This is a genomic window from Streptomyces deccanensis (assembly GCF_022385335.1).
Lineage (GTDB): Bacteria > Actinomycetota > Actinomycetes > Streptomycetales > Streptomycetaceae > Streptomyces > Streptomyces deccanensis.
The window spans coordinates 5,367,630-5,425,300 of the sequence record NZ_CP092431.1 but is presented as its reverse complement, the minus strand read 5'-3'; the positions used below and the strand labels follow the sequence as shown (position 1 = coordinate 5,425,300).

General features: G+C 71.0%; 45 protein-coding genes and 2 pseudogenes (2 of these 47 cut by a window edge). 22 read left to right on the top strand and 25 right to left on the bottom strand.

Annotation, left to right across the window (positions count from 1 at the left end; all coding sequences use genetic code 11):
* On the top strand, nt 1-450 hold the 3' portion of the coding sequence (locus L3078_RS24160) for a hypothetical protein (protein WP_239756048.1). Its footprint begins 45 nt before the window's first position; only the last 450 of its 495 coding nucleotides appear in the window; the start codon falls outside the window, past its left edge; it ends in the stop codon at nt 448-450.
* 34 nt (nt 451-484) lie between these two features.
* Here the strand turns inward: L3078_RS24160 and helR are convergent, their stop codons facing one another.
* The 8 genes from helR to L3078_RS24120 all read right to left on the bottom strand — a co-directional run bounded on the left by helR (nt 485) and on the right by L3078_RS24120 (nt 11,890).
* Entirely contained in the window at nt 485-2,881 is a 2,397-nt protein-coding gene (helR, locus tag L3078_RS24155) for an RNA polymerase recycling motor ATPase HelR (RefSeq protein ID WP_239756047.1), read from the bottom strand.
* 191 nt (nt 2,882-3,072) lie between these two features.
* On the bottom strand, nt 3,073-4,365 hold the full coding sequence (locus L3078_RS24150; protein ID WP_239756046.1) for a glycosyltransferase: 1,293 nt from the start codon (nt 4,363-4,365) through the stop codon (nt 3,073-3,075).
* Between the two features lie 238 nt (nt 4,366-4,603).
* Nucleotides 4,604-5,887, bottom strand: coding sequence for a helix-turn-helix domain-containing protein (locus tag L3078_RS24145; RefSeq protein ID WP_239756045.1), 1,284 nt, complete (start codon nt 5,885-5,887; stop codon nt 4,604-4,606).
* A gap of 247 nt (nt 5,888-6,134) precedes the next feature.
* Nucleotides 6,135-6,680, bottom strand: a complete 546-nt coding sequence (locus L3078_RS24140; protein WP_239756044.1) for a hypothetical protein — start codon at nt 6,678-6,680, stop codon at nt 6,135-6,137.
* 256 nt (nt 6,681-6,936) lie between these two features.
* Nucleotides 6,937-7,677, bottom strand: a complete 741-nt coding sequence (locus L3078_RS24135) for a class I SAM-dependent methyltransferase (RefSeq protein ID WP_239756043.1) — start codon at nt 7,675-7,677, stop codon at nt 6,937-6,939.
* 133 nt (nt 7,678-7,810) lie between these two features.
* Nucleotides 7,811-8,713, bottom strand: coding sequence for a GNAT family N-acetyltransferase (locus tag L3078_RS24130; protein ID WP_239756042.1), 903 nt, complete (start codon nt 8,711-8,713; stop codon nt 7,811-7,813).
* 335 nt (nt 8,714-9,048) lie between these two features.
* Entirely contained in the window at nt 9,049-9,927 is an 879-nt protein-coding gene (locus tag L3078_RS24125) for a bile acid:sodium symporter family protein (RefSeq protein WP_239756041.1), read from the bottom strand.
* A gap of 118 nt (nt 9,928-10,045) precedes the next feature.
* Nucleotides 10,046-11,890 carry an NsdA family TPR-like regulatory protein gene (locus L3078_RS24120; RefSeq protein WP_239756040.1) on the bottom strand — a complete coding sequence of 615 codons (1,845 nt, stop codon included), beginning with the start codon at nt 11,888-11,890 and terminating at the stop codon, nt 10,046-10,048.
* Nucleotides 11,891-12,427: 537 nt separating this feature from the next.
* Between L3078_RS24120 and L3078_RS24115 the strand changes: the two genes are divergently transcribed.
* Nucleotides 12,428-12,631 (top strand): hypothetical protein, encoded by a 204-nt coding sequence (locus L3078_RS24115; RefSeq protein WP_239756039.1) that lies wholly within the window; start codon nt 12,428-12,430, stop codon nt 12,629-12,631.
* Nucleotides 12,628-12,888, top strand: a complete 261-nt coding sequence (locus L3078_RS24110) for a hypothetical protein (protein ID WP_239756038.1) — start codon at nt 12,628-12,630, stop codon at nt 12,886-12,888. Before L3078_RS24115 ends, L3078_RS24110 begins: the two co-directional genes overlap by 4 nt.
* Before the next feature lie 306 nt (nt 12,889-13,194).
* Here L3078_RS24110 and L3078_RS24105 read toward each other — a convergent pair whose 3' ends face one another.
* From L3078_RS24105 to L3078_RS24095, 3 genes are all read right to left on the bottom strand, one after another.
* Nucleotides 13,195-13,416, bottom strand: coding sequence for a helix-turn-helix domain-containing protein (locus L3078_RS24105; protein WP_239756037.1), 222 nt, complete (start codon nt 13,414-13,416; stop codon nt 13,195-13,197).
* Complete coding sequence (locus L3078_RS24100) at nt 13,416-13,907, bottom strand: DUF2975 domain-containing protein (RefSeq protein ID WP_239756036.1); 492 nt, start codon at nt 13,905-13,907, stop codon at nt 13,416-13,418. Before L3078_RS24100 ends, L3078_RS24105 begins: the two co-directional genes overlap by 1 nt.
* Before the next feature lie 154 nt (nt 13,908-14,061).
* Complete coding sequence (locus L3078_RS24095) at nt 14,062-14,430, bottom strand: VOC family protein (RefSeq protein ID WP_239756035.1); 369 nt, start codon at nt 14,428-14,430, stop codon at nt 14,062-14,064.
* Nucleotides 14,431-14,499: 69 nt separating this feature from the next.
* Between L3078_RS24095 and L3078_RS24090 the strand changes: the two genes are divergently transcribed.
* From L3078_RS24090 to L3078_RS24080, 3 genes are all read left to right on the top strand, one after another.
* Nucleotides 14,500-14,961 carry a MarR family winged helix-turn-helix transcriptional regulator gene (locus L3078_RS24090; RefSeq protein WP_239756034.1) on the top strand — a complete coding sequence of 154 codons (462 nt, stop codon included), beginning with the start codon at nt 14,500-14,502 and terminating at the stop codon, nt 14,959-14,961.
* 123 nt (nt 14,962-15,084) lie between these two features.
* On the top strand, nt 15,085-15,456 hold the full coding sequence (locus L3078_RS24085; RefSeq protein ID WP_239756033.1) for a hypothetical protein: 372 nt from the start codon (nt 15,085-15,087) through the stop codon (nt 15,454-15,456).
* Nucleotides 15,457-15,903: 447 nt separating this feature from the next.
* On the top strand, nt 15,904-16,236 hold the full coding sequence (locus L3078_RS24080) for a DUF6221 family protein (RefSeq protein ID WP_239756032.1): 333 nt from the start codon (nt 15,904-15,906) through the stop codon (nt 16,234-16,236).
* A 37-nt stretch (nt 16,237-16,273) separates the two neighbouring features.
* Here the strand turns inward: L3078_RS24080 and L3078_RS24075 are convergent, their stop codons facing one another.
* Together L3078_RS24075 and L3078_RS24070 are read right to left on the bottom strand one after the other, a co-directional pair.
* Entirely contained in the window at nt 16,274-16,612 is a 339-nt protein-coding gene (locus L3078_RS24075) for an inner-membrane translocator (RefSeq protein ID WP_239756031.1), read from the bottom strand.
* A gap of 320 nt (nt 16,613-16,932) precedes the next feature.
* A pseudogene (locus L3078_RS24070) lies at nt 16,933-17,370 on the bottom strand (GNAT family N-acetyltransferase).
* A gap of 291 nt (nt 17,371-17,661) precedes the next feature.
* Between L3078_RS24070 and L3078_RS24065 the strand changes: the two are divergent.
* Entirely contained in the window at nt 17,662-18,810 is a 1,149-nt protein-coding gene (locus L3078_RS24065; protein WP_239756030.1) for an amidohydrolase family protein, read from the top strand.
* An 87-nt stretch (nt 18,811-18,897) separates the two neighbouring features.
* Here the strand turns inward: L3078_RS24065 and L3078_RS24060 are convergent, their stop codons facing one another.
* Nucleotides 18,898-19,275 (bottom strand): MerR family transcriptional regulator, encoded by a 378-nt coding sequence (locus L3078_RS24060; protein ID WP_239756029.1) that lies wholly within the window; start codon nt 19,273-19,275, stop codon nt 18,898-18,900.
* Between the two features lie 123 nt (nt 19,276-19,398).
* Between L3078_RS24060 and L3078_RS24055 the strand changes: the two genes are divergently transcribed.
* Both L3078_RS24055 and L3078_RS24050 read left to right on the top strand, forming a co-directional pair.
* Entirely contained in the window at nt 19,399-20,340 is a 942-nt protein-coding gene (locus tag L3078_RS24055; RefSeq protein WP_239756028.1) for an aromatic alcohol reductase, read from the top strand.
* Between the two features lie 351 nt (nt 20,341-20,691).
* Nucleotides 20,692-21,269 (top strand): annotated as a pseudogene (locus L3078_RS24050) (transposase family protein); the annotation flags it as partial.
* Nucleotides 21,270-21,508: 239 nt separating this feature from the next.
* Here L3078_RS24050 and L3078_RS24045 read toward each other — a convergent pair.
* The gene (locus L3078_RS24045; protein ID WP_239756027.1) at nt 21,509-23,578 is read right to left on the bottom strand and encodes a glycoside hydrolase; all 2,070 of its coding nucleotides are present in this window, start codon (nt 23,576-23,578) and stop codon (nt 21,509-21,511) included.
* A gap of 413 nt (nt 23,579-23,991) precedes the next feature.
* On the opposite strand from L3078_RS24045, the gene L3078_RS24040 reads away from it, so the two are divergent.
* Nucleotides 23,992-25,008 (top strand): LacI family DNA-binding transcriptional regulator, encoded by a 1,017-nt coding sequence (locus L3078_RS24040; RefSeq protein WP_239756026.1) that lies wholly within the window; start codon nt 23,992-23,994, stop codon nt 25,006-25,008.
* Between the two features lie 4 nt (nt 25,009-25,012).
* Here L3078_RS24040 and L3078_RS24035 read toward each other — a convergent pair whose 3' ends face one another.
* Nucleotides 25,013-25,258: a hypothetical protein gene (locus L3078_RS24035; protein WP_239756025.1), complete on the bottom strand. Its 246-nt coding sequence runs from the start codon at nt 25,256-25,258 to the stop codon at nt 25,013-25,015.
* Nucleotides 25,259-25,550: 292 nt separating this feature from the next.
* Between L3078_RS24035 and L3078_RS24030 the strand changes: the two genes are divergently transcribed.
* Complete coding sequence (locus L3078_RS24030) at nt 25,551-25,805, top strand: hypothetical protein (protein ID WP_338059520.1); 255 nt, start codon at nt 25,551-25,553, stop codon at nt 25,803-25,805.
* A 60-nt stretch (nt 25,806-25,865) separates the two neighbouring features.
* Here the strand turns inward: L3078_RS24030 and tnpA are convergent, their stop codons facing one another.
* Complete coding sequence (gene tnpA, locus L3078_RS24025) at nt 25,866-26,294, bottom strand: IS200/IS605 family transposase (RefSeq protein WP_239756024.1); 429 nt, start codon at nt 26,292-26,294, stop codon at nt 25,866-25,868.
* Nucleotides 26,295-26,317: 23 nt separating this feature from the next.
* Here tnpA and L3078_RS24020 point away from each other — a divergent pair, with 23 nt between their 5' ends.
* The 3 genes from L3078_RS24020 to L3078_RS24010 all read left to right on the top strand — a co-directional run bounded on the left by L3078_RS24020 (nt 26,318) and on the right by L3078_RS24010 (nt 30,818).
* Nucleotides 26,318-27,598 (top strand): RNA-guided endonuclease InsQ/TnpB family protein, encoded by a 1,281-nt coding sequence (locus L3078_RS24020; RefSeq protein WP_239756023.1) that lies wholly within the window; start codon nt 26,318-26,320, stop codon nt 27,596-27,598.
* A 241-nt stretch (nt 27,599-27,839) separates the two neighbouring features.
* Nucleotides 27,840-28,190, top strand: a complete 351-nt coding sequence (locus L3078_RS24015) for a hypothetical protein (protein ID WP_239756022.1) — start codon at nt 27,840-27,842, stop codon at nt 28,188-28,190.
* A gap of 159 nt (nt 28,191-28,349) precedes the next feature.
* Entirely contained in the window at nt 28,350-30,818 is a 2,469-nt protein-coding gene (locus L3078_RS24010) for an endonuclease/exonuclease/phosphatase family protein (RefSeq protein WP_239756021.1), read from the top strand.
* An 83-nt stretch (nt 30,819-30,901) separates the two neighbouring features.
* Here the strand turns inward: L3078_RS24010 and L3078_RS24005 are convergent, their stop codons facing one another.
* The 4 genes from L3078_RS24005 to L3078_RS23990 all read right to left on the bottom strand — a co-directional run bounded on the left by L3078_RS24005 (nt 30,902) and on the right by L3078_RS23990 (nt 33,546).
* Nucleotides 30,902-31,375 (bottom strand): carboxymuconolactone decarboxylase family protein, encoded by a 474-nt coding sequence (locus L3078_RS24005; RefSeq protein ID WP_239756020.1) that lies wholly within the window; start codon nt 31,373-31,375, stop codon nt 30,902-30,904.
* Between the two features lie 132 nt (nt 31,376-31,507).
* Nucleotides 31,508-32,329, bottom strand: a complete 822-nt coding sequence (locus L3078_RS24000; protein ID WP_239756019.1) for a hypothetical protein — start codon at nt 32,327-32,329, stop codon at nt 31,508-31,510.
* A 26-nt stretch (nt 32,330-32,355) separates the two neighbouring features.
* Nucleotides 32,356-32,889, bottom strand: coding sequence for an RNA polymerase sigma factor (locus tag L3078_RS23995; RefSeq protein ID WP_239756018.1), 534 nt, complete (start codon nt 32,887-32,889; stop codon nt 32,356-32,358).
* Between the two features lie 153 nt (nt 32,890-33,042).
* Nucleotides 33,043-33,546: a hypothetical protein gene (locus tag L3078_RS23990; protein ID WP_239756017.1), complete on the bottom strand. Its 504-nt coding sequence runs from the start codon at nt 33,544-33,546 to the stop codon at nt 33,043-33,045.
* A gap of 253 nt (nt 33,547-33,799) precedes the next feature.
* Here L3078_RS23990 and L3078_RS23985 point away from each other — a divergent pair, with 253 nt between their 5' ends.
* Complete coding sequence (locus tag L3078_RS23985; RefSeq protein ID WP_239756016.1) at nt 33,800-35,458, top strand: alpha/beta hydrolase; 1,659 nt, start codon at nt 33,800-33,802, stop codon at nt 35,456-35,458.
* 202 nt (nt 35,459-35,660) lie between these two features.
* A complete protein-coding gene (locus L3078_RS23980) occupies nt 35,661-36,689 on the top strand; it encodes an ArsR/SmtB family transcription factor (RefSeq protein WP_239756015.1) in 1,029 nt (342 codons plus the stop codon).
* 19 nt (nt 36,690-36,708) lie between these two features.
* Here the strand turns inward: L3078_RS23980 and L3078_RS23975 are convergent, their stop codons facing one another.
* Nucleotides 36,709-39,657 (bottom strand): SpoIIE family protein phosphatase, encoded by a 2,949-nt coding sequence (locus L3078_RS23975; RefSeq protein WP_239756014.1) that lies wholly within the window; start codon nt 39,655-39,657, stop codon nt 36,709-36,711.
* 319 nt (nt 39,658-39,976) lie between these two features.
* On the opposite strand from L3078_RS23975, the gene L3078_RS23970 reads away from it, so the two are divergent.
* The 3 genes from L3078_RS23970 (at nt 39,977) to L3078_RS23960 (ending at nt 54,217) form a co-directional block, all read left to right on the top strand.
* A complete protein-coding gene (locus tag L3078_RS23970; RefSeq protein ID WP_239756013.1) occupies nt 39,977-40,711 on the top strand; it encodes a hypothetical protein in 735 nt (244 codons plus the stop codon).
* Between the two features lie 167 nt (nt 40,712-40,878).
* Nucleotides 40,879-41,451, top strand: a complete 573-nt coding sequence (locus L3078_RS23965; protein WP_239756012.1) for an AMIN-like domain-containing (lipo)protein — start codon at nt 40,879-40,881, stop codon at nt 41,449-41,451.
* 214 nt (nt 41,452-41,665) lie between these two features.
* Entirely contained in the window at nt 41,666-54,217 is a 12,552-nt protein-coding gene (locus tag L3078_RS23960; protein WP_239756011.1) for a non-ribosomal peptide synthetase/type I polyketide synthase, read from the top strand.
* Here the strand turns inward: L3078_RS23960 and L3078_RS23955 are convergent.
* The 3 genes from L3078_RS23955 to L3078_RS23945 form a co-directional block, all read right to left on the bottom strand.
* Complete coding sequence (locus L3078_RS23955; RefSeq protein ID WP_239756010.1) at nt 54,195-54,848, bottom strand: class I SAM-dependent methyltransferase; 654 nt, start codon at nt 54,846-54,848, stop codon at nt 54,195-54,197. The two genes, L3078_RS23960 and L3078_RS23955, sit on opposite strands and share 23 nt — an antisense overlap.
* 86 nt (nt 54,849-54,934) lie before the next feature.
* Nucleotides 54,935-55,435, bottom strand: a complete 501-nt coding sequence (locus tag L3078_RS23950; protein WP_239756009.1) for a glycine-rich domain-containing protein — start codon at nt 55,433-55,435, stop codon at nt 54,935-54,937.
* Between the two features lie 119 nt (nt 55,436-55,554).
* A complete protein-coding gene (locus L3078_RS23945) occupies nt 55,555-55,782 on the bottom strand; it encodes a DUF6415 family natural product biosynthesis protein (protein WP_239756008.1) in 228 nt (75 codons plus the stop codon).
* Nucleotides 55,783-56,157: 375 nt separating this feature from the next.
* On the opposite strand from L3078_RS23945, the gene L3078_RS23940 reads away from it, so the two are divergent.
* The 3 genes in view from L3078_RS23940 to L3078_RS23930 are tightly spaced (at most 6 nt apart) and all read left to right on the top strand, a layout consistent with a single transcriptional unit that may run on beyond the window.
* The gene (locus L3078_RS23940) at nt 56,158-56,409 is read left to right on the top strand and encodes a hypothetical protein (protein WP_239756007.1); all 252 of its coding nucleotides are present in this window, start codon (nt 56,158-56,160) and stop codon (nt 56,407-56,409) included.
* Nucleotides 56,384-56,905 carry a DUF6879 family protein gene (locus L3078_RS23935; RefSeq protein WP_239756006.1) on the top strand — a complete coding sequence of 174 codons (522 nt, stop codon included), beginning with the start codon at nt 56,384-56,386 and terminating at the stop codon, nt 56,903-56,905. Before L3078_RS23940 ends, L3078_RS23935 begins: the two co-directional genes overlap by 26 nt.
* Before the next feature lie 6 nt (nt 56,906-56,911).
* Nucleotides 56,912-57,671: the 5' portion of a DUF5753 domain-containing protein gene (locus L3078_RS23930; RefSeq protein WP_239756005.1), read on the top strand. The gene runs 95 nt beyond the window's last position; only the first 760 of its 855 coding nucleotides appear in the window; the start codon lies at nt 56,912-56,914; its stop codon lies off the right edge, out of view.

Below are 57,671 nucleotides of genomic sequence, written 5' to 3'. Positions count from 1 at the left end.
GCTGTTCCGCTGGTGCGGGGGGCGCTGGACGGGTTGCTCAGGGGGTGCGTCGAGGAGGGCGGGACGCTCGTCGGGGTGTCCTGTATCGCCAAGGGGGCCGACACGATCTTCGCCGAGGCCGTGCTCGGCCTCGGCGGGAGGTTGGTCGTCGTCGTGCCCTCGCGAGACTATCGGCGCGGCACCGTCGAGCCGGAGCACGGGGCCTCGTACGACCGGCTCCTGGCGGCCGCCGAGGAGGTCGTCGCGCTTCCCCACGAGACGGCCGACCGGGAGGCGTACGAGGCCGCCAATGCCGTACTGATCGAACGGGCCGACCGTCTCGTGGCCGTATGGGACGGCGCGCCGCCCACCGGCAAGGGCGGCGGCACCGCCGATGCCGTGCTCGCGGCGCGGGCGGCCGGGATTCCCGTGGACGTCGTGTGGCCGGAGGGGGCCGCCCGCGGCGGATGAAGGTCGGGATCGTGGGTCGTCGGGATCGTCGGGATCAGGTGGTCGTGAGGATCACCAGCCGCTGGGTCGCACGGGTCATCGCGACGTAGTGGTCCACCGCTCCCTCGATGCCCTCGCCGAAGGATTCCGGGTCGACGAGGACGACGAGGTCGAACTCGAGGCCCTTCGAGAGTTCGGGGGTCAGCACACGGACGCGCGGTGTCGCGGGGACACGGGGCGCGACACGGGGCGCGGAGCCCGGCGCGGTGATCACGCACGCGGTCCCGTCGGGGTGAGTGGACAGCCAGGAGTCCAGGGCCGAGCGCAGGGTCGCGATCGGGTCGGATGTGGTGGTGCGTTCGACCGGGACGCCGTTGCTGCGGATGGACGTCGGGACGTTCGCGTCGGGGAGCGCGGCGCGGATCACCGGCTCCGCCTCCGTCATGATCTCTTCCGGCGTGCGGTAGTTGATGGTGAGGGAGGACTGCGTGATGCGGTCCAGGCCCACCCGGTTCAGACGGTCCTGCCAGGACTCCGTGAAGCCGTGCCGGGCCTGCGCGCGGTCGCCGACGATCGTGAAGCTGCGGGACGGGCAGCGCCGCAGCAGCATCTGCCACTCCGCGTCCGTCAGTTCCTGCGCCTCGTCCACGACGATGTGGGCGAAGGGGCCCGCCAGCAAGTCCGGGTCTGCGGTGTGGAGTTCGGAGTCGTCGACCAGGCTCACCTGGGCGTCCTCGCCGCGCAGCATCGTCACCAGGCCCTCGCCGTCATCACCGTCGGCACCGGAGTTGGCGACCGCCTCGATGAGGTTGTCCACGACCTGGGTCATGCGCTCGCGCTGGGCGGCGAGGGTCGCGGCGTGACGGCGCTTGCGGCGGGCCGTCTCCGGGTCGCCGAGGCGGCCGCGGGCCGCGTCGAGGAGGGGGAGGTCGGAGGTCGTCCAGGCCCGGGGGTCCTCGCGCTGGAGGCGTCGTACTTCGTCACGGGTCAGCCAGGGGGCGCACAGCCGCAGGTACGCCGGTACCGTCCACAGGTCCCCCACCAGGTCCGCCGCCTCCAGGAGCGGCCAGGCCCGGTTGAAGGTGGTGACCAGGTCCCGGTTCTGGAGGAGGGCCCTGCGCAGGAGGGCGGGTGGTACGGCCGCATCGGCCTCGGGGTCCCCGGCGGGATCGGCGGCGGCTGCCGCCTCGTGCTTGTCCGTCAGGATCGTGAGCAGTTCCTCCCAGACCTGGTGGCGGGCCTCGTTGTGCGGGGTGCCCGGTTCGGCCGCGTCGAAGGCCGCCGTCCAGTCGGCGGGGCTCAGCCTGATGTCGGACCAGGGGGTCGTGACCGTCATGCCCTCGGTGGGCGGCTCCTCGTAGAAACGGACGGCCTTCTCGATCCCGCCCACCAGCGCCGCCGACGCCTTCAGGCGGGCCACCTCCGGGTCGGGCTCGACGCCGGCCGCCGTCCCCTCCTCGACCAGGTCCCGCAGGATGCACGTCTGCACGCCCTCCTCGCCGAGGCTGGGCAGGACGTCGGCGACGTAGGAGAGGTACGGGCGGTGCGGGCCGACGAAGAGGACGCCGCCCCGGCGGTGGCCCAGCCGGGGGTCGGAGTGGAGGAGGTACGCGGACCGGTGCAGGGCGACGACCGTCTTGCCGGTGCCGGGGCCGCCGTCCACGACCAGCGCGCCCCGTGAACTCGCGCGGATGATGGCGTCCTGGTCGGCCTGGATGGTGCCGAGGACGTCCCGCATGCGCTCCGACCTGTTGGTGCCGAGGCTCGCGATGAACGCGGACTGGTCGTCGAGGGCGGCCGTGTGGTGGTGGGGGCGACGGCTGGGGTCCTGGCTGCTGCTGGGGTCCTGGCTGGGGTCCTGGCTGGGGTCGTGGTCGTGGTCGTGGCTGTCGGTGAGGCTGTCGAGTTCGGACCAGGAGAAGATCTCGTCCCAGTAGTCGGTGATACGGCCGTCGGTCCAGCGGTAGCGGCGGCGGCTGGTGAGGCCCATCGGGTTGGCGTGGGTCGCGCCGAAGAAAGGTTCGGCGGCGGGCGAACGCCAGTCGACCAGCAGTCGGCGGCCCGTGGTGCTGTCGGTGAGCCCCAGGCGGCCGATGTAGACGGGGGTCTCCGGGTCGTCCTCCGTCACCATGCGGCCGAGGCACAGGTCCAGGCCGAAGCGGCGCAGGGTACGCAGCCGGGCGGTCAGGCGGTGGATCTCCGTGTCACGGTCCATGGCGTGCCGGCCGAGGCCGCCGGGGGCCCGCCGTTCGGCGTCGAGCTGGGCGGAGACCTCGGCGATCGACTGGGCGAGGCAGGTGGAGAGGGCGGCGAAGTGCCGCTCGTCGGTGGAGAGGAGGGCGGGGTCGGCTTTCGCGGCGAGTCGCTCGGGGAGGCGGAAGGCGCTGGGGTCGGTGTGGGGGCGGGGGTTGGGGTTGGGGTTGGGGTGGCTGTGGGTGGTCGGGGGGTTCATCTGATGGGCTCCGAACGTCATGTGTCCGCGTGCTCCGAGTGTGGGGGCGTCGCTTCGGGGGTGCGTCGTGGTCTGAGGGCCGGACGTCGTGGTCTGAGGGCCGGACGTCGTGGTCTGAGGGCCGTGCGGGTTCTGGTCGGCGTGCGCTGAGCCGGGCTCGGGCTCTGTGCAGGCCCGGCTCGCGAGCCGGCTCAGGCCCGCACCGGGGGCCGCTCCCCGCCGTACGTGTCGAACAGCAGCCTCGCCGCCCGCGTCGCCCCGTCCGGCTGGACCTTCCCGGCCACCTCGGCCGCCCGCGCCGCCGTCTCCGGCGCCAGGGCCGCCTTCAGTGCGGCCGACAGGGACTCGAACGACGGGGTCGGGCCGTCGTGGGCCACACCGATGCCCAGGTCGGCCACCCGGCCCGCGAAGTACGGCTGGTCCGCGCCCTGGGGCACCACCACCTGGGGCGCTCCCGCCCAGGTCGCCGTCGTCGTCGTACCCGCGCCGCCGTGGTGGACGACGGCGGCGACACGGCGGAACAGCGCGTGGTGGTTGGCCTCGCCGACGACGAAGCAGTCGTCACGGTCTCGCTGGTCGTCCAGGAGGGCCAGTTCGGCCCAGCCCCGGGAGAGGATCGCGCGGCGGCCGTGGGCGCGGATCGCCTCGACGGAGGCTCGGGCGACGTCCTCGGAGGCGCCGATGGCGATGCTGCCGAAGCCGACGTAGACCGGTGGCGCGCCCGCGTCCAGGAAGGCCGTCAGATCGGCCGCGAGCGGTCGCTCGTCCGGCACGATCCAGGTACCCGTCTGCACGACGCCGGGGCCGGGGGGTGAGAGTTCCTGCGGGGTGCCCTGCGCAGTGGCCTCCGACGGCGACGGCCTCCACGGATCCAGCACCGGATCCGTCGCCAGCCATGGCCGGTCGGTGAAGACGTGGTCGCGGACGTGCGCCACCGGTGGCAGGCCGACCGACGCCCGGTGGGTGTTGATCACCTCGCCGAACAGGTCGTCCGCGCTCCGGGCGTCGAACTCCCAGAGGGCGCGGTTGTCGGTCGTGTCCGTCGGCAGCGGCCGCCCCGGCCGGGCCATCGGCGGATGGTGGGACGAGGGCAGGGAGACGGACTGGAAGCTCGCGTACACGTACGGGACGCCCAGCTTGTCGGCCACCGACCGCACACAGGCCGCGGCGGGGAGCAGGCCGGTCGCCACCAGTACGTCGCAGCCCACGGCCGTCTCGGCGACCCTGTCGAACTCCGCGAGCAACTCGGCCGCACGCCGGGGCACGCCGCCCGCCGTCGGCGGCACGGCCGCCGTCATCAGCGCGCGTACGGGGCGGCCGAACGCCACCAGCGGTACGCCGACCCCGGCCAGCCGCCGCGCGAACTCCTCGTCCGGCGGCGCGCACACCCGCACCTCCGCGCCGAGCTCGCGCAGCCGGACCGCGAGCCCCACCAGCGGCTCGACGCCCCCGCGCGAGTCGTAGTTCGCCAACAGCACACGCATCGAAGCGCCCCCGGTTTTCGTCGATTCAGGCTCAGGCCGGAGATTCTGCGGCACCACGGGGGCCTTGCCGCAAGCCCCCCGGTGCGCTATACGTTGAGAGTGGCAAGGAGAGCGGTGACCTCCTTGCCTTTGTCGTGTCCGGCCTCTCCTGCGCGGTTCCGCCTCTCCTGCGCGGGTCCGGCCTCTCGCGCGCGGTCGGGGTCTCGCGCGGTCGGGGTCTCGCGCGGTCGGGGTCTCGCTAGTGGCTGTCGAGAGGGACCCAGGCCCGCCTTCCCGCGTCGTCCGTGCCGTACCAGTAGTGCGGCATTCCCTCGATGCCGGTGGTGTGGAACGGGCTGCCGTGGTCGTCGACGCGGATCGTGCCGGTGCGGCCCTGGGAGGACCAGTCGAGTTCGAGGTACCAGCGGGCGTCGTGGTTCTGTGTCGTCGCGTCGACCTCCAGCACCTCGGGGTCCTCGGCGGAGACCCGGTACGGGAAGCGCACGGCCGGGATCACACGACCGCCGTCGGCAGCGTCCTCGCCGTCCTGCGGCTCGGCGACGGGGTGGTCCGCGTCGAGGTCCACGGCGAAGCGGCGGGGCGTGAGCTCGCTGCCGCAGCCCTGGCCCATGGCGTACGCGGTCCCGCCGCGGCCCGGGGTGCCTCGGCTGACGACGCGGACGTGGAGCGCGTCCAGGACCACCGCCGTGGACGACCGCCCCTGCACCGTGATCCGCACCTTCGTGTGCCGCCCGTGCACCGCGCTCTGCGCCGCCACCCACACCCCGGCGTCCTGTTCGACCGGCGGCGGGGGTACTTCGGCGGGCGGCTTGTCGATGACGTAGTCGTGGTCGCAACCCTTGTCCCAGGCCAGGGAGTCCACGGTCCAGGTGAGGGGGAGGTCGGCGGGTGCTGTCTCCGACGGCCGGGGGGTCCGCGGTTTCGCCGAACCGCCGGGGGCGCCGACGGCTGGCGTACGGGGGCTCGCTGAGCGGGAGGGATCCACCTCGGAGCTGCGGTCGTCCGAGAGGGCGTACAGACTCGCGACGGTGATGACGAGCAGGGCGGAGGCGCAGGCGGCGAGGGGGGACGCGTGGACCCGTCGACGGCGTTTCGTGGGCCCGGGCCCGTCGGCGTCGCGGCCGCTGTCGCCGTCGACATCGCCGGCGCCTTTTCGGTCGCTGCCTCCATCCTCCTCTGCGTCCGCGTCCCTGCCCCCGCCCGCGCCCGCGTCCACGTGTGGTGCGGGTGCCGGAATCGCGGGGTCCGGGGAATCGGCCGTACGCACCCGCTGGCGGGCCGCGACCGCCGACAGCCACAGCCGGTGCAGTTCGAGCCGCTCCTGCGGTGTCGCCCCGCAGAAGGTCGCGAGCCGTTCGACGGGTGAGAAGTCCTGCGGCACGCCCTCGCCCGCGCAGTACCGGTGCAGCGTGGAGACGTTCATGTCGAGCTCGCGGGCGAGGGCGCCGTAACTCAGGTCGGTGCTGTCCTTGAGCCGACGCAGCTTCGCCGCGAACTCCCCCGCGTCGTCCCGAACCGGCATCGTTCCCCTGTCGTCCGCCCGCGATTCCCCATCCCGGGCCCTGCTGACACTGCACTGCACTGCACGTGCAGGTGAACGAGGTTGGTTCCGCCACGGCCGGAAGGACGACAGGGGAAGGGGCGGGGCGTGCCGGCTCCGACGTCAGTGGGCGCTCAGTGGGCGGCGCTCAGTGGGCGGCGTTCAATGGGCGGCGTTCAATGGGCGGCGTTCAATGGGCGGCGTTCAATGGGCGGCGTTCAATGGGCGCTCAACGGGCGCTCCTGGTCGCGATGTCGGCGACGCGGTCGTACCGCTCCACCAGGACGAAGAGCTTGATCTTCTGCGTCGTCCTCCCGCTGCCGTAGGTCAGGGTGACCGCGACCTCGTGGCTGTGCCCCATGCTGCCGTTGTCGGTCACCGTCCACCGCACCGGGACGTTCTGGGCGCGCAGGACGCCGTCCGCCCCGTTCTTCTTCTCCCAGGCCGCCAGCCGCTTGGCGAAGTCGGGCGTCAGGTAGTGCTTGCGGAGCGCCGTGGCGAGTGCGGCGTCCGGGTCGGCGTAGTCGCCCTTCGCGTCGATGTACGCGCCGTAGAAGTCGGCGACGCGGGTCACCACGTTGCCGGGCGTGCCGGTGACCGACTTCGGCGCGGCGGCAGCCGGCTTCGACGCGACCGCGGTGGGCGCCTTCGTCGAGGCGTGGGCGGACGCCTGCGCCGGCAGCTGCGCCGACGCGCCGAGTGCGACAGCCAGGACGAGGCCGGTGGCGGCCGCGCGGAGTCCCGAACCACGGCGTGCGGAGAACTTCCTGTTCATGTGGGTGACTTCCTTCTCGGGTCGGTAGAGGTTGCTCGCGCTGCCGGGTCCGTCATCGCGTCCCGGCCGGGGCGGCACCCAGAGCTTGGATGACACCGGAACCCGCCACAACAGCCACCGCCCCATCCCCGGCACCAGAACGGTCCCACCCCTGCTGACCTGCGGAAAACGGGCCGTTGGGAATGCCCTGGGATGCCCATGGGACCCCATGTATCGAGGCGTGCCCATCGCGCGGGCCGCTGCGGCGAGTCGGGACTTACGGTTTGTGGGTCACCCAGAGCAGTTCCGCCGGCCAGCGGTGTGCCCAGTCGGGTGGGTCGGTTTCGTTGTAGCCGTTGGGTGTTCCGCGTGCGGGCCGCGGCTCGATGAGGTCGTCGATGACGAGCCCCGCGCCGCGCAGGACCCTGACCCAGTCGCCGTAGGTGAGTTGATAGCTGGTCGCGCCGTCGTCCTCGGCGATGCTGTTCAGCCCGAAGTAGTCCTGCTGGAGCGTCGTGGTCACGCGGCCGGCGGCTTCGTCGTAGCAGGCTTCGAACCATGGGCTGGCGACGTTGAACACCAGGCGCCCGCCTGGGCGCAGGACGCGTGCGGCCTGCGGGACGGCCAGGTGCGGGGGCGCCCAACTGAGCCCCCCGAAGTCGCAGAACACGAGGTCGAAGCTGTCGTCGGCGAAGGGGAGTTGTTCGGCGGCGCCTTGCACCAGCGGGTAGCGGGGCGCGCCCATCGCGCGGGCCGCTGCGGCGAGTTGGGCTTCGGAGAGGTCGAGCCCGACCACGGTGGCGCCCTCGGCGGCGAGCGCCCTGGACCACTGGCCCGCGCCGCAGCCGACTTCGAGGACGCGCTTGCCGGTGACGTCGCCGAGGGCGTTCAGGTGCGCGTCGGGGAGGGAGTACATGCCCCACAGCCGGGGTACGGCGCCGATCCGCGGGTCGTGCCTGTCCTGGTAGGCGCTGCTGATCCGGTTCCAGAGCCGCCGGTTGGCGGGGATGCTGTCCACGTGCCGACTCCAGCACTGCCTGTCGGGGCGGTCAACACGATTAGTCAGTACACCGGTGCGGTGCATGCCATCGGCACTGACAAGCGGTCCGGACCTGTTCTTGGCCGGACCGCTCACCGCGTGCCACTTCTCGCTAGGCCGTTCGGCCGCCCGTCGGGTGGAAGTTGACGCGTTCGCTGACGACGGGGAAGCCGGCCTTGGCGAAGTTCGCGGCCATGGGGAAGTTGCCCCGGTCCGTCGCTCCGCTGATGAACTCCGCGCCCTGTTCGACGAGGAAGTGGGTGCATTCCGCGAGGAGGTCGTAGGCGTAGCCGTGACCGCGCTGTTCCGGAACGACTCCGATGAAGCCGATGGTCGGTCCGGAGGGGTTGTGAGCCGGGATGTGGATGCCGGCCAGGTCGCCCTCCGGCGTGTGCGCGAGCTGCCACCACTCCCGTGGGGAGGGGCACCAGTGGAAGAAGTCGAGTTCCTCCTGGGCGGCCTGGTCGAGGCCGCCCTCCTCGATGGCCTTGAGCGCGTGGGCGTCCAGGGTGACGGAGTGGATGCGGCGCAACGCGTCGAAGAACACGGTGTCGTCGGGTTCGGCACGGAAGCGCAGGCGTCCGGGCCGCTCGGGCAGACCTCGCTCCGGGGTCCAGCGGTACAGGAAGCGTTCCACCAGGGGTTCGTACCCGGCGGCTCGCGCGGCGGCGAAGCGGGCCTCGGCGGCGGGGCGCAGGTCGGGCTCGTCCCGCCAGCCGCCAGGCAGGTTGATCTCGAGTTCGACCTGCCAGGGAGCGGAGCGCAGGAGCTCGGCCCCCGCCTCCTCCTCGCCCTCGGCCACGTCGAACCAGTTGATGTTGACGGGCTCCGAGTCGTCGGGTCCGCCCCACCACGCGCCGCGTGCGACGACCTCGCCGTCGCGCAGGGCGACACGCTTCCAGTCGGGGCGGAACCGGGTACGTCGATGCCCTTCACGGGCGCCCAGCGGGTCGGGGAGTGCGTCGAAGAGATGGGCGTCGCTCGCGGAGAGCGCGCGGATGACCGGATCGGTCATGGATTCCTCCGGGATACAGGCTGCTTGGAGCGCTCCCGGTCAGAACTGATGAAGCACGCCGGGACAGCGGAAAAGGGAGCGCTGGAAAGGGGTGAACCGCACGGCACTCGCCTCCTTCCGTCCGTCTCAGGGCGTGAAGCCACACGGTATGTGAACTTCCGCTGGTCCGCCCACGGTTTTGTGATCGATCCAGTGGGTTCGTCGTCGAGAGTGGCTGAGAGTCGCCGATAGTGGCCGAGAGTGGCTGCGTCGGGCTGTTGTCCGGTGGCGGCCCGTGATCCGCCGCACCGAACGAGCCCTGGCGGCGCGTGGCCTTCGCCGACGCCCCCGTCGGCTCAACCCACCGTCGAGGGCTTCTCTGCACGCCGCCCCCGGGTGATGGCGTAGCCGAAAGCCGTGGCCAGGATGTACATGAGCACCGAGTAGACGGCGCTGGGGATCGCCACCTCGGTGCTGTCGAGGATGCTCAGTGCGATGGTGAGGGCCACCGTGGTGTTGTGGATCCCGACTTCCATGGCGCTGGCGACGGCCTGCGGCTCGTTGAGGCGAAGGGCCCTGGCGCCGCCGTAGCCGATGCAGAGGCTCGCGAGGCAGAAGAGGCCGGTGACCAGGCCGACTTGGCGGAGGTAGTCCGTGAGGTTCTCCCGCTCTCCCAGCAGCGCCGCCAGGGACACCGCGACCAGGACGGCGATGGAGAACACACGGACCGGACGGTCCGCGCGGACGGCGAACTCCAGGGAGCGCTTCCTGACGAGCATGCCGAGCCCGACCGGGATGAGCACGATGGCGATCACCTGCAGCACTTTCCCGAACTGCAGTCCCAGATCGCCCTCGGCATCGAAGTGACTGATGGCCAGGTTGGTGATGAGCGGGATGGTGACGGCCGCCAGCACGGAATTGATGGCGGTGAGGGTGATGTTGAACGCCACGTCCCCGCGGAACAGGTGACTGAAGAGATTGGCGGTCGTACCGCCCGGGGACGCGGCCAGCAGCATCACGCCCACGGCGAGCAGCGGGTCCACGTCGAACATCTCCACCAGCCCGAAGGCGAGCAGCGGCAGCACCACGATCTGCACGGTCAGCGCGAAGACGACCGCCTTCGGGGAACGGGCCACACGCCTGAAGTCATCCGTGGTGAGCGAGAGCCCGAGACCGAACATGATGATGGCGAGCGCGACGGGCAAGCCGGCTGTGATCAGCGCTGAATCCTTCATGCCTCACGCTTCCTGGATGACGGCATGACGGCAGCGGAGACTCCGAGACCTGCCGCACGGCCCGTAGGTCGCCACAGTGAAGCAGTACGGAGCCGCTGTTACAAGGTGTTCGCGCTGGTCAGCGTGATCGCAGGGCGAGGACCATGACGTCGTACAACGGGGCGTCGGGGAAGGGCAGTTGCTCCCCCACCGGCTCGTACCCCCAGGTCTCGTACATGGCCCGCAGCCTCGGCCGCTCCCGCCGCACCAGCAGCTCGGCACGCGCCTCCCGCCGCTGCCCGATCAACTCGTCGTGCATGACCCGCGAAATCCCCCGCTTACGCCACTTCTCGCGAAGCATGTTCTCGCACAACTTGAATGTCGCGGTGTCGTTTCGTGCCGTGAATCCGTAGGTGAACCCGGCGACTTCACCACCGCCACCACCCACCTCACCACCCACCTCGCCACCGGCTTCACCGTCGACTTCAGCGACGACACACCCCCACCCACCGGCCCCGACATGAGCCTCCAACCGCTCCTCGAACCGCTCCATGGAGAAGAAGGGATTCGTGGCGATGTCCTCCGCGTACACGTCGGCGTACACGTCCAACAGGGTCCCGCGAATCTCCGCCAGCTGTTCGCCGGTGTAGTAGCTGGTTGTCAGCATGTCTACGGTCATGTGGCCACCGCCTCGTATCGTCGTGAGAATTCCATGGCGTCGGGTGCGGCACGATCGACCAGTTCGTCCCGCAACTGCTTCAACCGGTCGCCGACGCGCAGGCTGTGCACCTCCGGCAACAGCGCGAGTGCGGCGTTTCCCACCGCCACAGCCTCCTCCAACTCGCCCGCCGCCGACAACGCTCGTCCAAGGCGTACGTGGGACGCGAGTTGATTGCGCCGGTACGGGCCCGGTTGCACAGCACGCAGCGATTCGTGCCGCGCCGACGGCGTTGTCGTACTGCCTTAAGTCCATGAAGCACAGCGCCGCCGTGGCCGACAGCTCGCCGGGGGTGTAGAAGGCCAGCCATCTCTGCGGTTCCACCGGCTCTCTGTCGAAGTCTTTCTCCACCCGCAACAGGGATCGTGCACACCGACCGGACTCACCTTGCAGAGCGTGCCCCTGGGCCACTCTCGAATGCAGCAATGACGACAGTTGCCCGTCCCGTCGTCCCCTGGTCTCCTCCAGTGCCGCGCGAGCGATCGAGACAGCCTCGCTTCCGTACCCCAACTGCCAGGCCTGGTGCGACATCGACGACCAGATCCGAGCCTGGAGCGGCTTGTCCCGGCCCAGCAGGGCGTAGCGCAATCCCGTGTCCCACCATCGACGGGCCTCGTCCTGGTGCCCGGCGTCGAACGCGAACCACCCTGCGCTGGTGGCCATCTCACCGAGCGCGCGATGAAGCCGGACCTCCACGTTCCCGCCGTACGTACACCGCCGGGCAGCGCCTTCGACGTACTTGATGTACCTCGCCGCGATGTCCGACAGCCTCCCTCCCCCGTGCAGGTCGTCGATCTGGTGCAACTTGGCGGCGGCGGCCTGGACCCGGTCCACGTCACTCACACCGAGCCGCCCCGATTCCGGCAGTGGCGGCAGGGCGAGCAGACTTCCGGTCAGGCCGATGATGAACTGACGGCGTCGCACGGGCACATCCTGAGGCAGGGTGCTGGTTCTCCTCCGCACGGTAACCCCCTCGCCCCGTGAGGCGGGAGCCCGGAAACCGAGTTCTTCGGCGGTACGGCCGAACACCGCCTCCAGCGGAACACGACTGCGTTCCCTCATCCAGGAGACCCGGCCGCTCAGCCAATAACCGACAAGGCGCGCGCTGCAGTTGCCGGGCTCGCCGGTGACCCGCTCGGCCGCCTCGTTCACGGCTTCGGCCAGGCCTTCTCGGGTGAAGCCGTACTCGGCCATGAGTCGGCGCAACGTGAGATTCGGTTGGTGCTGGGCCCGGCCGCGATCCTGATCCTGTTCCTGCGCCGACATGAGTCCCCCGTTCCACGATGCCGAACCCAACGTAGCGAGACGGCAGCACACCGTGAACAGAAGTTTCCCGGTGCCGTGAAGTGACCTGCCCCGGACTTTCCTTTCCCCCCGTATTGCGAAGCCGGGATGGTGGACTCCGCCCTGACAACGCCAGACCCCGGCGAGGCTGCAACCTCCCGGGGCACGGCCGACTGCAACGGAGTCGACGATGAACTGTGTATCACGCGCACTCGTTCGGGTGAGGAGCGTGCTCCTCGGACCGCCCCAACCCGCATACGGCGTGACAACCCCCGCCTCGGCCGCCCCCAGGGCGCCGCGCACACCCCAGAGCCCCTGCCCACGCAATCCCTCCCCCGAGGTGTGGGCCGCGATCCTCATCAGCGCGCGGCGTCGCCGAAGGGCCCTCCCATGGCCTCCGAGCGATGTTCCCGCCATCTCCTCCGACGACATCACCAGCACCCTCGTAGGCACCTACCTCCTGCCGCCCGTAGTGCGCCAACGCGCCCGGGCCGCCCTGTTGGCAGAGGAGGCGTGCCGATGACCCACGGACGGAACGGTCGCCCCGCCGCGGTCCGCCCCGAACTTCCCATGCTCCGCGCCTACCGCCTCTGGTTCGAGCACACCCGCACCTGCGCCGTCGGCTGCAAGGGCACCCCCAAGGCGCAGGACGGCTGCGAGGACGGACGTCGGCTGTGGGGCACGTACCGCCTCACGCGCATCGGAAAGGCGACGACGTCATGAGCTGGACCATCGAACGGCCGCCCGGCCGCCCCGTGCGCCGCACCGACGACAACCGCCTGGCCGTACCCCTCCGGCTCTCCGTGGCCGACGGGCACACCACGGACACCGAACTGACCCTCACCCTCGCCGAGGCCGAGCACCTGCACGCCGCACTGTGCCGCGCCCTCGACGGCGAGCCGACACCGCCGACGGCCCCGGAGTGCCGCCAGTCGGTGCAGGCCTCGCCCGGGGTGGCGCGGATCATCGGGCGGGCGTAGGTAGCGCCTGCTCGGTCAGGGGCACATCAGGGAGCCCTCCCGGCGGACCTCACAGCGACCTGCCGGGGGGAGGGAGGAGTAGCAGCCTCGACGTAGTCGCGTGTCGCCGCTTTCGCAGTCAGGGGGTCCAAGGAGGGCGAGCGGTCAGTCGGCGTCGCGGGCGTCGTGCCGGATGGCGACGGCGATGCTGCTCCGCTCGGCGAGACGAAGGGGGCCGATGCCGAGGTGGCGCCAGGTCGCCATGGCGGGGGTCCGGGGCACGGAGTCCGGGGCCCAAGGTGCGGGGTCCCGGGCCCGGGGTGCCCGTCATTCGCCTGGGGCGCCCTCGGCCTCCCAGCGCAGTAGGTCGCCCGGCTGGCACTGGAGCACCTCGCAGAGCGCGGCGAGTGTCGTGAAGCGCACCGCCTTGGCGCGGCCGTTCTTGAGTACCGCCAGGTTGGCGGGGGTGATGCCGACGCGGTCCGCGAGCTCGCCCACGGACATCTTCCGTCTGGCCAGCATCACGTCGATGTCGACGGTGATCGGCATCAGATCACCTCGTTCAACTCAGCCCGCATCCGCGACGCTTCGACGTCGCGCGCGACGGCCTGGGCGAGCAGCATCCGCAGCACGAGGACGATGAGCGCGACCCCCAGGATGGCCACGCCGACCCCGGCCATGATGACGGTGACGCCCGGGTCGTCTCGCTGGCCGGGCGCGTTGACGGCCGTGACCACGAACCACAGGAGGGCGGCCCCGACGATCGCGCCGATCACGCCGTCCACGTACCGGAAGGCGGCGTGGGAGAACACGGTTCCGCGTCGCACCATCGTCACCAGCCGCCATACGCAGATCAGGGCGACCTGGGCCGACACCATGCCAAGGGTGGTGATCACCCGTAGCGCGGTCAGCGGGAGCGAGCCGTCCTCCGGGTCGTTCCCGCTGACCAATGTCCACACCATCAATGCCTGCACGAACACGGTGCCGAGGAGCACCACCCCGAGCACGGCGCGCAGCGCACGCACGGTCAGCTTTCCCATGACCCACCCTTCACCCTTCCATCGAAGCGCGATGGGAATCTATCGAGATTCGATAGATGAGGCAAGGGCTGGCGATGCCACAGGCGCCAACGGCACCCCTTCTGGAGTGCGGAGTGCGGAGTGCGGCCACCAGAGACCACCGAAGCCGGCCGGCTCAGCCGTGGCTGTGGAGGGTCACCTGGTAGCCGTCGGGGTCCGCGAACGTGAACGTGCGGCCGAACGGCCCGTCGACGGGCGCCGAGACGATCGTCGCGCCGGCGGCGGCGAGAGAGTCGTGGATGTCCTGCGCGTCGGGAGCGTGCAACCACAGCGCCATCCCCTGGCCCGGCTGCGCGATCGCGTCCAGGTCGACGCCCTCGACCACGTCGCGGACGGCGAAGGCGATCGGCTTGGTGTCGAACACGACAGCGTGCGGCGGTCCCGCGTCGGAGCGCTTCAACCCCAGGTACTGCTCGTAGAAGGCGGCGGAGCGCTCCAGGTCGCGCACCTGCAGTGAAATGAAATCGGGTCCGGTCACAGCCACGATCCACAGCTCCTCATCGCATGGCATGTCAGTTTTCTGACATGCCTCACCGTATGTCAGACTACTGACATGAGTCAAGGCGAGCCCGGAATCGAGCTGGACACATCGCTGGGGTACATGCTGAAAGCGGCCGCGAGCGCCCTGCACTCCGCGCTGGAGGCCGTGCTGAAGCCGATGGGCATGACCATCACCCACTACTCCTGCCTGGAACTGCTCGCCCAGCGCCCGGGCCTGTCCAACTCCGAGCTGGCCCGCGGCACCTTCGTCACCCGGCAGTCGATGAACGTGCTCCTGCAAGCACTCGAACGTCAGGGGCTCGTCGTCCGCCCGGCACAGGCACCCGTCGGCAGGGCCTTGCCCACCGAACTGACCGCCCTCGGGCGCAGCCAGCTCAAGACGGCCAGCGCCGCGGTTCGCCGCGTCGAGCAGGACATGCTGGCCCGTCTCGACGCCGACGAACAGGACGAGATGCGGCGCCTGCTCACCACGTGCATCGCCGCACTGACCGAACCGCCCACATCGGCGACGTAGCCGACCGGGGAAGCGTGCCGCGTTCCGTTGTGCCGAGGTGGTGATCTGCGAGAACAGCAGGAAGTGGTACGTCGTCGCGTACCGTGGTGGCCGCTTGAACCGATGTATCGAGAGGTCGACGCTATGCCCACCGCGAGGTTCTTCTTCGACCCGGGATCAGGCGTCGTCCTTTGGGCAGCCACACCCGAGGACAAGGAGGAGTGGGGGTACGCGATCGAGCTGGACCGACTGCCGATCAGCCGCGACCTCCACGACAGCCTGCGCGGGCTGATAGAACGCTTCGATACGTCGTTGAACTGGGACTACCCCCCGCACCCGGGGCCGTGGCGTGAAGCGGAGTGCCACGACTTCAACGAGGCGGTACGCCAAGCGCTCGGCCGCCTGCGCGCCGAACTCGGCCCGGCCTGGCAGATCCACGACGAGTACCTGCCACTCCACGAAGACCCGGACCTCGACCGCTACCTGGCTGACCCGGCCCGGTTCGTTCGCATCTAGCCTCGATCGCGCATGAGTCCCCAGTACTCCAGCTGTAGATCGTGATCTTCAGTCGGACCAACCGAGCCGGTGGCTGTGTCTTCCGTGCGGGCCTGCCCGGCTGGGATCATGCGGGCATGCGATCTGGGGGGCGTAAAGGCCTGCGCCGCGAGCGCGTAGATGGCAGGCAGACGGTCGGCGATGTCGTGCGGCGACTGGTCGGTCGTCCACCCACGCTGCTGAGGATATTGGCCATAGGGATCCCTTTGTCCGTGGTCGGCGTCGTGTTCACCCCGGCACCGTTCCAGTTCGCGCCTGTCGCTCTGATCGGCGTCCCGGTCATGGCCTGGATGATGAGACAGGACTGGAACGGGTCTCCCCCTCCGCCGAATTGCGATGCGACCGAAGATTCTTGAGCCGATCGCAGGGCCTCCGCCGTGGACGCCTCCTCCAGGCGAGGATGGCGTCATGGTCGATGAACTCAAGGCGTTCCTGAACGCACGCCTTGACGAGGAAGCCGAACTGGCCCGGCGTTGCGGCCAGGCCGGGGGTGGGGCCGAGGTGCGTGGGGTGCGGGAAGTCGAGGCCAAGCGGCGGGTGTTGGGGCGGCATGTGCTCAGTCCGGCCGAGGGGGATCCTGAGCGGCCCTGGGACGACCGCGACGACTGTCAGTACGACGGGGAGCTCTGGCCCTGCGACGACCTTCTCGATCTCGCGGTTGCCTACCTGGACCACCCCGACTTTCCCGAGCGGTACAGGCCGCGAGCGGACGCGGTGGACGGTGAGGGGGGTGAGGGGTGAGGGGTGAGCAAGTCGTACCGCCGGCGTCCGTAGCCCGTCAGGGCCAGGACCCCAGTGTGTAGGCCGCCAAGAGGAGGAAGAGGGTTACCTGCACCGTTCCGATGACCTGGTGCCCAATTCGCAGCAGCAGTAAGGCCGTTACGGCGGCCACCAGGGTCAGGGCGCCGAAGCCCAGCACCGGTGCCCAGTCCACGGGCGGCGCGCTGGCCGCTGTCTGCCCTGAGGCGGTGCCCCTCCTGCTCCACCCCCGGGCGACGAGCACGATGGAGACCACCAGCACGGCCGCCGCGTCCGCCACCAGTACGAGCAGCAGGAGACAACCGGAGGTGAGGAGATCCTCTCCCTCGGAGAGGGTTTTCTCGGTGCGTTCGGGCATGGGTCGACGATCGCGCGGAACGCACACTTCCACACGACCCGTCACCGACTCGCAACTGGGGTGTTCTCCGCTCTTCATGTGCACATTTCGAGCAACTGTCCGCGACTGCTCCTGACGGGCCAATCAGCCGCCCTTGCCCTGCAGCACCTCTCCAAGGTCGACTTGTACGCGGCGATGCGCCCTGACGCCCAGGCGGGGATGTCGTACCGGGCCCCGATGCGTGAGTACGGAGTCGGGTTCCGCACGGTGAAGGCCGCGCTGGAGTCGGTCCGGCAGGAGCCGCGGAAGAAGCCGAGGCCTCGCGGGATCCGACTGGACGCCTACAAGCCGTTGGGAGAGTCCGGGACTTTCGAACGGCCGTCGAGCAAAGACAGACCGGCAACGATTTCGCCCGAAGAGGCTGCCGTCGGCTGGAAGCCCACGGAGGCGTACAGACTCGCGGCCACGGCGTTGTCCGGGTGCTAGGACAGCCGAAGCTCCTGGCAGCCCTCACGTTGGGCCAGCCACTTCATGAGGGTTCTCACGGCCGCGCGCCCGACCCCCTGGCCCTGTTCGGTGCCATCGATCACCATGCCCCCGAGCCAGTAGGAGCCGTCTTCATCACGACCCCACATGATGTGACCCACCACGGTGTCATCGGCGCAGACCGCCATCGAGTGCCAGATGCCTTCCCGCAGTGACAGAAGCTAGCGAGCCGCCAACGCGGGCACATATCGGCGCTGGTCGTCCAGCGGAGCGACAAGATGTCCTGCAGGCACTGCCGATCCGGCACCGGCCGCGGGCCGGGCGTCTTCATCCGGCCACGGTGCAAGCAACGGCTCGAGAAGCTCCCGCAACTGATCATTTGGCAGAGCGCGTGAGCAGCTCTCTAACGTTCGTCTCAGGTTCGCTCGGTAGGAAATAGGCATGCGGATAAGCGATGCAATCCATATGCAGGAGGCGGGCGCTGCCGTGGTGCGCGAGCAGGACGCGAAGACCCCCTGAAGCATCTCGCAGACGGATGCCGCACGGATACCTCACCACACAAACGCCTGAAGAGAGGGACTGACATGAAACCCATGGGACGCCGAGGATTTCTCACCGCCAGCACGGCACTTGGCATTGGTGCCGGCTTGTCCACGCACGCCATCGTCTCGGAAGTGAGCGAGAACGAGACTTCGGACAATGCTTCGGACAAGACTTCGGACATTTTACGGCGGGACCAGGACCTGCCCTTCATCGGCACGGAGGAGACCTTTACGACTCCCACGTTGTTGAAGCTGAACTCCATCAATCAGGATCACATAGCGTTCCTTGAGGAGATTGGTCTTTCGGATCTAGGCCGACGCCGCATCGGCGATATGGATGCGGGGGGACTCAACGTTCAGATCCTCTCTGCCCACACACCCTCTGTGCAGAATGTCCCTGGGCAAAGGGGCATCGACCTCGCTCATCGACTCAACCGGCAACTTGTGGACGGGCCGATCGCCAAATATCCGGGCCGCTTCAAGGCTTTCGCCACCTTGCCCTTGCGAAGCCCGGAGGCGGCGGCGGACGAACTGGAACGCTCAGTTCGGGAAGATGGCTTCTTGGGCGCACTGACCAACGGACACATCGCGAAGAAGTATCTCGATCATCCCGATTTCGAGCCTGTGCTGGCACGTGCCGTCGCTCTCGATGTGCCGATCTACCTGCATCCCGGCTATCCAGCCGACGAGGTCTTCAAGATCTACTACAGCACCACACGGTCCACATACACGGAAGACTACCAGGACTACATTTTCAGCGGGTCTGGATATGGCTGGCACCAGGAGGTGCTGACCCAATGCATTCGGATGATCGCGTACGGGGTTTTCGACAGATTCCCCAAACTGAAAATCATCATCGGCCACATGGGCGAAGGTCTTCCCTTCTACTACGAGCGGATCGTCAATGACATGGGCGAGCCGACCAAAGACTCGCTCGAGAAGCCCATCGGGCAATACTTCCAGGACAACTTCTGGGTCACAACCAGCGCATTCCCCCAGACCGAACTGCTCAATCTCCTGCTGAAGTACATAAGTGTGGATCGAGTGATGTTCGCAACCGACTACCCGTTCGCGGACATAAAGGAGCAGACCGACTGGTTCCGCGGAGTCGACTTGCCACGAGAAGACAAGGAAAAGATTGCGTTCCGAAACGCGGAGAAACTGTTCGGGATGAAAGTGTCCGTGAAGTGATACACCAGCGGTGGCCAGAGTGAGAGAATGCCCTGGTGCAGATCGGGGGGCCATGCCCCTCCACCCTCAGGCCCCGGGGGTCGCGAGTCACGCTGGGGTAAGCAGGTCTGCGTGGCCCGTTCGTCGGAGGTAGTCGATCACCGCGTCTCGGCTCTTCTCCAGGCACACGATCCTGTTCTCGACGACGCGCAGCTCTCGAGCGAGCTCCTCTGCCAGGGTCTGGGCACAGGCGCCTGCTGCGTCCTGGGCCGAGGGAGCCTCGATGTCCAGCACGATCTTGATCATCCTTGTCGACAGGCCGGCTTCGATGAGCGCCCGGACGTGACGTGCATGCTCGACCTGGTCCTCGGAGTAGTCGCGGTAACCGTTGGTCGACCGCGACGACTCGATGAGCCCCTGCTGCTCGTAGTAGCGGAGCATCCGAGCCGGGGCTCCTACCTTTTGGGCGGCCTCGCTGATCTTCATCCCTCGCTCCTCCTCGTCAGTCGCCGACTTGACCTTGACACTGATGTCAAAGTTTACGGTGCTTCTCGAGACCCCAGCGACCAGAACACACTGGGGAAGGGCGAACACGAGAGTGACCTCCAGATGACCAACGACAGCTCGATCCCCACCTCCCAGCACATCCTCATCATCGGAGCCGGGGAGCTCGGCATGCCCGTCATCCGCAACGTCGTCCGACGAGCGAAGGACGCGGAGGGCTCGTCCGTCAGCGTGCTGCTGCGGGCCGGCGCCATCTCGTCCACTGCACCCGACAAGCAGCGCGACGTCGCTGAGATCAAGAACCTGGGCGTGAAGATCGTCGAAGGGGACCTCGTGAAGAACACCGTCGACGAGCTCGCCTCCCTCTTCGCCGACTACGACACGGTCATCGGGTGCACGGGCATCACCGCCGGCCTCGAGACCCCCATGAAGGTCGCCCAAGCCGCCCTCCGGGCGAGGGTCCCGCGGTACTTCCCGTGGCAGTTCGGCGTCGACTTCGACGTCATAGGCCGAGGAAGCCCGCAGGACATCTTCGACTCCCAGCTGGACGTCCGTGACCTGCTCCGGTCCCAGGACCAGACCGAGTGGGTCATCATCTCCACCGGCATGTTCATGAACTACCTCTTCGAGCCCGGCTCGGGGATGGTGGACCTGCCCAACGACACCGTCAACGCGCTGGGAAGTCTCGAGACGGCGGTCACCGTGACGACGCCCGAAGACATCGGCGTCCTCACCGCGGACATCCTCTTCGCCGAACCTCGCATCCGCGACGAGATCGTCTACCTCGCCGGTGACACCATCACCTACGGCGAGCTGGCCGAGACGCTCGAAACCGTGCTGAAGCGTCCGTTCCGCCGTGCGGTGTGGACGGTTCCGTCGCTGCTCGACGAGCTGGCCGCCGACCCGGACAACATGACGCGGAAGTACCGGGCGGTCTTCGCACAGGGCCGCGGCGTCGCGTGGGCGAAGGACGACACCTACAACGCACGCCACGCGATCCCCGTGACCAGCCTCCGCCAGTGGGTCGAGGAGAACCTCGCCGGCTGACGCATCCCCCAGCCCCTGCGCGCGGGCGGCATCGCCCCGCAGTTCCTCACCGGCGACCTCCAGGGCAGCCATGACCTGCCCGATCACGCGCAAAGGCCCCCAAGCGCCATGGGAGCCGGTGGGCGCAGTCGACCTGAGGCCGTGTCTTCGATGTCAGCCGCTGCAAGGGACGGCGACGCCGATGATCCAGATGACCCCGAAACGGTCGGTCAGCTTCCCGTACAGCGGGGTGAACACCGACGGGCCGGGGTCCCGCAGCACGGTCGCCCCTCGGTCAGCTTCTTTCCGTACGTGGTCCCCTCGTCAGCGTCGGGTCTACCCGTCCGGCATCGATCTGTCCAGCCGCACTCTGCAGCGGGGTTTCGCGTCGGGATCGCGAGGTCTACCGGTACATACGTGAGGCCGTCGACCTCCTGGCCGCTCAGCGCCCACGCTGGAAAAGGCCATGACGACGGTGCGGAAGAAGGCGTACGTGATCCTCGACGGCACCGTGCTGCCGATCGACCGCATCACCGCCGACCGCCCCTACTACTCGGGGAAGAAGAAGCACCACGGGATGAGCGTGCAGGTCCTCGTCGGATCCAGCCGGCCGTCTGATCTGGGCCTCGGACGCACTACCCGGAGCCGTGCACGATCAGACCGCGGCCCGGACCCATGGCATCCCCGCCGCTCTCGCCGCCGACGAGATCAAGTGCTGGGCGGACAAGGCATACCAGGGCGCGGGCCCTGCTGTCCGCGTCCCGTTCCCAGGCAAGAATCTGCGCGGCTGGCACCGGCGTCACAACCACGATCACGCCAAGATTCGCAGCCCCGGCGAACACGCCATGGCCAGCCTTACATGCTGGCGGCTCCTGCGGAAGCTTCGTTGCGGCACCACCCGGATCACCGCCGTCGGCCGGGCCGTCGTCGCGCTCGAACTCACCACTTGATCAAGATGGAAAAGGCTCCATCCATACGGGCGAGCAGGAGAAGCACCGCGATACCGATCACGGGTCCCCTGCTTTGCGCATGACGCAATCCTTGCGATGTACGCCCTTCGTGTGGCGCGAGCTCGCCGGTTGATGGTGTGAATGCCAAAAGGCTCGCTCACGCAGGAGAAGGCCCCAGGTCGATTCTGCGACCTGGGGCCTTCTCAGCGGTGTGAGACTACGACGTCAGCGGCGTGGGACTACGACGCCGGGGGCGGTGTCACGTCCGTCAGCTTCCAGCGCTGGTTCAGGCCCGAGTTCGGGGTCCAGAGTCCGACTCCCGCGCCGTCCGTCGTCGACTGGCCGTAGACGTCGGGGAGTTGGCCGGTGGCCACGTTCACCAGGGTCCATGTGCCGTCGCCCGTGGAGGACAGGATCCACTGGGCGGCCTCGTCGCGGGTGGCCGTGTCGCGTTCCGCCACCAGGGAGTCGAAGCGGACGGCCAGGCGCTTCTTCGAGGTCGGCTCCGTCAGGGCGTAGCGGGTGCGGTTGTCGGTCGCGCCCTTGCCGATGCGGTCCAGGGTCCACTGCTGGGCGTTGCCGGTCGCGGTGCTCGGGGTCTTGATGACCAGGCTCTTGCCGTCGGGGCCGATGGCCAGGTTCTTGCTGCTCTGCACGCCCGTGAGGGTGTACGTGTGGTTGTCCTGGAGTTCGGCCTTCGAAGCCGCCACCCCCGAGACGCCGTTCACCAGCAACGACGTCACCGACTGGGCCGGGACCGTGATCGTCGCCTGCTTGCCGGTGACCTTGACGGCCTTCTTGCGGATCAGCTTGCCGGCCGCGTCCGTGACCACCGGGGTGATCGTCGCCTTCTTGGAGACCTTGCCGAACTTCGACAGGTCGACGGTCACCGCGCGGGACTCGGTGGTGCTGTTGACGTGGACGACGGTCGCCTTGTCGCCCTTCTTCGCCACCGCGGCCGTGCTCGACTCGTCGTTGGTCTTGATCAGGCGGTCGCCCGGCTTGATGTAGTGCGTGAAGTTGCGGGCCGTGTCGAACTTGGTGTTCGTGTAGATCGGGCAGGTCTTCAGGGTGTCCGACTTCTTGCAGGCGAACGAGAGCTGGATCGAGCCCCAGTTGCCGCCCTTGGCGGACTCGCCGCCCGGCTTCATGTTGTCGTAGTCCTCGACCGGCTGCCAGAAGACCCAGGCCTGGGGCTCCAGTTCGCGCAGGTCGTCGACGATGCGCTGAGCGAGACCGAGGCCCGGACGCATGTCGGTGAAGCTCTGGCCGTCGCCCCAGTCGCCCTCGACCTCGCTCATCCACAGCGGCTTGTCGGCGGCCTTGGCGAGGTCGCGGACCGTGGTGCGCTGGCTGGTGCCGTAGGTGTGGACGTTCATCTGGTCGACCAGGTCACGGACCTCCTGGGGGTAGGAGTTCCAGTTCGTGGCGAACGTGCCCGGGTTCGTCTCGTCCATCGCGGAGATCTTCGCGCGGGTGCGGGAGTCGTCCAGGACCGGGCCCAGCGCCCGCAGCACCTTCTGCTGGAGCTCCGGACCCATGTGGGCGCCCTCCTGGCGGCCACCGGTCGGCTGGCCGTCGGCGCCGAGCTTGGTGCCCCAGTAGTTGGTGTTGGGCTCGTTGAACGGGTCGAGGGTGTCGACCTTGATGCCGTGCGACTTCTCCAGGCGCTCGGTTGCGCCGACCAGGTACTTGGCGAAGTCCTCGACGGACTCCTCCTTCAGCTGGTCCTTCGAGGCGTCGAAGCCGCCGGAGACGTAGCCGCTCTCCGTCATGAACCACGGCGGGGAGTTGCTGAAGGTCTCCCAGTGCGTGATGTCCTTCTTGATGCGGTCGACCCACCAGCGCTGGGTGGCGTCGGCGTTCTTGTTCCAGTCCTTCTTGTCCTCGGCGCTCCACCAGTCGACGTCCTCGCGGGTGGTGCCCGCCGGGGCCTTCCACCAGCCCTCGACCGCGCCGCCGGCCCGCAGGTAGTCCTTGACGTCGGGGGCGTTGCCGCCGCCGATGTTGTAGCGGGCGATGTTGAGGTTGAGGCCGTCCTCGCCGAAGAGGAGCTTGGCGAGCTTCTCGCGTATCGCGGGCGGGTAGTCGCCGGTCGCGTTGGCGAACCAGACGAGGCTGGTGCCCCAGCCCTCGAAGCTCTGGCCCTTGTAGGAGGGGTCGGGGCTGACCGTCACGGACGCGGCGGCGGCGGCCGACGTGTCGGCGTGCGCCATCGGCAGGGAGGTCGCGGCCATGGCGGTGCCGGTGGCCAGGGCCGTGATGCCGATGGCCCCGAGGAGCCGTCTCGTACGGGTGCGGTGTGCCATTCGAGTACTCCAACTCTTCCGTGTGCCGCGTCCCGGCGGAACATAGAGATCGGGGCCCGCGTGGTGCGGTTCGGCGCGGTGCTTCTGGTGGGGCTGCGGGTGGGGCTCCAGGAGTCCCATGGGGCTCCGGGTGGTGCTCCTGGTGGGGCTCTTGGTGGGGCTCTTGGTGCTCTGGGTGAGAGCTTCTGGTGCGGTTCGGTGTGCTCTCGTATGATTTGTCGCGGTGAATGTTTACGTAAACATCCACTGAGGCGGATGTCTACACTGTGCGAATCTCGGCGGTCAAGGATCCGTCAAGAATCGATGGATCAACCGGTAGGTCGCGGCGAGGCGGAAGAGTCGGGGGAACCCAGGTGGACACGACCGACAGTCGTACGCGCAGACGTACGGGGCGGCCCCGGCAAGGGCCCTCCATGGGCGATGTCGCCCGGCTCGCCGGGGTCTCCGCCCAGACCGTCTCCCGCGTCTCCAACGGGTTCGCCGGCGTCAACGAGGACACCCGGCGCCAGGTCCTCGACGCCATGCGCGAGCTGGGCTACCGGCCCAACAGCGCGGCGCGGGCGCTCAGGCGCGGGGAGTTCCGCACGCTCGGCGTGATCACCTTCTCCCTCTCTACCCTCGGCAACATCCGCACGCTCGACGCGATCGCCACGTCCGCCGCGCGGGAGGGGTACGCCGTCACGCTGCTGCCCGTCGCCGTGCCGACGCAGGACGAGGTGAACGGGGCGTTCTCCCGGCTCGGGGAGCTGGCCGTGGACGCGGTGATCGTGATCATGGAGGTGCATCTGCTGGACGCGGCGACCGTGTCCGTGCCGCCCGGGGTGCAGGTCGTGGTCGCCGACTCCGACGCCGGGGACCGGTACACCGTCGTCGACACCGACCAGGCGGGGGGCGCTCGGGACGCCGTACGGCATCTGCTGGAGCTGGGGCACGGGACCGTGTGGCATCTGGGCGGGCCCGAGGACTCCTTCGCGGCGCAGCGGCGGGCGAACGCGTGGCGGGCCACGCTCGCCGAGGCGGGCGTGCCGGACGCGCCGCCTCTCGTGCGGGGCGACTGGTCGGCGGAGTCCGGGTACCGGGCGGGGCTGCGGATCGCGGAGGAGGCGGACTGTACGGCCGTGTTCGTCGCGAACGATCAGATGGCGCTGGGGTTGTTGCGGGCGCTGAACGAGCGTGGGCGGCGGGTTCCCGAGGACGTGAGTGTCGTCGGGTTCGACGACATCCCCGAGTCCGCGTCCTTCCTGCCGCCCCTCACCACCGTCCACCAGGACTTCGCGGAGGTGGGGCGGCTGTGCGTGGAGGGGGTGCTCCGCAAGATGCGGGAGGGTGGGCAGGAGGACGAGGAGAGCCGGGAGCACGGGACGACGCTCGTGCCCACGCGGCTGGTACGGCGGCGGAGCACGGCACCGCCGCCTTCGCCTGTCCGCTGAGCGCTCAGCCCCCGCCCGTCGTGCCCTGGCGCGGGCCGGTCCGCTGCTCGCCCCTCGCACCGAACGCCCTGTGCAGGCGGCCGAGTTCCCAGAGCAGGTAGCCGCTGGCGCCGGCGAACGGGAACCAGGTGCCCAGGTCGAAGACGAGGACCGGCATGTACAACAGGCCGACCAGGACGCCGAACTTGAACAGGATGGCTGTGTAGGGCTCGTTGTGGGGTTCGCTGTGCGGTTCGTTGTGTTCGGCCATGATGTGCCCTCCCCTGCCATGGACCGGCGGTCAACGCGATCTCATGTACGGCCCCCCTGGCCTCTGCCTCGCCATGATGCCTCCGTGGCGACGGCTCCGCGAGGGTCGGCGAAGGCTGCGCCACGTATCTTCACATCCGCTCCGTTCTTGTTGTTCGGGGGGCGACCGGCGTAGTTGGTCCACGTCGACTTGAGGGTCGTTACGGTGTGGGGTCGTGTCAGGCATGCGCGGGCCCGGACAGACGAAGTACAACTTGCCTACACAGAAGGGGACTTGATGATTCGGGTGTGCGATGACGGGGTTGGTCCCCGGGCGGGGTTCGGCGGCGGCGGTGGGCACGGGGCTCGTCGGGGTGCGGGAGCGGGCCGCCGCGCACGGCGGTACGGTCGAGGTCAGGGCCGGGCCCGGTGGGCGCGGGGTCGAGGTGCGGGTGCGGATACCCGTGGCGGCCGGGGTGCCGGACGCGGCGGTGACGGTGACGGCGGGCGGTCGCTGGGGCTACAGCAGCGGATCTTGGCCAGTGCTCCGCTCTTCAGGGTGGGGGTGAAGGCCGTCTTTGGGTCGGGGGCGCGGAGTGCCGGAGTGCTCTGCGTCTTCGGGGTGACGGTCAGACGGGACGTTGCTGGTTTTCGATGTACTGCTTGACGACGGTCAGGGGTGCTCCGCCGCAGGATCCTGCGAAGTAGGAGCCGGACCAGAAGTGTCCGCCCCACACATAGCGGCGGACGTGGCTGTCGTATTCCTGGCGGAGTCTGCGGGAGCTGACGCCCTTGAGGGAGTTGACCAGCTTGGAGAGCTGGACCTTGGGTGGGTAGTGCACGAGCAGGTGGACGTAGTCCTGTTCGCCGCTGAACTGTTTCAGCTCGGCTTCGAAGTCGGTGCAGACCTCCCGCATGATCTCTTCGGTGCGAGTCAGCATGGCGTCAGTGAACGCCTTCCGTCTGTATTTAGTGACGAAAACCAAGTGAGCGTGCAGGTTATGGACAACATGGCGACCGGTTCTGACATCGGGATTAGGGTTCCATCGCGGTGACATAGACCAATGCTAGATTCTCGATCGTGAGTCAAGGCACCCTGGTCAAGCGACAGTTCGGGCACCGCGCCCGGCTTGCGCTGTCGCCCGCCGGGATCCGCGCGGCGGATGACCAGGCGCACGCGGCCCGCACGATGTGGAACCTGCTGCACGCGTGGTGGCAGATGATGCCGAAGGAAAAGCGGACCCTCGCGAACGCCGACGCCGCGATCCGCCAGGCCCGCAAGGACATCGCCTTCCTCGCCGCCCTGCCCGCGCAAGCCGCGCAAGCAGTACTCAAAACGTACTTCCAGGCGTGGAAGAACTGCTGGGACGGCCGCGCCGACGCCCCGAACTTCAAGGGCCGCCTCCGCACGGTGATGTCCGTGGACATCCCCCAAGGCCGCGACCTGAACATCACCCGCGTGCACCGCCGGTGGGGCATGGTCAACCTTCCCAAGGTGGGCAGGGTCCGCTTCCGGTGGACCAAAGACCTTCCGGTCGGCAAGCACACCAACACGGAGAACCGGATCACTGGGGCCCGACTGATCAAGGACGCGCTCGGCTGGCACATCGCCTTCCGTGTCCAGACCCTTCAGGGTGATCCCGAGCCCCATCAGGGGCCGGACATTGGTATCGACGTAGGCGTCACCGTGCCCATCGCCCTCTCGGACGGCGAAACGTACGAGCACGGCGAGTGGCTGACGGAGAAGGAGAAATCCAGGCTCCTGCACTTGGAACGACGCGCCGCGCGGCGTCAGCGGCACCGCAAGCCCGGCGAGCCCACCAGCCGTCGGCTGCATCGCACCTATGACCAGATCGCAGAACTCCGCGCGAAAGCCAAGCGCCGGGCCCTGGACTGGCAGCACCAGACGACCACCGCCATCGCCCGCACGTACGGCACCGTCGTGGTCGAAGCACTCACCATCACGAACATGGTCAAGTCCGCCAGAGGCACGGTTGAAGAGCCGGGGAAGAACGTCGCCCAGAAGTCAGGCCTGAACCGCTCCATCAGCCAGGAGGCATGGGGCCGCACCCTGACGATGCTGACGTACAAGACCGCCCGCAAGGGCGGCACCCTGCACAAGGTTCCCGCCCCCGGCACCTCCCTGCGCTGCTCGGCGTGCGGCTTCACCACACCGGGCAGCCGACAGGGCCAGGCCACGTTTGTGTGCAAGAACCCTGACTGCGGATGGTCCGGCAACGCCGACCACAACGCGGCCCGGAACGTCTTGCACCTGTACCGGATGGGCCACGCGCTCATCCCGGCTGCCGGGAGGGCAGTCGCCAGGCGTCCCCGCGGCGTCAAACCCGCCACCGCAAGGTAGGCAGGAATCTCTCTCGTTCACGAGGGAGAGCACTTCAAAGCGTCAACTCCACCGACGCCAAGGGCAGCACCATGAACAAGGTGGCCGTGAACGTGATGGTGGCGGCGTACGGGATGCCGTCGTACGAGCCCGGGGCCGCGCGTCCTGGGACGGCAGGCCCGAGGCTCGGGCGTGGGAGGCGCGCGGGCGACGTGGCTCGGGCGGAGGTTTAGGGGCACCCACGGAGTCCTAAGCTCCCCGCATGGAGCGATCCGAGATCATGCAGCGAGTCGTCGGGATTCTCACCGAGGCGGTCGAGGTGCGGCGGCAGGCCCGTGAGAACCCCGGTGTCGAGGTGGCGTTGACGGGGGCGGTCTCCGCGCTGCTCGTGGAGACCCTGCCCAAGATCGAGCTGCCCGCCGACGCCTCCGCCCAGGAGGCCGCGCACATCGTCACGGAGGCCCTGGCGCCGGCGATCGTGACCCTGGCCCGCTGTTTCTCCTACGCCTTCGCCCATCTCGCCGAGGTGCACGACGAGGGGCGGACCGACACGACGACGGCCGACGTGCTGCGGGCGCTGTCCCTCCAGTTCGCCCAGCGGGACGCCGAGTAGGGAGTGGGGAGTTCGTTCCCGGGAATTAACCCGCGGCCTCTTGGCGACTCCCCCTCTACGCGCGTAACTTGAGCCGCCTCCCCCCACACCATCGCTTCGGCGTACCCGACGCCCGATGCCCGATGCCCGAGGAGACCCTCAGCCGTGGCCATGTCCCCCATGCCCGACAGACCCGCAGGAAGCGGCGCCCGTGCGCGTCGCGTCGCCCGACCGCTGATATCCGTGGGCGCGGCCGGCGCCCTCGCGTTCGGCGTGCTGCCCGCCGCGTTCGCCGCGCCCTCGGCGAGCGCGGTGATCGGGGAGGTGTACGGCGGCGGAGGGAACTCGGGGGCGACCCTGGTCCGGGACTTCGTCGAGCTGGGGAACGCCGGTTCGGCCGCCTACGACCTGGCGGGCTACAGCGTGCAGTACCTGCCGGGCTCGCCGTCCGCGTCCTCGCAGTGGCAGGTGACCGCGCTGAGCGGGTCGATCGCGCCCGGCGGCCGGTATCTGATAGCCGAGGCGGCGGGCACCGGCGGGACGACCGCCCTGCCCACCGCCGACGCCACCGGGTCGATCGCGATGAGCGCGACGAGCGGGACGATCGCCCTGGTCGCCGGGACCACCGCGCTGACCTGCAAGACCGCCGCCGACTGCGCGGCGGACGCGAACGTCGTCGACCTCGTCGGCTACGGCAGCGCCGTCGTCCGGGAGGGCTCCGGCCCGGCGGCCGGTGCCTCCAACACCGCCTCCGTGGCCCGTGCCGCCTCCCTCGCGGACACCGACGACAACGCCACCGACCTCGCGTCCGGTGCCCCGTCCCCGGTCAACTCGGCGGGCCAGAAGCCGGGTTCGGGCGACGGAGACGGTGACGGTGAGGGAGGCGGGGGCGGCGGTGGGTCCACCGAGCCCGGGCCCGTCCGTGTGCACGACATCCAGGGCACCACCCGGCTGTCGCCGCTCACCGGGCAGACGGTCACCCGTGTTCCCGGCATCGTGACCGGCGTACGCAAGTCCGGCTCGAAGGGGTACTGGATCCAGGACCCGCAGGCCGACGGCGACCCCCGGACGAGCGAGGGTGTCTTCGTCTACACCGGGTCGGCGGACCCGGCCGTGGCGGTCGGGGACTCGGTCCTCGTCAGCGGCAAGGTCACCGAGTACTACCCGAGCACCACCAGCCAGTCCGTCACCGAGATCACCGGGCCCACCGCGACCGTCCTGTCCGGCGGCAACGCGCTGCCGGCGGCCGTGACCCTGGACGCGACGAGCGTGCCGGACGCGTACGTGCCCACGGCCGGTGGCGGCAGCATCGACGCGCTGCCGCTCCAACCGGCCGTCTACGCCCTCGACTTCTACGAGGCGCTGGAGGGCTCGCGGGTGCAGGCCTCCGACACCCGGGTCGTCGGCGCGACGACGGAGTACGACGAGGTGTGGGTGACGGTGAAGCAGGAGGAGAGCCCGACGCCGCGCGGCGGCACGCTCTACTCCGCCTACGACCAGCCCAACACCGGGCGGATGAAGGTGATGTCGCTCGACACCGCCACCGCGTTCCCCGAGGCGAACGTCGGCGACGAGCTGTCCGGCACCACCGGCGGGCCCCTCGACTACTCCTCCTTCGGCGGCTACAACCTCCAGGCCACCCAGCTCGGCATGCTCGTCGAGGGCGGACTGAAGGCTGAGAAGACCCGGCGCCAGAAGGGCGACGAGCTGGCGGTCGCCACGTACAACGTGGAGAACCTGGACGCGCTCGACGGCCAGGAGAAGTTCGACCGCCTCGCCGAGGGCGTCGCGGTCAGCCTCGCCTCGCCCGACATTGTCGCGCTGGAGGAGATCCAGGACGACAACGGCGCGACGAACGACAGGACGGTGACCTCCGAGGCCACGCTGACCCGGTTCACCGACGCCATCCGCGCGGCCGGCGGCCCCCGCTACCAGTGGCGTTACGTCGCCCCCGAGAACAACAAGGACGGCGGCGAGCCCGGCGGCAACATCCGTCAGGTGTTCCTGTTCAACCCCAAGCGGGTCTCCTTCACCGACCGGGCCGGCGCCGAGGCCGCCACGCCCACCACGGCCACGAGCGTCGTGAAGACCCGCAAGGGCGCCCGGCTCACCTACTCCCCCGGCCGGATCGACCCCACCAGCGACGCCTGGGACAGCAGCCGCAAGCCGCTGGTCGGTGAGTTCGTCTTCCACGGCGAGCAGGTCTTCGTCATCGCCAACCACTTCGGCTCCAAGGGGGGCGACCAGCCCCTGCACGGCCGTTACCAGGAGCCGACGCGCTCCTCCGAGGCCAAGCGCCACCAGCAGGCCGCCGAGGTCAACACCTTCGTCAAGGACCTGCTCAAGGCCGACCGCGACGCCAAGGCCGTCGTCCTCGGCGACCTCAACGACTTCGAGTTCTCGGAGACGATGACCGCGCTCACCGCGGGCAAGGTCCTCAACCCGCTGATCAGCACGCTCCCGGCCGCCGAGCGCTACACCTACGTCTACGAGGGCAACTCGCAGACCCTGGACCACATCCTGACCAGCCCGGCCGTCACGCACTTCGACTACGACGTCGTGCACATCAACGCCGAGTTCGCCGACCAGGCCAGCGACCACGACCCGCAGATCGTGCGGATCGACGTGGGCAGGTGCCGCCGGGACTGACCCGGAACCGACCTCCCGCGACAGTGAACCCCCGGCCCGTTCCATGGGAACGGAGCGGGGGTTCACTCATGTGCGAAGGTGGCTCAGCCGAACATGCCCACCTGGTAGTCGCCCGCCGGCTGCTGCACCATCACGTTCAGCCGGTTGAAAGTGTTGATGAGGGCGATCAGCGCCACCAAGGCGAGGAGTTGGTCCTCGTCGAAGTGCTTGGCCGCGTTCTCCCAGACCTCGTCGGGGACGCCGCCGGCCGCGTCGGCGATCCGGGTGCCCTGCTCGGTCAGCTCCAGCGCGGCGCGCTCGGCGTCGGTGAAGACCTTGGCCTCGCGCCAGCCGGCGACCATGTGCAGCCGCTGGGCGGTCTCCCCGGCGTGCGCGGCCTCCTTGGTGTGCATGTCGAGGCAGTATCCGCAGCCGTTGATCTGGCTGGCCCGGATCTTCACCAACTCCTGGAGGTCACGCGGCAGTTGGGTCTCGTTGATCACCTTGTCGGCGCTGACGAGGTGCTTGACGAGCTTGCCGGTGACGGGGCTGGCGAACATGTTCAGACGCGCTTCCATGGCGGGCTCCTAGTGTCGTCGTATGCGGTGACAACACAAGGACGGACCGACCCCGGGTGGATGTGACACGGGCGCGTGTGACGCCCATCACACACCCGTCCGCCCTGTCACACACCCCTCCGCCGTGTCCGGCTACGGCAGCTCCGGGCTCTTGATCGTGCGGGTCGTGCCGTCGGTGAAGGTGAGGGTGGTCGTGCCGGTGATGAGGCCGTCGGGGTCGCCCTCGGGCCACCAGGCGGTCCAGCGGCCGTCCTGGAGGGTGGCCTGGACGGTGTGGCCCTGTTCCTTGAGGGTGACCTTCTCGACCTCCGAACCGACGGACCCCACGGCGTAGTTGACCTGGCCGGAGCCCTCGCCCCGAGCGCCGTAGGTGTCCAGCTCGATGCCGTCGGCGGGGAGGTCGAGCGCCGGCGAGACGGCCATCGTGATCCCGGCGCCGTCCGAGGAGGCCAGGCAGTACGCCGCGTCTCCGCCCCGGCTGACCACCATCGAGGCCACGCTGCCCCGGATGTCCGCGTTGCTGACGCCGACGGGGCCGGAGCCGTAGTCCTTCGTCATGTCCAGGCAGACCTTCTCGGCGGCCGAACCCTCCTCACCGGCCGACTCCAGGCTGCTGGGCGTGCCGGTCCAGCTCGCCAACCCGGCGGAGGAGAGGGGGCCTTGGGAGCCGAAGCCGGGCAGGCCGGACAGTCCGCCCGTTGCGGTCAGCACGGCGAGGCCCGCCGTCAGCGCGCCGGCCACGGTGAAGGAGACACGGCGGACCAGGGGGCGGCGGGAGCCGGGGCGCACCGAACGGCCGGGCGGCTCGGTGTCGGCCAGGATCGTACGCAGCAGAGTCTCCTCGCGGTCGATCTCGGCGGCGGTCGGCTCGGTGGGGGGCGCGGCGTCGAGGGGGGCGAGGCGGGCGAGCAGGGTGTCCTGCGGGGCGGAGGTGTCGTGCGCGTTCTTGTTCATGACTCGGGTGCTCCTGTCCGGAAGGCTCAGAACGTCGTGGCGAGGGCGGGCGCGGCGGCCGTGGCCGTGTCGAGGCGGGCGGCGAGACGGCGCTTGGCCCGGGTCAGGCGCATGGCGTACGCGGCGCGGGTGCAGCCGAGGACCTGGGCCGCGTCCTTGGCGGAGAGCCGCTCCCACACCTGGAGGGCCAGGACCTCCTGGTCGGCCGGCGTGAGCGCCTGCCAGGCGGCGGCGAGGTCCATCCGGCCGTCCACCAGCGCGGCCGGGTCGGCGGCCCGGGTGCGGCCGCCGGTCTCGGCGGCCTGCTGGACGCGGACGGCGAGCGCGGTGTGCCGGCGCATGCCCCGGCTGTCGTTGAGCATCACCTTGCGGGCGGTGCCGAACAGCCAGGGCCGGGGGTCGTCGGGGAGTTCACTTCGCCTGCGCCACGCCGCGAGGAACGTCTCGCCGACGATGTCGTCGACGTTCATGGGGTGGGCTCGACGGCGTACGAACCTCAGCACGTCCGCGTAGTGGGCTCGGTACACGTCCGTGAACTGGGCCTCGGAGTCGATGGGCATGGCGTCCTTCCGTAGCTTCTGCCCCTACGTGTCCACCACGGCCACAGGTGCAACAGGAGAGTTCCGGGGAGTCTCGCTCACGAAGCACGAAGGGCCGGGCCCCGCTGCGGAGAGCGGGGTCCGGCCCGGTCGTGGGCGGTGCGCAGGACGCGGTCAGTAGAGGGCGACCCTCGGGTGGACCGTGCCCTCGGCCGCCGGGTCGGTCACGGTGACGCGGTAGACCTCGGTGAGGGTGGCGCCCGCCGGGAGCGTGCGCCGGGCAGTGGTCAGGTCGGTGAAGAGGGTGCCGGTCTGGCTGCCGAGGTCGACGGCCTTCCAGCAGCCGCCGGCGGTACGGCGCTCGACCCGGACGTCGGACGGGTCGAGGAACGGGCCGGCGTCCGGCGACTCCACGAGGAGCTGCGGGGCGACGGTCCGGCCGGCGCCGGAGTCGTTGCGGTAGGTGACGGTGACCTCGTGGCTCTCGCCGTCCGCGGTGAGCGGGCTGGTGGCGAGGTCGACGAAGTCGACGGGTATGGCGGACGCCTGGGGCGCCGTGGACACGGTGGTGGTGGGCTGCGGTGTGGCGGCCGAGGCGGGCCCCGCGAGGGCGAGACCGGCGGCGGCGACCGCCACGGCGAGGAAGGCGACCCTGAGACGGCTGTTCCTGGATGACACGTGCGCGGTTCCTTCGTGATCGTGGGGGGTTCCGGCCGGGCCCATCACTGGATCACCGGCCAGGGACGCCACCCAGAGTACGAAGCGTTGATCGAAGACGGTAACTACTGTCGGGTAGTGGAGAGATTGCGCGGAAACTCGGCCACGACGGCACCTCTCTGGCCTTTTTCCCCTCTCTTCAGTTAGACAGTCCCCAACCCCACACCGACCAGTGGGGACTTGGGGATTCTGACCGCTCAGGGGGGACACACCCATGCCTACGCACCACCACACACCGAGACGTTCCTCGCGTCTCAGACTCGTCGGCGCCGCCGTCACCGCGCTCGTGCTCGCGGCGACGGGGACCGCGACCCAGGCGATGGCCGCGCAGAGCACGGCGCAGAAGCCGATGTCGGGGAAGACCCCGCCGCCGCCCGTGCCCACGCTCACCTGGACCGACTGCCAGGGCGGCTTCGAGTGCGCCAACGCGGACGTCCCGCTGGACTACCGGGAGCCGCAGGGCAAGAAGATCACGCTCGCGGTCGTCCGCAAGAAGGCCGCCGACCCGGCGAAGCGCAAGGGCACACTCTTCATGCAGCCCGGCGGACCCGGCAACTCCGGTGTGGACTTCGTCCGCAACAACCACGCCGGCCTCCCGGCCGCCCTGCGCGACTCCTTCGACGTCTTCGGCTACGACGTCCGTGGCGTCGGCCGCAGTTCGGCGCTCACCTGCTTCGACGACGCCCGCTACACCAAGGCCGTCACCGACGCCAAGGGCGTCCCCGGACCGGACGCCTTCGGCCCGGCGCTGCGCGAGGCCGCCGAGTTCAACCAGGCCTGCCTCGACAACTCGGGCGGCCTGCTGCCGTACGTCGGCACGGAGTACGTCGCCCGCGACATCGACCTGCTGCGTCAGGCCCTCGGCGAGGAGCAACTGACGTACTACGGCCGGTCGTTCGGCTCGTACATCGGCACCGTCTACGCGGCGATGTTCCCGAAGCGGGTGCGGGCGCTGACGCTCGACGGGGCGTACGACCCGTACAAGTACGCCTACCGCCCCTACGCGTACGACCGGGCCCAGTACCAGGCGCTGGACGGTTCGATGAGCCGCTTCCTCGACTGGTGCGCCTCCGACCCGGCGATCTGCGGCTTCGGCGACGGCGACCCGCGCGCGGCGTTCGAGCAGCTGAAGAAGGACCTCGACGCCAACCCCGTCACCACGGCGAGCGGCGGCAAGGCCAACGGCTACACCCTGGTCTACCGGCTGATGTTCAACATCAACGAGGGCAAGGTCATCTGGCCCTCCCTCGGCGCTGCGCTGAAGAAGGCGCAGGCGCGGGACAACACCTCCTTCCTGCTGCGGCCACCGTCCCCGGCGAGCTTCGACTTCCTCGGTCCGAACGTGGTCGTGGAGTGCGTCGACAAGGAGTACCCGAAGAGCCTGCGCAAGCTGGAGCGGAACGTCACGGCCAACGCGAAGGACGCGCCGCTGCTGGGCCCGGCCATGGCGTTCGGCCCGCCGACCTACGACCACCAGCACGCCACCGCGTGTGTCCAGTGGCCCGCCGAGAAGGTCAGCCGCTACGACGGCTCCTTCCGGGCCAGGGGCTCGCAGCCGATCCTGGTCCTCGGCACCACCGGTGACCCGGACACCCCGTACCAGGACGCGGTCGCGCTGTCCCGGCAGCTGGACAACGCCTCGCTGCTGACCTTCGACGCCGAGGGCCACACCGCGTTCGGCCGCAGCCGCTGCGCGACGGACGCCGTCGTCAACTACCTCGTCGACCTGACGGTCCCGGCCTCCGGCACCACCTGCGCGGACGAGACCCAGCCGCCGTCCTCGACCCCGAAGACGGCCCCGCCCGGCACGACCCTGGGCGAACTGCGCAACGGCGTCAACGAGCGCGTCGAGCGCATGGACGCCGCGAGCTGACCGGATCGGTGACCGGCTGGCCGACCTGCTCGGTGACCGGCTCACCGACCTGCTCGACCCCATGGGCCCCCGGGTCCACGGGCTGACCGACCGACACGAACCCCGGGGCGCCCGCCCCTCCACGGCGAGCGCCCCGGGGTTCCGCATGTCTGCGACACGTCCGCGGCACGTCGTGCCGCACGGATCTGGGGGGAGCGGGCCGGTGGGGCTGCGGATCCACTTCACGTACGACGACCTGGCCAGGGTGGTCCTGGCCGAGGAACCCGACCCGCTGTGGGAGGGGCTGCTCAGCCTGCACCTGCTGCAGAACCGGGACGGCGCCCTCGTCTTCGGCCGCTGGCGCCGGGCGTCGCGCGGCCACTTCGACCCGGAGCTGCCGAGGCTGCGCCATCTCGCCCCGCCACGCGGCTACTCGGCGGACTTCCTCACCCCGGCCGGGGCGGCCGGCGGCTTCGAGGCGGGCCTCGACGCGATGCTCGCCACGCCCCGCGCCCGGCTGCGGACCGACCTGACGGAGCTGTCGCTCGCCCGCCCGCTGCCGGGCTGGGCGGGACCGCTCGCCGACGGCGACACCCAGGCCCTGCGGGGGCTCGCCGGTCTGGTCCGCCGCCATCACGAGCGGTTCGTCGCCCCCTACTGGACCCATGTCCGGGCCCGCTTCGACGACGCCAGGTCAGTCGCGGCCAGGGCCCTGCTGCGGTCCGGCTTCTCCGGTCTCGCGGCGGGGCTGCACCCCAGTCTGCGCTGGTCGGCGCCGGTGCTGCACGTCGCCGGAGCGCACCTCCAGGGCAATCTGCACCTCGACGGGCGCGGGCTGCGGATCATCCCCTCCTTCTTCTGCTGGCCCGGCCCGATCGTGCTGAAGGACGGCTCGCTGCCACCGGTGCTCGTGCACCCGGTGACCCACGACCCACGCTGGCTGGCACCGCCGCCCGACGCGCCCGGCACGCACCAGGCCCTCGCCGCGCTGCTCGGCCGGGCGCGGGCGGCCGTGCTGGAGGAGGTGGCCGACGGCCGCACCACGAGCGAGGTGGCGGCCCGGGTGGGGCTCAGCCCGGCGACCGTCAGCCACCATGTGGCCGTGCTGCGGGAGTCGGGGCTGCTGACCAGCCGGCGGATCGGCGGTGCCGTGCTGCACACCGTCACCGCCCTGGGCGTCGACCTCCTCGAGGGCGGCACGACCTGCGGCATCCGACCACGCGCGAGGGCCCTGGCACGGGCCGAACGGTGACGGTGGCCATGGGGCCCATCTACTCCGTCCGCACCTGCTGATCGAGGGAACCGTCGCCGTCCGGGTCGTCGAAGGGCAGCGCGTCCAGGTCGCCGTCGAAGTCGGCGGGGACCAGGAGCGAGAGCTCCGGCGGCCCGGACGGCGGCGTGGGCCGGGGGTCGGGGCCGGTGAGGGACTGCTCGGTCCAGATGCACTTGCCGGTGGCCGTGTAGCGGGTGCCCCACCGCTGGGAGAGCGCGGTGATCAGCTGCAGCCCCCGGCCGCCCTCGTCGGTGTCGCCGGCCCTGCGGATGCGGGGCATGGTGAGGCTGCCGTCGAAGACCTCGCAGACCAGCGCGGAGCCGTGCAGGAGCCGCAGCCGGACGGGGCCCCTGGCGTGCCGTACGACGTTGCCGACGAGTTCGCTGGCGAGGAGTTCGGTGGTGGGCGCCAGCTCGTCCAGGCCCCAGGCCGCGAGCTGTTCGCGGACGTGGCGTCGGGCCTGCCCCGCGGCCCTCGGGTCGTCGAGGAGGGACCAGGAGGCCATCCGGTCGTCGGTGAGCGCGTGCAGCCGGGCGACGAGGAAGGCCGCGTCGTCGGCCGCCGCGTGCTCGGGCGGCAGCAGGCCGTGGGTGAGGGTGTCGCAGAGGCGCTCCAGATCGGCGGCGGTGCCGTCGTCGTGGGCGGTGCGCAGCAGCCGTGCCAGGTCGGCCATGCCGTCGTCGATGCCGCGTCTCGCCGATTCGACCAGCCCGTCGGTGTAGAGCACCAGCAGACTGCCCTCGGGGACGCTCAACTCGACCGTTTCGAAGGGTGGTTCGGCCGCGCCGAGGGGTGGGTCGGCGGTCCACTCGGGAAAGCGCACGGTGCCGTCGGGGAGGACCACGGCCGGTGGCGGATGCCCGGCCCGGACGAGGGAACAGACCTGGGTGGTGGAGTCGTAGAGGGCGTACAGGCAGGTGGCGTAGGACTCCTCGCCCATGGAGCCGACGATGTCGTTGAGGTGGCCCATGATCTCGTCGGGGGGCAGTTCGAGGTCGGCGAGGGTGTGCACGGCCGTGCGGAGGCGGCCCATGGTGGCGGCCTCGGACAGGCCGTGGCCCATGACGTCGCCGACGACGAGGGCGACCTGTCCGCTGGAGAGCGGGATGACGTCGTACCAGTCGCCCCCGACGTCCATGCCCTGCCCGGCCGGCAGATAGCGGGCGGCCGACTCGCAGGCGGCGACGGCCGGCAGGTCCTGCGGGAGCAGCGCGCGCTGGAGTTCGCGGGACCGGGTGAGTTCGAGGTCGTAGAGGCGGGCGCGTTCCAGGGACTGCGCGAAGAGGGCGCTGATGGCGGTGAGGAGGGTGCGCTCCTCGTCGGTGAGGCGGCGCGGCCGGTCGAAGGAGACGACGCACACGCCGAAGGTGTGGTCGGACGCGGTCAACGGCAGGAACGCCCAGGCCTGTTTGCCCGCGCGGGCGAGCAGGTCGGCGTGCTGGGGCACGTAGGCGGCGTACTCCTGCGGTGAGGAGATGAAGATCGGGGTGCCGGTGTTGATGGCGTCCCAGGCCGGGCCGTACGGCCTCCTGGTGCGGTGGTTGACGAGGTCGATGAAGTCGGGCGCGTAGCCGACGGCGCCGACGCAGTGCAGCCGGCCGTTCTCCACGGCCTGGACGAGGAGGCCGCTGGCGGCGAACGGCGGCAGCACCCGCGAGGCGACCGCGTCGACGACGTCCTGCGAGGTGGTCGCCTTGGCGAGTGCGGCGGTCAACGCGGCGATGCGGTGGGCCCGTTCGGAGGCGGCGCGCTCCGTCTCGCGGCGCTCCTCCTCGTGCCGGCGTAGCTCGGTGACGTCGGTGAAGTAGATGGTGCGGCCGTCGGGTCCGGGGACCAGCCGCAGGTGGTAGACGCGGTCGCGGCCCGGCACATGGACGTCGAACCCGGCGGGTCGTTCCTCGGCCGCCGCCGCCCGGCAGCGGCTCTCCAGACAGGGCGTCTCGCGCACGGACGGCAGGTCCCACAGGTGCCGTCCGCACAGCTCCTCCTCGGAGAGGCCGAGGGTGCGTTCCGCCACCAGGTTGGCGAACGTGATCCGCCAGTCGTCGTCGACGGCGAGGAAGCCGTCGCTCATGTGCCGCAGGGCCCGGCCGACCGCGTCCCGGGCGGAGCGCGCCTCGTCGCTCTCCCAGCCGACGCCGATGAACCGGTCGGGCGCGCCGTCCTCGTCGTAGGTGGCCCGGCCACGGGCCCGGGTCCAGCCCCAGGTGCCGTCGAGGCGCCGTACGCGGTACTCCGCCTCGTACACGGTGTGGTCGCGGATCGCCCGCTCGGCGGCGGCCAGGGTGGACGGGAGGTCGTCGGGGTGGACGATCCGCATCCAGTTCTCGATCTTGCCGGTGAACTCGGCCGGCCGGGTGCCGTAGAGGTGCAGGGCGGCCTCGTCCCAGATCAGGTCGCCGCTCTGGATGTCCCAGTCCCAGGAGCCGACGCTGACCTCCTTCAGCGCCTGCCGCAGCCGCTCGGCGTCCGTCTCGGCCCGCGCGGGGCCGGTCGGCGGGGACGCCTGGGCCATGCGGTCCTCGGTCCAGTCGACGACGGCCCGCAGGAAGTCCCATTGCAGGCCGGTGGGTTCGCCCCGGTCGCCGGTGAGGACGGTCAGCGCGCCGACCGTGCGCTCGCGGCCGGAGACGGGTAACGCGGCGAGCCCGGTACCGGGCCAGGCGAGGGCCATGGAGCCCAGCGGGGACCACGTCCCGCTGCCCTGGTGCAGGGCGCGGGCCGGGGGCAGCGGGCCCTCCTGGTCGATGATCTCCCAGGGGCGGGTCAGGGCGGGCGGGAGACCGGTGACCGACACCAGACGCAGGGCCGACATGGGGCCCCTGAGGTGCATCATCGCCCCGAGGGCGCCGAGTTCGCCGACCGCGTGCTGGAGCGCCAGCCGGAAGACCTCGCTCTCCGCGACACCCGGATCCACCGTGCTGAGCAGGGCCAGCCGTGCGTTCATAGGGCAGACCCTAACGTTCTACTCACACGTAAGGCAGTCCGCCACAGGAATTCCACAGTGACTCCCCGACGCCGCGCCCGCGTTGCGGCTCGCCACTCAACATGGCTGCCCACGAAGACAGTTGACGGACACTCAGACGCCTTGTCCGGGGCGGGCGTCGACCCGTTCCGCCCTGGAGGGGCCGCCCCGGCGTGAGCGCGCGGGACGCCGGTCACCGGTCGGGCGTTCGCCTGTCGCCGTTACCAAGATCTGATGAACGTCGTTGGGCCGCTGCAACCCCAGGATGTCCGGCCCGACCCCAGCAGGCGCCATGTTCGAGATGTTCCAGGCAGTCAAGACGTTGATCAAGACGTTCGTCGAGCAGTACGCGAGGAACCAGCAGCTGAAACGGGATCTGCTGGCTCAGCGTGGTGAGCAGGAGCGGCGCTGGCGGGAGGAGGACCGGGTGGTGCTGCGGGCCGCCCTCGCCGCGAACCGGGTGGCCCTCGAACAGCACAACGACACCCTCCGGCGGGCGGCCGGCGTCTCGTACCTCACCCTGCGCTGCCACGAGGACACCTGGACGTTCCTGGCCCGCACGGCGTTCGGTGTCTGGGAGCCGGCCTGGACCCAGAGCACCCGCGACCCGTACGACCGCGTCGGCCCGACCGCGACCAGGGCGGCCCACTTCACCGCGAACCCCAACCTGCCGCCGGGCCGCATCACCAAGGCGGACGGCGGCATGCAGGACGTCCAGCTCTCCGGGCACAACCTGGTCCACCTCCTCGACGCGCTCCACGAGGCGACCGGCTCCGAGCTGACCGCCACCGGGGCGCGGGCCCGGACCCTCTACGAGCGGCTGGCGTCCTTCACCGCGAAGCTCGACCCGGCGGCGCCGACGGGTCGCACCACGGGCATCCTCTGGCGGATCGACGACAGCCTCCACAGCCAGTACGTGAGTCGCCCCTCCACCCCCACCCGCCCCGCTCCCCTCCTCCACAAGGTGCCGTCCCCGCCCCCGACACCGCGCCGCCGCCACCCGGAACGCAACGGTTCGCCCGTGGCGCAGAAGTAACCGGGGCCCGCCCGCCGCCCGCCACTCCCGTGTCCCGCAGTCCCGCAGTCCCGCTGTTCCGAAACCGGGACACTTCCGTGGGGATCGGAGTACAACCTTCCGTCACACCCGGTCGTCTCATCCGATATCAGCGCTAACGAAGCGTTGTGCGAACAAGGGGGGACGACATGCGACGAATCGGATCCTTGGTTCTGGCGCTCGCGCTCGCGGGGACCACGATCGGGACGGCTGCGGCCACCGCGAGTGCCGCGCCCGGCGGTGCCGCGCGGGCCGCGGCGGCCTGCCCGACCGGCTGGGGCAGTGGCGTCAAGGGCAGCCCCGACAGCGGCGCCGTGCCGCTGTCGAACATCAGGACCGGCCGGCACGACTGCTTCGACCGCATCGTGTTCGACGTCCCCGGCGGCGGCGACCGCCTCGGCTACTGGGTCCAGTACGTCGACCGGCTCCACCAGGTCGGCTCCGGCGACCCCATCCCGGTGAAGGGCGGGGCCATCCTGGAGATCCGGATCGCCGCGCCCAGCTACGACCCCGAGACGGGCGGGGTCGCCTACCCGGGCGTGGTGGGCCGCCCCCTGCCCGGTGTGAACCTCACCGGCTACCGCACCTTCCGTGACACCCGCTTCGCCGGCAGCTTCGAGGGCGAGACCCAGATCGGCGTCGGCATCCGCGCCCGACTGCCGTTCCGCGTGCTCCAGCTCTCGGACCGCCTCGTGGTGGACGTGGCCCACAGCTGGACGTGACAGTCGGCGGGACGGGGCGAGCGCGCCCGCCCGCGGGGCGTGACGGGGCGTGCGCGAACCACCCCTCCCGTACGGCCTCCCGCACCTCCGGGTGCGGGTCGCCGGCGAGGCGGTCCGGCAGCGCGCCCACCCCGGGGGTCGACCAGCGGGCGACCGCCCACTCCACCACCGGCTCCGCCTGCCACCGGCCGAAACGGCTTGTAGTGTCCGCACGGTGGAGAGATCGTATGAAGATGTGAACGGCGGGGCGGACGCGACTCTGCTGGACGTGTTGCTCGACGCGGCGCGGGAGAGCCCCGGCCAGACCGTCGTGCACGTCCGGGGAGACGGCGGCGAGCACACCGTCACCTTCGCCGAACTCCGCGACGACGCACTGCGCGTGGCCGGGGGCCTGCTCGCGGCGGGCGTGACCCCGGGCACCCCGCTGCCCCTGGTCGCCGACCGGGGCGACACCTTCCAGCCCCTGTTCTGGGGCGCGCTCGCGGCGGGGGCCGTACCCGTCCCGCTCGCCCCGGAGCCCCGCCGGATCGGCCCGGTCTGGGAACTCCTCGGCAGACCACCGGTGCTGACGGACACCGGGTCGACGGCCACGGTCCTGACCACCCTGACCGCGCTGACCACCCTGGCCGACGAGTCCGAGGGGTACGACAGCGCGGCGGGGCAACCGGCCGCGCCTCTACGCGTGTTGCGGCTGAACGAGCTGCGGCTGGGCCGTCCACCCCAGCGCCTCGCCCGCCCCGCCCCTCACGACGTCGCCTTCCTCCAGTTCTCCTCCGGCAGCACGGGCGCCCCCAAGGGCGTGGAGCTGACCCACGCCGGGGTCCTCGCCAACCTCCGCCAGATCCGTACCGCGATGGCGATCACCTCGGACGACGTGCTCGCGACCTGGATGCCGTACTTCCACGACATGGGGCTCATCGGCACGCATCTGGTCCCCATGGCCGCGCGGGTGAAGCAGATACGGATCGAACCGCTGTCCTTCGCGAAGCGGCCCGCCCTGTGGTTCGAGGCCGTGGACCGCCACCGCGCGACCCTCCTCTCCGCCGCGAACTTCGCCCTCGCCCTCGCCGTGCGCCGCGTCCCGGCCGCCACGCTCGCCGGACTCGACCTCGGCTGCGTACGCCTGCTGCTCGTCGGCGCCGAACCCATCGCGCCGCGCGTCTGGCGGGAGTTCACCGCGCTCACGGTCCCCGCGGGGCTCGACCCGCGCGCCCCGCTGCCGGTGTACGGCCTGGCCGAGGCGACCCTCGCGGTGACCGTACCGCCGCTGGGCGAGACCGCGACCCCGCTGGTGCTGGACCGGGCCGCCCTCGCCGAGGGCCGGGTGGTGGACGCGCGACCCGGCCCGCACGCCGTGGAGTTGATGGACCTCGGGCGGCCGGTGGCGGGGTGCGAGATCCGTATCACCGACGACACCGGGGCCCCGGCGGGCGAGTCGCGGGTCGGGCATGTGGAGGTGCGGGGGCCGCAGCTGGGGCGCGGGTACCACCGGGCGCCCGAGGCGAGCGCGGCGGCGTTCGGGGCCGACGGCTGGCTGCGCACGGGCGACCTGGGGTTCCTGCGGGGCGGACGGTTGTGCGTCACCGGGCGCCACAAGGACGTCGTGTTCGTCAACGGCCGTACGTTCCACGCGTCCGACCTGGAGGAGACGGTCGCCGCGACGCCGGGGCTGCCGCCGGGTGCCGTGGCCGTCGTGGGGTCCACCGACCCGGACGGCGGGGGCGAGCGGGTCGTCGCGTTCGTGCCGTGGGCCCGGCCCGAGCGGGCGACCGCGTCGCCGGTGCTCCGCGCCGCCGCTGGCCGGCTGCGGGAGGCCCTCGGGCACGACGACGTACGGGTGCTGCCGTTGCCGCCGGGGGCCATCGCGCGGACGACCAGCGGGAAGCTGCGGCGGGGGGTGCTGCGGGAGAGGTTCGAGGCCGGGGAGTACGCGGCGGTCGAGGAGCGGTGGGGCGGGGTGGCGCCGGGGGCTGCGGCGACTGTTGTGGTGGGCAAGGGTGCGAACGGGGTTCCTCGTTCGCCGCGGGAGGTGCGGGAGGCCGTACGGGAGGTGTGGGCGCGGGTGCTGGAGGTGCCCGTCTCCGAGGTGGGCTCCCGGGAGCGGTTCTACGACCTCGGGGGTTCCTCGCTGAAGGCGATGGCTGTGCTGGGCGGGTTGGAGGACGTGTTCGGGGTGACGGTGGAGCCGGGTGCTCTGCGGGACCACGACACGGTGGCGGGGCTGGCCGGGTACGTGGTGGAGCGCCTCGCCGCCCGGGGAGAGCCGTTCGCCGACGACCCCGGGCCCGTCGCGGCGGAGCGCGCCCGCGCGGCGCAGCCGCCCAGCGGTCCCGTCGGGGCCGTCGCTGTTCTCTCCGTCGCCTGTCGCTTTCCCGGGGTGGATACGCCCGAGGACTTCTGGGAGTTGCTCACGACCGGTGCGGACACGGTCGGCGGGGACGCGGCCGGCCGGCTGCCCGACCCCGGGGCCTTCGACGCCCGTTTCTTCGGGATGGACGACGCGGAGGCGCGGGCGACCGATCCACAGGCGCGGATCTTTCTGGAGCTGGCGCACGAGGCGTTGGAACGCGCCGGTTACGCGGGGCCCCGGCGGGTCGGCCGCACGGTCGGGGTCTTCGCGGCGACCGGCGACAGCGGCTACCGCGAGATTCTCGCCGAGGCCGCCGACGGGGACCTCGCCCGCCATCCCGCCGCCCTCACGGGCAACCTGCCGAACCTGATCCCCGCCCGTGTCTCCCAGGTGCTGGACCTGGACGGCCCCGCCCTGGCCGTCGACACGGCCTGCTCCTCCGCGCTCGTCGCCCTGCACCTGGCCCGGCGCAGCCTGCTGTCCGGCGAGTGCGACCTCGCCGTGGTCGGCGGCGTCAACCTGGGCCTGACACCGACCGGCCGGCGTCTCCTCGCGGCGACGGGCGCGTTGTCGCCCACGGGCCGGTGCCGGGCGTTCGGCACCGACGCGGACGGATTCGTCCCGGGGGAGGGCGGCGCGGCGCTGGTCCTCGCCCGCCTCGACGACGCCCGCACCGCCGACGACCCGGTCCTCGCGCTCGTACGCGGCACGGCCGTGAACAACGACGGCCGCTCGCTCGGCCTCCTCGCGCCGACGCCGCGCGGGCAGCGCGAGGTGATCGGCCGGGCGTACGAGGAGTGCGGGGTCGATCCGGCCGACGTGACGTACGTGGAGGCGCACGGGACGGGGACGCCGATCGGTGACCCGGTCGAGGCGCGGTCGCTCGGGCAGGCGTTCCCGTCCCGCGCCGACGGGGTCACGCGGCGGCTCGGCTCGGTGAAGACGAACGTCGGGCACCTGCTCAACGCGGCCGGGATGCCCGCGCTGGTCAAGGTCGCCCTCGCCCTCACGCACCGCCGGCTCCCGCCGTCGCCCCACGCCACCCCGCCGGCGCCCTTCCTCGCCGACACGGCGCCCGGCTTCCGCCTCGTCACCGAACAGGAGGAGTGGACCAGCCCGGACGGCCGCCCCCTGACCGCCGGGATCAACAGCTTCGGCTTCGGCGGCACCAACGCCCACGCGATTTTGGAGGAGGCTCCGGGGGGTGGGGCGCGGCCTGGCGGGACTGGGGCCGGGTTGGGCGCTGGGGCTGGGGCTGGGTTTGACGCTGGAGCTGGGGCTGGGGGCGCGCAGCCGGTCGACGGGGCTGCCATGGCGCCGTACGGCGGGGCGGTCACGGTCGCCGACGGCCCGCACCTGCTGACCCTGTCCGCCCGGACCGAGGGCGCCCTGCGCGCCGCCGCCGCCGAACTGGCCGCGCACCTGCGGGCCCACCCGAAGCTGGACGAGGGCGACGTGTGCGCCACCGTCAACACGGCCCGCGACGAGGGGCCGTACCGACTGGCCGTGGTGGCGGAGGGAGACCTCGCGGAGCGGCTCGAAACGGGTCGCACCGTGACGGGACCCGTCCGGGGGCGGTCGCAGACCGTGTTCGTCATGCCCGGACAGGGTGTCCGACAGGTCGGCATCGCCGGGGAGTTGTGGCACTCGGCGCCGGTGTTCCGGGACCTTCTGGAGGAGGCCTCCTCCCTCACGGGGCCGGTACTGGGGCGGAGCCTGGCCGCCTGGTGTCTGGACGCCGCCGCCGAGCCCGAGGCCCTGGCCCGGACCGAGGTGGCACAGCCCCTGCTCGTCGCGTTCGGCGTGGCGCTGGCCGGGCAGTTGGCCGCATGGGGCGTGGCACCGGACGCGGTCGTGGGGCACAGCGTCGGCGAGATCACCGCCGCCTGCGTCGCCGGCGCCCTGACCCTGGCCGAGGCGGTCGGCTTCGCCGCCGAACGCGGGCGCCTGATGGGCGGGCTCACCACGCCTGGCGCGATGGCGGCCGTACGGGGAGACGAGGAGACCGTCGCCACCCTGGTCGCCGACTCCGACGGCACGCTCACCGTGGCCGCCGTCAACTCACCCACACAGGTCGTGCTGTCGGGCGAGGCCGAGGCCGTCGACCGAGCGGTCACGGCGCTCACCGCACGTGGCGTGGCCGCCCGACGCCTCCCCGTCTCCCACGCCTTCCACTCCCCCTTGCTGAACCCCGTACTCGACCCCCTCCACAACGCGGCGAAGGCCCTGACCGTGCACCCGGCCACCGTTCCGATGCTGAGCACGGTCACCGGTGACTGGGCCCCCGACCTGACCCCCGACTCCGGCTACTGGCGCGACCACGCGATCCGCCCCGTCCGCTTCGGCCCCGCCATCACCCGGCTCCTCGACGAGGGCTACGACACGTTCGTCGAACTCGGCCCCGGCACCTCCCTCTCCGCCCCGATCCGCGCGGTCACCGCCGCCCACCCCGCCGTCGCACCCACCGAGGTGACGGTCCTGGCCGCGCCGGCACCCGGCGAAGGGCCGACTCGGGGAGCGGGCGCCCTGCTCGAAACCGTCGGCCGGCTCTGGGTCCGTGGAACCCCGCTGTCCCCGACGTCTCCGGCCCGGAACACGACACGTCGACGGGTCCCCGTCCCCACGTACCCCTTCCAGCGCGCACACCACTGGCCCCGACGCCTCGACACCGCACCCGAGCCCGCAGCCGCATCCGAGCCCCAGCGCCGGCCCGCTGAGGCGCCCACTCCCGGCGCCCTTCCCACCCCCCGCCCCCTCCTCTGGCGCGACGCCCCGCTGACCGCCGCCCCCGCCCCCCGCACCGTACGCATGACCGGCGCCGACACCCCCCTGCGCCGTTCCCTCGCCGACCGGCTCACCGCTCGCGGCGTGACGGTACTGAACTCGACGCCCACGCAAGGCCCGTACGACGCCGGGGCGGACGTAGCCCCAGCCCTGGTGCCCACCCCGGAGGCCGTGCTGTGGTTCGCCGGTGGCACCACGAGCCCGGAGTCGGAGGCCGGCACGGCCATCTCAGCCCTGCGCGAGGTGCTGACGGCGCTCGGCACGCCCCTCCCCGGGCCCACCCGTCTCCTGCTCGTCACCGAAAACGCGTACAGCGTTGAGCCCGGAACCGACACAGGCGACGCCTCCCCCCACCCTCACCCCGAACAGGCCCTCCTGCACGGCTTCGCCCTGGCCCTCGCCGAGGAACAGCCGGGCCTCACCTCACTGAGCATCGACCTGTCGGCCCAGGATCCAGTGGACGACCAACTCGCTGCTCTGGAACGCGAGTTGTGCGCCGACACGAACACAACCGGCACCGTCGCCTGGCGAGCGGCCCGCCGCCTCACCCGCGTCGCCACCGCGCCCCCGGCCCCCACCCCGTCCCGCACCCCCCTCCCCTCGAACGGCACCTACCTGATCACCGGTGGCGCGGGCGTCCTCGGCTCCGCGCTCGCCCGTGACCTCGCGGAACGCGGCACACCCACGCTCGTCCTCACCGGCCGCACCCCCACCCCGCCCCGCACCCTGCTCAACGAACTCCGCGCGCTGGGCGCCCACGCCCGCTACCAGGCGGCCGACATCACCGACGCGGACGCCGTCGACGAACTCGTGGCCGGCCTGCGACCCCTGGACGCCGTGTTCCACGCGGCGGGTACGGCTCGCCCCGGCAGCCTGCGGGGCAAGCCGGACGACGAGATCGAGGCCGTGCTCGCCGCGAAGGTGCGCGGTACGCGGCTGCTCGCCGAGGCGCTGCGGCGGAACGGCCAGGAGGGCGCCGTATGCGTCGCCTTCTCATCCGTCTCCGCCGTACTGCCCGGTCTGGCCGGCGCCCTCGGCGACTACGCCGCCGCCAACGCCTTCCTCGACGCCTTCACCACCGCCGAACGCGCCGTCGGCCGCCCCTGGCAGAGCATCGCCTTCGGCCCGGTCAGCGACACGGGCCTGGCCGGCGGAACCCACTCACCCGCGCACCGCCACACCCCCATGACCGCCCGGGAAGCCCTGACAGCCCTCCACACGGCACTCACCCTGAACACGCCCCACGTCCTGATAACAGCCACGGCCGAAACCCCCTCAGCGGCCCGTATGGAGGCCGCAGGCCCCATAGGGGCGCGGGGAACTGCGCGATCAGCCACAACCCACCCGCAGCCGCCGACGCACAGCACCCCCCGAGCTATCAGGCGCCAATCCGCCCCCACCTCCACCGACGCAGCCACCGTCATCCGCCACCTCCTGGCGGACGCCCTACACCGCCCCCCACAGGACATCGGCGACGACGAACCCTTCCTCACCCTCGGCCTCGACTCCCTCAGCGCCGTCGACCTCGCCCGCCGCCTGGAACGCGAACTCGACCGCCCCCTCCCGGCCACCCTCCTCTTCGAACACCGCACCATCACCGAACTGGCCACCCACCTGGCCACCACCCCACCCACCCCGACCCCCCAGCCGGAGCCGGCATCCCACCCCACACCACCCCCGCCATACACCCCCCTCACCCCCCTCCAACTCGCCTTCCACACCACCGAAACCCTCCACGAGGGCCTCACCGCGTACGGCTACGTACGGCAGAGCATCAGCGGCCCCCTCGACACCACCGTCCTCGGCCACGCACTCGCCCACCTCTCCGCCCGCCACCCCATGCTGCGCATGCGGATCACGGACGACGGAACCGCCCGCTCGAGCCAGTACGCCGCCCCGGCGGGCCCCCTCGACACGGCCCCACGCTGGTACGAGATCCAGGACCACCTGGACCCCCACGACCTGCACCAGCTCGAACACGACCTCTGCAACCGCCCGTTCGACCTCAGGACGGAGGACCCGGTACGAGCCGTGGTCGTCCCCGAGGACACCCACCTCACCCACCTGCTCCTCGTCGTCCACCACGCCGCAGCCGACGGCTTCAGCCTCAAGCTCATGGCCGAGGAACTCTGGTCGCTCTACACGGAGTTGACCCGCGCCGGGGATCGGGATCGCCCCCAACTACCCACCCCACAAGCCCAGTTCACGGACTACGCCGCCACCCTCACCGCCGAACGCCAGTCCCCGGCGTACGCGCGGGACCTCGACCACTGGCGCACCCAGCTGGCCTCACACGCACCGTCCCTCCCCTCCCTCCCCTACGACGGCGACCCCGAGGCACCCCCCGCCCCACCCCTCACCCACCACCGCACCGACCTCGACGAGGAACTGACCGCCGCGCTCCGCGAGACGGCCGCGCGGCACGGGGTCTCGTTGTTCCACCTGCTGCTGGCGGCGTACGGCCGCTGCCTGGCGCGGTGGAGCGGACGGCGAGCCGTCGCGGTCAACGTGGCCAGGGCGCGGCGGGAGTCGCCGATCGCCGGCATCGACCGTCTGGTGGGGCCGCTCGCCGACACCCTCCCGGTGTTCGTGGACGTCGACCCCGCCGAACCGGTCACCGCGCTCGCCGACCGGCTGCTTGGAATCTGGCGGGAGGCCGAGGCCCACGCGACCCTGAGCAGCGTGGACTTCGCCCGGCTGCTGTCGGAGGTGCGCCCCGCCACGGGCCCCGCCCCGCGCACGGTGGCCGAGGCCGGCTTCAGCTTCGCCCGCTTCCCGGTGGTCCACGGCCCCGACTGGCCCGTCACCGTCACCCCGACGGCCGCGGCCACGGCCTCCGCCGCCACCCGCCTCGGCCTCCTCTGCTGGGAGGCCGGCGCCGCCCTGCGCCTGTCGTGGAACCACCCGGCCCACCTGTTCCGCCCCAAGACCGTACGGCGCCTCGCCGACGAGTACGTCACGGAACTACGGGCGGCCACCACGGCGGCGATCCCCGCCACCCCGGCCCCCACCCCGGCCCCCACCCCGGCCCCCACCACGGCCGACACAGACCGCGGCGGCCGCGGCGGAATCGTGGACCGTCTCCGCACCCAGTTCCGCGCCACCCCCCGGTCCCTCGCCGTCACCGCCGACGACGGGACCACCCTCACCTACGCGGCCCTGGACGCCACCTCCGCCACCCTCGCCACCCGGCTGCGCGCGCACGGCGTACGCCCCGGCGACCTGGTCGGGCTCCTCACGGAACCGGGCGGCACGGCCACGGTCACCGGAGTCGTCGGCATCCTGCGGGCGGGCGCCGGCTGGGTACCGCTGGACGCCACCCACCCCACCGCCCGGCTCCGGGATCAGCTGTCCCGTACGGGAGTTCGCGTCCTGGTCTGTGCCCCGGCGACCCACGACACGGCCACCGCCCTGGACGACATCGCAATCATCCCGGTCCCCGATCCCGACACCCCTCGGGCCCCCGAACCCACCACAGCTCCCGCACCCACCACAGCTCCCGCACCCACCACAGATGCCGAACCGATCCCCTCGCCCGATCCCGACGCCATCGCGTACGTCATCTTCACCTCCGGCTCGACGGGTCGCCCCAAGGCCGTCCCCATCACCCACCGGTCGATGACGAACTACCTCGACTGGTCGCTGTCCACCTTCGGCTACGGCCCCGGCGACCGGCTCGCGCAGACCGCGTCGGCCTGTTTCGACGCCTCCGTACGGCAGTTGCTGGCACCCCTGCTGGTCGGCGCCACCGTGCACACCCTCTCGCGCGACCTGCTGCGCGACCCGGAGGCCCTGCTCGACCATGTCGTGGCGGACCGGATCACGGTCTGGAGCTCGGTCCCCACCCTGTGGGAACGTCTGCTCACGGCCGCCGAGGAACACGCCCGCCGCAACGGCGGCACCGCCCCCGACCTCTCCGCCCTGCGTTGGGTCCACGTGGGCGGCGAGGCCCTGCCCGCCGCCCACGTACGCCGCTGGTTCGACCTCACGGGCACCGGCGGACGAACCGGCGAACGAACCGGAGGAGGAACCAACGGACGAACCAACGGACGAACCGGCGGACGGTCCGGCGGACGGATAGCCAACCTCTACGGCCCCACCGAGACCACCATCAACGCCACCTGCCACATCATCGACACCCGCCCGGCGGACGACGTCCGCCACCTCCCCATCGGCCGCCCGATCACCGGTACGGAACTGACCGTCATCGGCGAGGACGGCCACGAGTGCGCCACCGGCGAACCCGGCGAACTCCTGATCACCGGCACCGGCCTCACCCCCGGCTATCTGGGCGACCCCCACCTCACCGCCGCCGCCTTCACCGAACGGGACGGCCGCCGCTGGTACCGCAGCGGCGACCGCGTCCGCCGTACGGCCGACGGGGTACTGGAGTTCCTGGGCCGACTCGACGACCAGGTGAAGGTCCGCGGCCACCGCGTCGAACTCGGCGAGATCGAGGCCGCCCTGCTCACCCACCCCGGAGTCTCCCGCGCGGCGGTCCTGCTGCGCGACGGGCGCCTGGAGGCGTACGTGGAGCCGAGGACCACCGCCACCCTCGACCCCCGCGAGGTGCGCGGCTTCCTCTCCCGCACCCTCCCCCCGTACATGCTCCCCGCGCGCGTCCACTCCCTCCCGGCCCTCCCGCTGACCGGCACGGGCAAGATCGACCGCAACCGCCTCGCTCCCCGTGGCGAGAGCGCGCTCCCCGACCCCCGGCGCACACCGCCCGCGACGCCCACCGAGCGACTGCTGGCGCGCATCTGGTCCGAACTGCTGGAGACACCGACGTCCGAGATCAGCCGCGAGGACGACTTCTTCACCCTCGGCGGCGACTCCATCACTGTGCTGGAACTGTTCTCGCGCCTCCGCCGCGAACGCCCCGCACTGCCACGCCCGACCGCCCTCTACACCCACCGCACGCTTTCGGCCCTGGCCACAGCCATCGACACCGCCGACACCACCGCACCACCCGAGGCCCCCACCCCCACCCCTTCCCCCCTCACGCCCTACCTCCTCACCCCCTCCCAACAGGGCTTCCTCCTCGCCGACGCCCTGGCGTCCGGCGGCGGCCCCAACCCCGCCTGGCTGGCCCGCTTCCGTATCGACGGCGCCCTCGACCCCGACCTGTTTCAACGGGCCGTGGACGTCCTCGTGGCCCGGCACCCCATGCTCCGCACGGTCTTCCCGGCCGGCGCGCGCCCACCCGTGCAGCAGGAACTCCCCGCCTCGCTCCGGCTTCCCGTCGAGACGGAGACCCTCGCTCACCCCGGCCTGCTGGAGGAACGGACGGCAGCGGAGGCGAGCCGCCGCTTCGAACCCTGGGCCTGGCCCCTGTTCCGCCTGCGCCTGTTCACGCTCGCCCCGGACGAGCACGTCCTCCTCGTCCACGCCCACCACCTCATCGGCGACGGCTACAGCGCGGCCCTCCTCACCCGCGAACTCCTCACCGTGTACGGCCGTTTCGAACGCGGCCTCCCCCACGGCCTGGAGCCCCTGACCTCCACCTTCCGCGACCACGTCCTCCGCCGAACCACACCCGCCCGAACACTGGCACCGGCACCGGCACCACAGACGGACGACGACTACCGCGCCCGCCACCACACCCCGTACACCCCACCCGTCCTCCACACCCACTCCGTTGAAAGCACCCCCGCCTTCCACACCGCCACCCTCACCCTGGACGCCGACCGCACCCGGGCCCTGCGCAGCCTCGCCCGGACGGCGGGCACCACGCTCCACGCCCCCGTCCTCACCGCGTACTACCGCGCCCTCGCCACCCTCACCGGCCGCCGCGACCTGGTCGTCGGCCTGGCCGTGACCGGCAGGGACGAGACGGTCGACGACGCCCACCGCGTCTTCGGCCCGTTCGCCGAGGCGGTGGCGCTGCGACCGGTGGCACCGTCCGACAGCGCCGAGCCCGCACCGGGTTTCGCCGAGGACCTCCGCCGTATCGCCGCCGAGACGCTCGCGGCCCGCGCCACCGGCCCCCTGGACCTCCGTACACCCCAAGGGCTGCCCCGTACCGCCCAGTTCTTCTTCACGTTCCTCGACTTCGGCTCGCTCGACGCGCCACCCGACACCACGCTGTCGCTCCGGGCCGACGACGGCGACACCGAACTCGCCCCGCCGCCAGTGGGCACCGATGTCTTCCTGGCCGTACGCCCCTCCCCGGACGGCGAAGGGCTGAGCATCACGGCGCGCGCGTCGTCGAAGGCCATGTCCGCAGACGAACTAACTGAGTTTGCAAGGGAGTTGAGGGGAGCGCTGGAGGAATCACCGGGCCGCCGCGACCACGCCCTCGACGCGGCCCTCATCGGCTACCTCCCGGCCCCCCACCACCTGGCCGCCTTCGCCGGGCTCCCCGCGCACGCCGTCCCGAGCCGCGCACAACTCCGCGCCCTCCTCTTCCCGGACGGCCGCCCCCGAGTCCTGGAGACCGTCACCACCCCCCTGGGCAGATCCGGCTTCATCTCCCTCCCCCTCTTCGCGGACGAACTCACCGGCCCACTCCCCACCGACCTGAGCCCCGCCGACCTCAACCCGGACCCGACGTCCTCCCCGTCCGCCCCGAGCACCCTGGCCGCCCTGACCGCCCGCGCCGTGGACCACGCCGCGTCCCTCGGTGCCCGCTGTGTCTCCCTGGCGGGCATGATCCCGTCCCTCACCGGCTACGGCTACGACGTCCTCCGTGAACTCCAGCCGACACCCCCTCACTTGACCACCTCGACCACGCCGACCACCCTCACCACCGGCCACGCGGCCACCACCGTCGCCGTAGTGAAAACCGTCCGAGCCGCGCTCCGGGCGACCGACCGGGAGCTGGCCGAGCTGACCCTCGCCGTCGTCGGCCTCGGTTCCATCGGCACGTCGTCGCTGCGTCTGCTGCTCGCCCTCAGCCCCGCCCCGCCGGCCCGCCTCCTGCTCTGCGACGTCCCCGGCAGCGCCCCCCGCCTCCACCACCTGGCGGCGGAACTGTCGGCCGCCCACCCCACGACGGCCGTACGGGTCGTCGAGTCCACCGACCCCCGCACTCTCCCCACCGAGGTCTACGAGTCGTCCGACCTCATCGTCACGGCGGTCAGCGGCGGCCCCACGGCCCTGCTGGACGTGGACCATCTGCGCCCCGGCACGATCGTCGTGGACGACTCCTTCCCGCACTGTTTCGACACCGCGCGGGCCCTGGAGCGGATGAGGGGCGAGCGGGACGTACTGATCGTGGGAGGCGGCCTGTTGGCCCTCGATTCCACCGAGACCCACCTGGCACCGGATCTCCCGGCCGCCGCCCTCACCGGCCACGCCACCGCCCCCACCCAGCACCACCTCGCGCTCCACCTCCCCGACACCCTCGCCTCCTGCCGCCTGGAGTCCCTCCTCCACGCCCACGCCCGCACCCACTCTTCGGACACGGAACTCCCCCTGATCCACGGCCTCGTCGACCTTCCCCGCGCCCTCGCCCACTGGCACGCCGCCGAGGCAGCCGGAGTCCGTGCGGCGCCCCTCCACCTCCTCGACCACACCGTCCCGCCGGAGGCCCTGATGACGCTGCCCCCGCCGCCGTCCCGGTCCGCCGGTGGGTCGAAGGACGCCGACCGGGGGCGTGACACTGCTGTCAGGCGCGGGCCTGGACGATGAGCGTGCCGATGTGCCCGGCTGCCGGGGCCTCAACCACCGTCGCCTCAGCGGACGCGAAGCCGGCTCGGAGCAGGCGCCGCTCCCACACCGCGGGCTTGTAGCTGTACCGGTACGTGAACATGGCCTTCCCCGCGAACCCGCCCTTGTACATACCCTGCGGCCCGTAGGCACCCGGGATGGCCGGCGGCTGGGAGAACACGAAGACGCCACCCGGTACGAGGTGCTCGCGGACGAGTGGGAAGAGGCGGGAGGGGTCGGTGAACCAGGCCGCGCCGAAGACGGAGTACACGGCGTCGTACCGACCCTCGTCGGCGGCGAGCCAGTCGAGGATCTCCCCCCGCTCGATCCGCACTCCGAGTGGCGCCCACTTCTCGCCCGCGAGCGCCACCATGCGCGGCGACAGGTCCACCCCGGTGGCCTTGACGCCTTGTCCCGCGAGGTGGGCGAGGGCGCGGCCGGTGCCGCATCCGATCTCCAGCACGGTCTGCGGGCTGCCCAGCAGTTCGGGGCCCGGGCCGTGGCCGGCGTACTGGGTCCAGCAGAACGACGGTTCGGCGTCGTCCTTGAACGCGGACTCCGCGTAGGCGTCCCACAGTTCGGTCTCGGCGACGATGTCGTGCGGTACGGGCACAGCTCTTCCTCCGGTCGTCGGGACGGGAGCCCCCGCCCTCGGGGAGCCGTGAGGGCGGGGGCGACTGTAGTCGGGGTCTGCCGGGGTCAGTGACTGTCGGGGACCTTGTCGTCGCACGGTGAGCAGTCCGTGCCGTCGATGGCCCACAGCTCCTCGTCGATGGCCCAGCCCTGGGAGCGCAGGAAGTCGCCGGTACGCAGGCACAGGCCGTCGCGGCGGCGTTCGATGAACGGGGCGTGATGCTTGAACCGGCCACCGTTGTACAGGCGGCAGATGCCCCACCAGACGGGTGTGTCGAGGATGAGCTGGTGGACGCCGATGTCGACGAGCTTGCCGACGCCCAGGTGGACGTCGGGGTTCTCGATGGAGCCCATGACGTACAGGACGGCGTTGCCGAGGATCCGTTCGGCCATGTCGCGGACCATGGTGTGCTCGCGCAGGAGCAGGGAGACCTCGCGGTCCCACAGGCTCATTCCGGAGTCGAACACGTTGACGGTCAGCTCGGTGATGTGCGGAGCGACCGCGTTCAGGAGCTCCTTCGGGTCCCGCGTGAGCGTCCTGGCCGGCTGTTCGAGTGTGACGGTCATTGACCTGCCCTTCTGGGGTGTCGTCGCCGTGCTGTGTGGTGCAACCCGCCTCGGTCACTGGACCTGTCCGGGGGTGGTGGCCGGGGCGGGAGTTCAGGCGTGTCACGAGGCCGGGAAGATCACCGGCCGTCGAGGTTCTCGTAGTGGTCGCACAGGGCGACAACGGAGCGGGCCAGTTTCATCGACACGGACATGCGCGCGGGGCTGCTGCCGTCGGCACCCAGCTGGAGCCGCGCGCTGGCTTCACGCGCACCGGCCAGGGCGCACTCACGCGGGATGTCCCCTTTCGGGAACCCGGCGGCCAGGCCTTGAACTACGGGGATGAGTAGTTCGATCTGGCCGCGCATGGCGATCCCGGAGCGTCTCCAGGCCCTCGGGGCTGACGGGCTTCGCGTCGGAGGCGAGGATCCGGTCGGCGGTGGAGCGCATGGTGGCGATGTCCGGCGGGTCGTCGCGGTCCGCAGCGGGTTGGCGGGCGGCGTGGTTCGGCACGTCGACTCCTTCACGGTCGGCCATGCCCGGGGCCGTTCACCAGGCCGCCGGATTCCGTCGTCTGCCTCGACCGTAGGAGACCCCCCATGGAGCAAGCCACGGAGTTGCACCGAATTACATGGCCGTTTAAAAGTGCTGTTCATGAGCAACATGTGCTCTTGACCCGGTTCCGCACACGCAGGATGGTGGTGTAAATCGCTGCAACCGACCAGTGCGGGAGACCAGCCACCATGAACATCAGGTTCGTCGGGATCGACCCCGAGACAGACGAGGACGGATGCCCCACAGTCTGGGTGGACACGAGCACGGACGATCTGCTGATCCAGAGCTACCAGGCCGACGACGAGACGACCGCGACCTGCGACGCTTTGTCCCCGGCGAGGGCGCCCATCCCGTCCGGCGAGACCGTCATCAGGATCCCGGCCCGTATGATCCCGATCCTCAGGAAGGCGTGCGATGAACTCGATCCCGGAGTTCGCTGAACTCCTCGCCGACACCAGGCAGTCGGCCGCCCATCTGGAGATGAGGGACACCTACTTCACCAACCCCCGCTTCGAAGCCTGGCAGGACGGTCGGCGGGTGGACTGGGACGACCGGGATTCCTGGTGGCGTCCCTACCACCAGAACATCGCGGACGCTGTCGCCCGCGGTGTCCACGTGCGGCGCGTGAGGCTCGTGTCCGAGCCGGTCACCGACTACATCGCATGGGAGCACTACCAGACCCGCGCCAATGTGGAGGCCGGCGAGGAGGTGCGCTGGCTCCCCCGGCACCGCGCGTGGGATCTCCTCGTCCCGGGCGCCGACCTGTGGATCTTCGACGGGCGGCTGATGCGTGTCCACCACTTCTCCGGCGACGGCGAATGGGTCGGCAAGGAACTCTGCGACGAGCACGGCACGGTCTCCCGGCACGCCACCGCATACGAACGGATCTGGGAACGGGCAACCCCCCACGATCAGTACGAGGTCAAGGTCAAGTAACCGTCCATGTCCACATTCCCCACGCCCAGCGTGCAGGAAGCACGCGCGGCTCTCGCGGCTCGGCTGCGGGAGCTGCGCCTGGACGCGGGCATCACCGGCAAGGAACTCGCCCGTCTCGCGGGCTGGTCCGTCGCCAAGTCGTCGAGGATCGAGAACGCCGTCACCGCGCCGGCCGACGCCGACATCCGCGTCTGGTGTGCGGCCTGCGGCGCGCACGACCAGGCGGACGACCTCATCGCGGCCAACCGGCAAGCCGACTCCATGTACCTGCAGTGGAAGCGGCTTCAGCGGACCGGCATGAAGCAGTTGGCGGAGACCTCGGCCAAGCTGTACGAGCGCACCCGCCAGTTCCGCGTGTACGCCTCCCACGTCGTGCCCGGCTACTTGCAGACACCCGGTTACGCGACGGCACTGATGCGCACGATCGCGGACTTCCGCGGCACCCCGGACGACGTGGCCGCCGCGGTGGAGGTCCGCATGCGCCGGGCACGCGTCATCCACGAGGGAGACCACCGGTTCGCGACCCTGGTCGAGGAGAACGTCCTCCATCACCGGGTCGGCGATCAGGACGTGATGGCCGGCCAGCTCGGCAACCTGCTGGCCGTGATGTCCCTGCCGTCCATGTCCCTCGGCATCATCCCGGCCACGGCCGCGCGAGATGCAGTCATGTGGCCGCTGGAGCAGTTCACGGTGTTCGACGACTCGCGGATCCATGTGGAGTTGCTCGCCGCGAAGGTTACCGTGACGGCGCCGAGCGAACTCGACA

Bases quoted from the DNA above. Each gene is read 5' to 3' on its own strand.
- helR (WP_239756047.1), bottom strand. From the start codon at position 2,881: ATGAACCCCCCGACCACCCACAGCCACCCCAACCCCAACCCCAACCCC.
- L3078_RS24150 (WP_239756046.1), bottom strand. From the start codon at position 4,365: ATGCGTGTGCTGTTGGCGAACTACGACTCGCGCGGGGGCGTCGAGCCG.
- L3078_RS24145 (WP_239756045.1), bottom strand. From the start codon at position 5,887: ATGCCGGTTCGGGACGACGCGGGGGAGTTCGCGGCGAAGCTGCGTCGG.
- L3078_RS24140 (WP_239756044.1), bottom strand. From the start codon at position 6,680: ATGAACAGGAAGTTCTCCGCACGCCGTGGTTCGGGACTCCGCGCGGCC.
- L3078_RS24130 (WP_239756042.1), bottom strand. From the start codon at position 8,713: ATGACCGATCCGGTCATCCGCGCGCTCTCCGCGAGCGACGCCCATCTC.
- L3078_RS24125 (WP_239756041.1), bottom strand. From the start codon at position 9,927: ATGAAGGATTCAGCGCTGATCACAGCCGGCTTGCCCGTCGCGCTCGCC.
- L3078_RS24120 (WP_239756040.1), bottom strand. From the start codon at position 11,890: ATGTCGGCGCAGGAACAGGATCAGGATCGCGGCCGGGCCCAGCACCAA.
- L3078_RS24115 (WP_239756039.1), top strand. From the start codon at position 12,428: ATGACCCACGGACGGAACGGTCGCCCCGCCGCGGTCCGCCCCGAACTT.
- L3078_RS24110 (WP_239756038.1), top strand. From the start codon at position 12,628: ATGAGCTGGACCATCGAACGGCCGCCCGGCCGCCCCGTGCGCCGCACC.
- L3078_RS24105 (WP_239756037.1), bottom strand. From the start codon at position 13,416: ATGCCGATCACCGTCGACATCGACGTGATGCTGGCCAGACGGAAGATG.
- L3078_RS24100 (WP_239756036.1), bottom strand. From the start codon at position 13,907: ATGGGAAAGCTGACCGTGCGTGCGCTGCGCGCCGTGCTCGGGGTGGTG.
- L3078_RS24090 (WP_239756034.1), top strand. From the start codon at position 14,500: ATGAGTCAAGGCGAGCCCGGAATCGAGCTGGACACATCGCTGGGGTAC.
- L3078_RS24085 (WP_239756033.1), top strand. From the start codon at position 15,085: ATGCCCACCGCGAGGTTCTTCTTCGACCCGGGATCAGGCGTCGTCCTT.
- L3078_RS24080 (WP_239756032.1), top strand. From the start codon at position 15,904: ATGGTCGATGAACTCAAGGCGTTCCTGAACGCACGCCTTGACGAGGAA.
- L3078_RS24075 (WP_239756031.1), bottom strand. From the start codon at position 16,612: ATGCCCGAACGCACCGAGAAAACCCTCTCCGAGGGAGAGGATCTCCTC.
- L3078_RS24065 (WP_239756030.1), top strand. From the start codon at position 17,662: ATGAAACCCATGGGACGCCGAGGATTTCTCACCGCCAGCACGGCACTT.
- L3078_RS24060 (WP_239756029.1), bottom strand. From the start codon at position 19,275: ATGAAGATCAGCGAGGCCGCCCAAAAGGTAGGAGCCCCGGCTCGGATG.
- L3078_RS24055 (WP_239756028.1), top strand. From the start codon at position 19,399: ATGACCAACGACAGCTCGATCCCCACCTCCCAGCACATCCTCATCATC.
- L3078_RS24045 (WP_239756027.1), bottom strand. From the start codon at position 23,578: ATGGCACACCGCACCCGTACGAGACGGCTCCTCGGGGCCATCGGCATC.
- L3078_RS24040 (WP_239756026.1), top strand. From the start codon at position 23,992: ATGGGCGATGTCGCCCGGCTCGCCGGGGTCTCCGCCCAGACCGTCTCC.
- L3078_RS24035 (WP_239756025.1), bottom strand. From the start codon at position 25,258: ATGGCCGAACACAACGAACCGCACAGCGAACCCCACAACGAGCCCTAC.
- L3078_RS24030 (WP_338059520.1), top strand. From the start codon at position 25,551: ATGACGGGGTTGGTCCCCGGGCGGGGTTCGGCGGCGGCGGTGGGCACG.
- tnpA (WP_239756024.1), bottom strand. From the start codon at position 26,294: ATGTCACCGCGATGGAACCCTAATCCCGATGTCAGAACCGGTCGCCAT.
- L3078_RS24015 (WP_239756022.1), top strand. From the start codon at position 27,840: ATGGAGCGATCCGAGATCATGCAGCGAGTCGTCGGGATTCTCACCGAG.
- L3078_RS24010 (WP_239756021.1), top strand. From the start codon at position 28,350: ATGCCCGACAGACCCGCAGGAAGCGGCGCCCGTGCGCGTCGCGTCGCC.
- L3078_RS24005 (WP_239756020.1), bottom strand. From the start codon at position 31,375: ATGGAAGCGCGTCTGAACATGTTCGCCAGCCCCGTCACCGGCAAGCTC.
- L3078_RS24000 (WP_239756019.1), bottom strand. From the start codon at position 32,329: ATGAACAAGAACGCGCACGACACCTCCGCCCCGCAGGACACCCTGCTC.
- L3078_RS23995 (WP_239756018.1), bottom strand. From the start codon at position 32,889: ATGCCCATCGACTCCGAGGCCCAGTTCACGGACGTGTACCGAGCCCAC.
- L3078_RS23985 (WP_239756016.1), top strand. From the start codon at position 33,800: ATGCCTACGCACCACCACACACCGAGACGTTCCTCGCGTCTCAGACTC.
- L3078_RS23975 (WP_239756014.1), bottom strand. From the start codon at position 39,657: ATGAACGCACGGCTGGCCCTGCTCAGCACGGTGGATCCGGGTGTCGCG.
- L3078_RS23970 (WP_239756013.1), top strand. From the start codon at position 39,977: ATGTTCCAGGCAGTCAAGACGTTGATCAAGACGTTCGTCGAGCAGTAC.
- L3078_RS23965 (WP_239756012.1), top strand. From the start codon at position 40,879: ATGCGACGAATCGGATCCTTGGTTCTGGCGCTCGCGCTCGCGGGGACC.
- L3078_RS23950 (WP_239756009.1), bottom strand. From the start codon at position 55,435: ATGACCGTCACACTCGAACAGCCGGCCAGGACGCTCACGCGGGACCCG.
- L3078_RS23945 (WP_239756008.1), bottom strand. From the start codon at position 55,782: ATGCGCGGCCAGATCGAACTACTCATCCCCGTAGTTCAAGGCCTGGCC.
- L3078_RS23940 (WP_239756007.1), top strand. From the start codon at position 56,158: ATGAACATCAGGTTCGTCGGGATCGACCCCGAGACAGACGAGGACGGA.
- L3078_RS23935 (WP_239756006.1), top strand. From the start codon at position 56,384: ATGAACTCGATCCCGGAGTTCGCTGAACTCCTCGCCGACACCAGGCAG.